The following is a 57,487-nucleotide window of genomic DNA, read 5'->3' as shown; positions in this document are numbered from 1 at the left end:
CTTCGCCGGAGTCGTCCGTGCGGTCCGTCAGGATGCGGTACAGCACCAGCGCGCTGACCACGCAGATGCCTGCCGCGCACCACAGCACGACCTGGAAGCCCTGCGTGTAGCTCTCTCGGAGGAAGTCCGTGAACTCCCCGCGCAGACCGTTGGACACCTGCCGGGCAGGCCCGTCGACGTTGCCGCTGGTGACGTTGTCGGCGACGCCGCGGGTGTCCAGGCCGGTGCCCTGCGAGTAGCGGCCGAGCCCGTCGGAGATGCGGCCCTGCACGAGGGAGACCAGGGAGGCGACCATGCCCGCGACGGCGACTGCCTCGCTGGCCAGCCGGATCGTGTTGAACATGCCGCTAGCCATGCCGACCTTGGTGGGTGGCACCGTACTGACCGCCGCGCCGTCCATGAGGCCGTAGATGAGCCCGATGCCGACGCCGACCACCAGCAGCGGTCCGGCCAGGGCCAGGGTACTGATACCGGGGTGGACGATCGTCAGCCAGGCGCATCCGGCGGCCACCAGCAACAGGCTGACGCTGAGGATCGAGCGCATCGAGGTACCGGATTGCACCAACCGGCCCGCGACCAGCGGGAACACCAGCACCGGAGCGGTGAGGAGCAACAGCGTCAGACCTGCCTGGCTGTCGGTCAGCCCGTTGGCGCCGACCAGGTACGAGGGCAGCAGCACCATCAGCCCGACGAAGCCGAAGGAGACCGCGGTGGCCAGCAGGTTGACCGCCAGGAAGCGCGGCTCGGTGAAGAGGGAGAGGTCGAACATCGGCTTCTGCTGACGCCGTTCGACCGCGACGAAGGCGCCGAGAAAGACGATGCAGCCCAGGAACAGACCCAGAACCGCCGCACTGCCCCAGCCCCACTGCGGCCCCTCGATGACGCCCAGTGTGAAGAGGAAGAGTCCGAGGGTGAACGTGATCGTGCCCGGCCAGTCGACGGCGTTCGCGTCGGGGTCCTTGGACTCCGTCACCAGCTTGAAGCCGGCCAGCGAGACCACCGCGATGACGACCTGGACGTAGAAGACGGACCGCCAGCCGAGGCTGGAGACCAGCAGACCGGACGTCGTCGGCCCGAGGGCGAGGCCCGCGCCGATGGTGACGCCGACGTACGCGAACGCCTTGGTGCGGGCCGCGCCCTGGAACATGTTGGCGATGACCGAGACGCCGGCGGTCATGATGGCCGCTGCCGCGAGACCGGAGATGGCGCGTGCGACATCCAGGACGACGATGTCGCTTGCGAGCGCGCCGATCAGCGACGAGACGCCGTACAGACCGACGCCGAACGAGAAGACCTTCTTGCGGCCGATCCGGTCGGCGATGGAGCCCGCAGCCATCATGAAGCTCGCGGCGGTCACGTTGTAGGCGTTGACGACCCACTGCAGCGGTACGACGCCCGCGTCGAGGTCGCGACCGATCGCGGGCAGCGCCACCGGTGCGCTGCTGAGACCGATGGGGACGATGAAGACGGCCAGGCACAGGGCGAAGATCGTGAGGCCGGCCCGTGGGGGCGCCTCAGGGGTGGTTGCGGCAGTCATCCGACTTTGCTCCTTCCGAGGGGGATGCCGGAGGGCGGCAGGGGGGACGGGGGCTCGCTCCCTGCCGCCCGGTTCGTGGGACCGCCGGTCAGCCGCGGCGGGGAAGGTTCTTCAGGAACTGCGCAAGGGTCTGCAGAAAACGGTTGTCGTCCCACTCGGCGTAGACGACGTCCTGGTGGTTGAGGGCGGCGTCCGAGTGCAGCGACAGCTCGGGAATGCGGCTGGCCGCGGTCACGGACGCGGCTGCCTGACCGGTGGTGCCGTTGGTGAGCCCGGACTGGAAGGCGTACAGCGGCACGTCGATCTCGGCGGTGTGCGCAAGGCGCAGGCCGAGCCGCCGGGTGACGTCGGTCTCCGTGAACGGCATTCCGGCGACATAGTCGAGCAGGACCCGGTTGAGCGTGTACCAGAGCCAGGCGCCGGGCTGCGGACCCGCGAACGCCTCGGCGACCGTGGCCAGGCGCGTCGGTCCGCCGTCGGTCCAGGCGCCGCCGTCCTCCAGGGATCCGGCGTGCACCGAGAACGAGGGGTGGGCGCGCTGCGCGTCGAACAGCCGGCCCAGCAGACCGGCGTTGGTGAGTTTCCGCTCGGTGCGGACCTGCTCGGGCAGCCGGTCGGCGAGTACGGCGGGGGCGTCCGGGTCGGTCAGCGCGTGCAGGGCGGCCAGCTGGAACCAGATGGCCGCGTCCTCGGGACGGGTGCCCAGGCCGACGGTGGTGCTGGTGTAGTCCTCGAAGACGGCGCCCTGTTCGATCTGCCCGAGCCAGCCCTCGGCGGCTTCGAGCGGCAGGTCGAACTCCATGCCGGCGCCCGAGTAGGCGTTGAGGACACCGCCGTCGACGACGGCCAGACCCGCCAGGTCGCGGTAACCCGGGGTGCCGTCGAAGTCCCAGCCCGCGTACAGCAGCGCCGCGGTCGCACCGACGGAGACACCGCCGAGGACCACTTCGCGGCGGCCGCCGTCCGACGCAGCGAGGACCACCCGGCGCAGGTCCTCCACCAGGACCCCGACGCCCCAGGAGGCTGCGAACAGGTGGTCCGCCTGTTCCCGCGCGGTGTAGTGCCCGCCCAGGTAGTACTCGGTGGCCTCCTCGGCACCGCGGCCGAACCCGGAGAGGTCCGCGAGGTTCTGCTCCCGGCGGTCGACGGCCCACACCTGCAGGTCGTCGGACCGCTCGGCCAGGTTGCGCGCGGTGTGCCCGAAGACCGCCGCACCGCCCTCGCGCCCGCCGACCAGCACCAGCACCCGGCTCGCCGCCGGCCGGCCGATCTTGAGGACGCCGACCTTCTGCAGCTCCGCAGGGCCGCTCGCGGTGACGCCGTCCTGGAATTCGTACGTCTCGATCCAGTCCTGCCGGTCCTGCGACATGACGATTCACTCCTTGGTAGCTGCAAGTTTCGCACTTCTGGCGACATCAATGTAGCTAATATTCGAGAAGATGCAACATTGATGACGCAGGTCTTCATCATCTTGCTACGTTGCTGTAAGTTCGGCCAGGTGGCGAGCTCCGAGGAGAGACCTGGGAGAAACAGGAAGGCGGGACCGACCGTGCCGGACCCCACGAGAGAGCGACCGCTGCGTGCGGACACCGAGCGCACCGTCCGCACCATCCTCGAGACCGCCGAGCACGTGCTGAGCGAGGATCCGGGCGCGAGCCTGGCCCAGATCGCGGCTGCCGCGGGCGTGGCGCGCACCACCGTGCACCGGCGGTTCGTCTCGCGCGAGGCACTGCTCGACGCGATGGCGTCGCACGCGTTCCGCCAGGTGGAGGAAGCCATCGACGCCGGCCGGCCGGAGACCGCGCCGCCCATGGTCGCGCTGCATCAGGTCACCGCGAACGTGATCCAGGCCAAGAGCGGCTGGCGGTTCGCCATCAGCCAGCCCCAGTTGCGCGACCCCGAAGCCGTCGCCGCGCACCAGCGGATCTTCGCCAAGGGCCTGCTCCTGCTGGAACGCGCCCAGGAGGCCGAACTGCTGCGCCCCGGCACGGACCTGGACTGGGCGCAGCGCGTCTACCACGCCCTGATCGAACAGGCGATCCTGGAGGCCGCGACCAGTGACCTGGATCCCGACTCACTCGCGGCAGCCGTGGTGGACACGCTGCTCAACGGTGTGGGCCCGCTGACGCGCTGACACGGCAGGACGGCCGGCGCCGAGTGGGCGGCACCCGGATCCGGGTGCCGCCCACTCACGTGTCAACGGGAGACTCAGACCGTGGGCACCGGCTTCGGCGCGCCCATCAGCGGCTTGTCCCAGGCCCCCAGCTGGCGGAACAGCTCCAGGTCGTCACGGACCGCCCAGTGCTCGACGACCTTGCCCTCGGCGACCCGGTAGATGTGGATGTGCTGCACCCGCACCTCCTTGCCGGTCACCGGCACACCCATGAAGTCCTGGACCTGGCGACCGGTGAAGATCACCCGCAGGGTCGCCTTGTCCCCCTTGGCGAAGGAGTCGACGATCTCCCACCGTGCGTTCTCCCAGATGCCGCGCATCCAGCGGGCCGTGTTCGCATACGCCTCGGGACCGCGCGGCGACCCTTCGGGGGCCTCGTAGTCGATGAACTCCGGGGCGACCAGCCGCTGCGAGGCCTCGTCATCCCCGTCGTTAAAGATCAGACCCATGTCCACGGCAATCCGGCGAACTTCCTCGTCCGTCACGACGGACTCCTCTCTAGCGTGAATAACGACCGGCCACAAGCGGGCGCTCGCGCCGGGGATGAGGGCGTACGGCGGCGTCGGCCGCCTGTGGGGAGGCGCCAGTCGTGGCGCCAGTCGGTCCCCGAATCGCGCCGGTTGCCGTACGGCCGTGCGTTGATGCCGTCCGGCTGTGTGTTGTCGGCGTACGGCCGCGCGTCAGTGGCCCATCGCCAGCCCGCCGCCCACCGCGAGCGCCGCGCCGGTGACGTAGGACGCGCCGTCGCCCGCCAGGAAACGGACGGCCTCGGCGACCTCCTCGGGCCTGCCGGTGCGGCGCAGCGGGGTCTGGCTGAGCAACTGTTCCCTGCGCTTGTCCTTGACGCGAGCGGGTCAGGCCGAGCATCCCGGACTTGGACGCGGCGTAGTTGGACTGACCCGGTGAGCCGAGGAAGCCCATCACGGACGAGACGAAGACGATCCGCCCCCACTTGGCGCCGATCATCGACCGCGCGACCAGCCGCGCCTCGTACCCGAACTGCAGGACTCCCACTGAGGCGCCGCGAGCCGGGCCCTTTCACTGTCGGGGACGCTGGCCGACAGGGCCCGGACCATCAAGCTGTTGCCACCCGCCCCGGCCTCCGGCATCGTCGTCTGCGCAGTTCGATCTTGCATTTTTCGTGGAGTACCACTGCTTGAGCTGATCGGACGGCTCGTGATTAAAATCGTCTCTCATGTCGAAGCCTGACGAACTGCTTGTTGACGTCGCCGCTCTGGTGGAGTCCGGGCACAGCAATCAGATGTCTCTGACCGTGGTCGCCGGTGGTGCTGTCATCACGGGTCGACTGGCTCCCGAAGTCGTCTGGAGGCAGCGGGTGTCGGAGGTTTTGGCGGACTCGGCCCGCCTGAGCGATTTCTCCGCCGTGTTCACCGCTGCGACGCACGGGGAGGGGCCGCCCACGCATCTGCACTTCCATGTGGCGCGGATTTTGCAGGGTTCGGTGGGGATCCCGGAGACGGGCGGGATGTACCGCGTGGCGATCGAGGACGTCAGTGCCTGGACGATGGGCGACTTCAGCTACTCCGACCACTGACCCATTGCCGCGCCGAGAAACCTCGGTACGCGGTGAGGGTCCGACCGGCGCACCCCGGTCGGACCCTCACCGCTGCGTTGCCGGCGGCTCGCGCCTGCCCGTCGGTCAGGCGGCCACAGGGGCGCCGAGCATCGCGGACGCGTGTTGCATCGGGTTGAGAACGCGGGTGGGTGCGGGGGCCTGGGGAAGTTCGCGGCAGGTGAAGCCGAGCTGGGTCATGGCTCGGAGGACTTCGCCAGCGCTGAAGTCGCGGCGGTCCTGGCGTGTGATGACTTGGCCGACCTGTTTGACGGGGTAGGTGCGTCGGCCGATGATCACGGACTCGCCGGACGCCTGCTCGGGCTTGATGCCCTTCATCGATTCCAGGACGCCGCTCTTGGTGAGGTCGAACGGGAAGCGGGCGATGACACAGCGCATGATGCCTCACAGGGAGAGGAACGAAGAGGGAGTGGTTCTGCCGCGGTTGGCACGGCTCAGCGGGCAAGGGCGAGGACGCCCAAGGCGCTGCCGTGTTCGTCGACCACTGGCAGGGCATCGACGTGGCTGTAGCGCATCATGTGCCCGGCTTCGGCCATGGTGGTCACGGGCGAGGTGAACGGTCCTCGGTCGCCGAGGATGTCCCGCAGCTGGACCCGGTCCGTGTACGTGGAGCCGTCACGGGCTGCTGTGAGCTGAGCCTGGGTGACCAGTCCGATGCACAGGCCGCTGTCGTCGCAGACAAGCAGATGCCCGGTGCGGGCACTGGCCATGACGGACAGGGCGACCTCGACGGTCATGTCGTCGCAGACTTGCGGTCCGGCGGTGTCCATGGCGTCGGCCGCCGTCCTGTGCACGGGGGTGGCACTCATCGAGCGGGGCTGCATGTGAACCAGCGTCAAAAGGTGCCTCCTGCAGTGGTGGGCCAGTTTCCTGATCACGAAGTTTCTAGGCCGCCGCGTCGAAGGAGGTCTGCCGCGCTGTCATGCGCCGGGCCGCCGAAGCGGGGCTGCGCCGGCCGCGTGAGGCCGCGCTGCGCTGACGCCGCTCGACTACCGGCGCGGTGATCGTCACGGGGATGCCGGAGGGGGCTTGGGCGCCGGTGATCCGGCCGAGTGCCTCTTCGCCGGAGCGGACCTGGGTGGTCTGGGGCACGATGCCGGCCGCTGTCATGAGGCGGGTCATGTCCCGGCGCTGGTTGGGGGTGACCAGGGTGACGACGCTGCCGGACTCCCCGGCCCGCGCGGTTCGGCCGCCGCGGTGCAGGTAGTCCTTGTGGTCGGTCGGCGGGTCGATATTGACGACGAGGTCGAGGTCGTCGACGTGGATGCCGCGGGCGGCGACGTTGGTGGCCACCAGCACGGTGACGTGACCGGTCTTGAACTGGGCGAGGGTGCGGGTGCGCTGGGGCTGGGACTTGCCGCCGTGCAGCGCGGCGGCGCGTACGCCGCTGTTCAGCAGGTGCTTGTGTCAGCCGGTCGACGGCGTGCTTGGTGTCCAGGAACATGATCACCCTGCCTTCGCGGGCCGCGATCTCGGTGGTCGTCCGGTACTTGTCGGCACCCTGGACGTGCAGCACGTGGTGCTCCATCGTGGTGACCGCACCTGCGGACGGGTCGACGGAGTGGACGACCGGGTCGGTGAGGTAGCGGCGGACCAGGAGGTCGACATTGCGGTCCAGGGTGGCGGAGAACAGCATCCGCTGACCCTCGGGGCGTACCTGGTCCAGGAGCGCGGTGACCTGGGGCATCAAGCCCATGTCGGCCATCTGGTCGGCCTCGTCCAGGACGGTGATCGCGACCTGGTTCAGTCGGCAGTCACCGCGGTCGATGAGGTCCTTGAGCCGGCCCGGCGTCGCAACGACAACCTCGGCGCCGCCCCGCAGCACATTGGCCTGCCTGCCGATCGACATTCCTCCGACGACGGTGGCAAGACGCAGCTTCACCGAGCGGGCGTAGGGGGTGAGTGCGTCGGTTACCTGCTGGGCCAGCTCACGCGTCGGCACGAGGATCAGGGCCAGCGGCTGGCGGGGCTCGGCGCGCTGTCCGGCGGTGCGGGCCAGCAGGGCCAGGCCGAAGGCGAGGGTCTTGCCGGAGCCGGTGCGCCCGCGTCCCAGGGCGTCGCGGCCCGCGAGGGTGTTGGGCAGGGTCGCGCCCTGGATCGGGAACGGGACGCTCACGCCTTGCGTGGTCAGTGTGGCCAGCAGTTGGGCGGGCATGTCGAGGTCGGCGAACGCCTCGACGGCGGGCAGCGCGGGAGTGATGGTCTTCGGCAGGGCGAACTCGCCCTGGACCGCGGCGGGCCGCCGGCCGTGGCCACCCGAGCGGCCCGGACCGCCGGAACGGGTCGGGGCGGGCGAGCCGAAGCGGGCGCCCCGCCTCGAACCGGCGCCGGGCCCGAATGCGGGGCCCTCGGTCCGGCGGGGGCGGGAGGAACGGCCGTTCGTACGTGTGGGGTTCATCGAGAACCTTCCTTGATACGGCGCGTATCAAGGAATTCCCGCAGCGGAAGAGCAGCGCGGGGAATCACAAGAACGAACCGAATGGAATGCGAAAAGGAATGTGGCTTGCAGTGAATCCGGTGCGGGATGCAAGCTATGAAATAGGTGACGTCATGTGGACGTGAAATCCCGGACGTCGACCGGTACAGCTCCGAAAAGGCGCGCATCCCTGAGGACGGGGCTGCGGGCAGTGTTGTCCCACAGGTGACACCACTGTGGGAAAGATCCGTAGCTGGGGCCCGCACCCCGAGGGATGCGGGGGGTTGGGCCTGTGGAGGTCTTCGGGCGCCGCCTACCTGCTACCCGCCAACATCAAGGCTGAGGTGCTGCAATCCCTGGCAGGCGAAGGAACCGCCCTGGCCCGACAGATCCTCTCGGCTGTCGATGAGATGACCCCGCCCCAACGCGTCGCGGCCGGGGAGGTGATCGGTCAAGCCCTCGCCGAGTCCGATCATCTTCCCGACCTCAAGACACAGGTCATCGGAGAACTATGGCTCCGAGATCTCGAACTCACCGCCTGGCGCGTGCTGCACGCCGACGGCAGGTCGGACGATCCCGCTGGACGCAAAGCCTTCCTCGAAGCCTGGAAGAGTGTCTGAACGTCTGCTCCGCCGTCCTGCGGGATGAAGCTGAAGCTCTTCTCCGCGTTGAACCCCTTCACGGTTCCCGTAGCCATGTCTCATGCCGTCCAGCCGGTGTACGCCTCCCGCAACGTGCGGGAGGCGGAGGTGATCGCCTTGGTTCCTGTGGCACGGCACAGCAGAACGCCCACGCCGTAGACGTGTGCGAAGGGGACCTTCCGAACCATGACAGCCAGCCCGGACGGGACATGTCCGCACCCTGCCACCATGGGAGACGACCCTGCGTCACACCCTGACACGTGTGTGCGGGGACCCGCCGGTACCCGGCGGGCGCGCTGCCTCAAGCCACGGGCGGTCCCGCCGATTCGGCGGTGCGGCGGTATTCGGCGTTGATGCGTTGGGCTTCTTCGAGTTGGTCTTCGAGGATGACGATGCGGCAGGCGGCCTCGATGGGGGTGCCCTGGTCGACGAGTTCGCGGGCTCGGGCGGCGATGCGCAGTTGGTAGCGGGAGTAGCGGCGGTGGCCGCCCTCGGAGCGCAGGGGGGTGATGAGGCGGGCTTCGCCGATGGTGCGGAGGAAGCCCTGGGTGGTGCCGAGCATTTCGGCGGCCCGGCCCATGGTGTAGGCGGGGTAGTCGTCGTCGTCGAGACGGCTGTACGAATCGTCTGCTGTCATTGCACCTCTCTGTGGAACGCGTGGAGGGGCCTTGGTGCCGTACTGGCACCAAGGCCCCGAAGGAACTGCTACACCATCTGCCGGCCCTAGTGCCGCGCCGGCCTTCTGTGTCCGCACGCCCACCCGGGAGAGGGCAGGGAATGCGGGGATCGCGGTTGCTTGACCGGAGACCACCTCACTATCGATGTCCTGCGGTACCCGGACTCAAGACTTCCGCCCGGGCGATCCTGATGGCGCCTGGCTCCTCCGTTCTTCCCTCGGTGATCAACTACTTACCAAGCGGGGGACTGCGTACTGCTGGTACTGCTCTACTGCGAACTGCTGGTGATGCGAACTACCCAGTGGCCTGCGACAGCGCCACTCTTCGGCAGCCAGCCCCGTCGCCCGTCCTGCGTCTGCTCTGGCTTAGAACCCCACTGCCGAACTTCCCGGTACGCGCGCCCGCAGCCGACGCCTTTACCGAGGTGCTGCTCACTGACTTCGCTGCTGGGTACTGCGAACTGCACTTACGGGTACTGCACTTGCGTTAACTGCGGTACTGCTCACGGCGGCCCCTGATCACTGCGGGCCACCCGGTCCGGCCGTCAGTCCCGTCGCCGTCCTGCAACAACCCTGGCTTCGGAACTCCACCACCGCACCGTCCTGCGAACTGCAACTGCGGGTACTGCTGCCCGGCAGTTCGTCTCTGCCGGGCCCTGCTGTCTCTCTGGGCTACGAGAGAAACCATAACCACACCACAGCCCAATGTCTACTCCGGCCGACATAGATTTCCGCGAGTTCGACGGTGAGGTAATCGACCTCGAACAGCGACGAGGGCAGGCGCGAGGCCGTCACTGCCGACGGGTTAACCGGCCGCAGGCCGGGGCAGAAGCCCGGGCAGACTGGACCGGGCATTGACGACAGAGACCAGGGTGACCTGATGGACACGATGAGCGTCAGCGTCGCAACCGTCCGCTCCGCGACATCCGTCGCCGGCGCACGCGAGAGCGCCCGGGATTTCCTCGAAGGTCTCGTACAACCGATCGCAGCCGAGGCTGCCGACACCGTGGTCCTGGTCGTCTCGGAGCTCGTCACCAACGCCCTGCGCCACGGCGGCGGCACCTGCACCCTGGACCTGACCGCGCACCCGGACAGCATCGAGGTGGCCGTGCACGACCGCAGCCCGCAGGCCCCGCGCATGCGCACCCCCGACCTGAACGGCGGCACCGGAGGCTTCGGCTGGCCCATGGTCAACCGCCTCACCCGCGCCACCGCGGTGACCCGCCACACGGTCGGCGGCAAGACCGTAAGCGCACTTCTCACCCGGTAGCGCCAAGGCGCCGGCGCCGCCCGGCATGACGGGCGGCGCTCCCAAGGTCAATCTCACCGATGACCGCTGTGCCGACAGCCGTGACGGCTGCCTGTAGCGCCGGTTTCCGAGGCTGCTATATCTGTCAAGCTGCCATCGCGAGGTTGTTGGCGGCCGTCAAGCTCTCCTCGGCCGGCCCCCGTTCGAGCAGTTTAAAGACCTGGCGGGCGATGGCCCGCTTCAAGCAGCGCCGGGCCTCCCGAGGCGACTTGCCCTCGGTGGTGCGCCGCTGGATGTAGACCTGATGCGCATGCGGATCAGCACGATGGTGTGCAGCGCCCGGTTGAGTTGCCGGTCGCCCCTCCGGTTCAGCCGGTGGCGGTTGGTCAGGCCGGAGGACGCGGGGATCGGCGGCGTGCCGGCGAACGCCGCAAACGCGGCCTCGGACCGGAAGCGGCCCGGGTGCGACCAGCTCACCAGGATCTGACCCGCGCTGATCGGACGCACGCGCGGTCATCCGGTGCTCGATGGTCTGGATCGGCCGCTCCCGGAGCTTGGCGCAGCGCTATATCACCGCCTTGCGGCCCTTGCCGCGCAGCTCGGCCCGCAGGTCCTCGGGCGCGGACACGATCAGCGCCTTGAGGTGATTGATCGCCGCCGCGCACGAGGTGACGGCGCCCTGACGGGTGGCCAGCAGGACCCGCAGCGCCTCGCGTTCGCCGCGGCGACGCGGGTGAATCAGGTGCTCGGCGGTCAACGCCTCCAGTCGGCATCAGGCTACCCTCGGCCCGTCTTCGACTAGCAAAAATCCAGACATAGACGACTTATCGGAGAATCGCCGTTCCCAGGATGTTCCCATCTGGGCGCAGAAAAAGCTCCCCACGATCTTCGTGGGGAGCTTTCAAGGCCCTGACCTGGGCTTTCTTGAGCCGCCTTCGGGATTCGAACCCGAGACCTACGCATTACGAGTGCGTTGCTCTGGCCAACTGAGCTAAGGCGGCAAGCTGCCGATATGCGTGTCCTCGCGAGGGCACGTTCGCATCAGCAGCGGCGCCAAGTCTACAGGGTTGTTTCGGGTGCCCCGAACCAGGTCGGGGGCACCCGACCCCCGTCGAATCGCGCGGCGGCGGGGATGTGGCCGCTGCGGCTACGTCGCCGTTGTCCTCGTCACACTCGGTCCCGGCGGCGGTCTGGCGTGCACCGCGGCCGCGGCCGTGCCGGCGGTGCGGCTGGTTCCGTGCGGATTCGAGGCGACGGCGGGCCTCCGGTGGCTTACCGGCCCGCGGGCCCGGGCTCAGTGGCAGACCTTGTTGTCCGGTGGCACCGTGCCTTCCAGCAGGTAGGCGTTGATCGCCGTGTCGATGCAGTCGCTCCCACGCCCGTACGCCGTGTGGCCGTCGCCCTCGTACGTCAGCAGGGTCGCGGAGGAGAGCTGCTCGGCCAGCCCCTGCGCCCACTTGTAGGGGGTGGCCGGGTCGCGGGTGGTGCCGACGACCACGATCGGGGCCGCGCCCTTCGCCTCGATCCGGTGCGGCGCACCGGTGGCGGGGGTGGGCCAGTACCCGCAGTTCAGCGAGGCCCAGGCGAAGCCCCTGCCGAAGACCGGGGATGCCTTCTCGAACTCGGGGAGCGCGGACTCCACGGCCGACGGGGCGGTGAAGGCGGGCGGCAGGTCGAGGCAGTTCACGGCGGCGTTGGCGTACATCAGGTTCGCGTACGAGCCGTCGCCCCCGCGCTCGTAGTAGCTGTCGGCCAGCGAGAGGAGAGGCGCACCGTCGCCGGCCATGGCGCTCGCGAGAGCCTGGCGGAGCTGGGGCCAGGCGGCCTCGTCGTACATCGCGGCGATCACTCCGGTGGTGGCCAGCGACTCGCCGAGCTTGCGGCTCTCGCCGGTCGGGACGGGCCGGGCGTCGAGCGCGGAGAAGAAGGCTTTCAGGCGTTTGGAGGCGTCGGCGGCGGACGTGGTGCCGAGCGGGCAGTCCTTGTGCTTGACGCATTCCGCGGCGAAGGACTGGAAAGCGGTCTCGAAGCCGGCGGTCTGGTCGCGGTTCATCCGGCGGGAAGACAGGGAGGGGTCCATCGCGCCGTCGAGCACGAGGCGGCCGACGCGGGCGGGGAAGAGCTCGGCGTACGTCGCGCCGAGGAACGTGCCGTACGAAGCCCCGACGTAATTCAGCTTCTCGTCGCCCAGCGCAGCACGCAGGATGTCCATGTCACGGGCCGCCTCAACCGTGGAGACGTGGGGCAGGACCTCGCCGGAACGCCTCTTGCAGCCCGCCGCGAAATCCTTCAGCGACTTGGTGAGCCGCGTCGTCTCGGCGGCGCTGTCGGGAGTCAGGTCGACCTGGGTGTACGCGTCCATCTCCTTCCCGCTGAGGCATTCGACGGGCTCGCTGCGAGCGACGCCGCGCGGGTCGACGGCGACCATGTCGTACCGGGCGCGGACGGGGGCGGGGTAGCCGACGCCCGCGTACCCCTGGAGATAGCCGACGGCCGAGCCGCCCGGGCCGCCGGGGTTGACGAGCAGCGAGCCGAGGCGCTTGCCGGGGCCGGTGGCCTTTTTGCGGGCTACGGCCAGTTTGATGGACTCTCCGTCGGGCTTGGCGTAGTCCAGCGGGGCCTTCATGGTGGCGCAATCGAATCCGGGAACCCCACAGGACCGCCACTTCAGCTGCTGCGCGTAGTACGGCTTGAGCGCAGCGTCGGGGGTGGACCCGGCGTCGCCCGCGGCGGAGGCGGTCGCCGAGACGCTCGGCGACGAACTCCCTTCCGTACAGCCGGAGATCAGCAGACCGGCCGTGGCCAGCGCGAGGGCGGAGGTGCGGAACAGGCGCCTGGTGTCCATCCCCGGAGCGTAGTGCGCGCTGAGCGGTGATGCCTTGCGACGCCCCTAAGGATGATCCGGTCAACGGGCTGCTACCCGGCCCGCAGTGCCACCGCCATCGCCTCGACCGCCAGCAGCGGCGCCACATTGCTGTCCAGTGCCTCGCGGCAGGAGACCACCGCCTCTATCCGGCGCAGGGTGCCCTCAGGAGTGGATGCGCGAGCGATCCGGTTGAGTGCGTCCCGTACGTCGTCGTTGGCGAGCGCGACCTCGGAGCCCAGCTGCAGGGCGAGCACATCGCGGTAGAAGCCGGTCAGGTCGGTGAGCGCCAGGTCCAGGCTGTCCCGCTGCGTACGCGTCTTGCGGCGCTTCTGCCTGTCCTCCAGCTCCTTCATCGCCCCGGCGGTCCCCCGCGGCATCCGTCCCCCGGGCCCCGCGCCCAGAGCCGCCTTGAGGTTCTCGGTCTCCTTGCCGTCGATCTCATCGGCTACCTGCTTGGCGTCATCGGCTGCGGCGTCGACCAGCTCCTGGGCGGCCCTGAGGCAACCGCCGATGTCCTCGACGCGCAGCGGCAGCTTCAGCACAGTGGCCCGGCGAGCGCGCGCCCGCTCGTCGGTGGCCAGACGGCGGGCCCGGCCGATGTGCCCCTGGGTGGCGCGGGCGACGGTCGCTGCGACGTCGGGCTCGATGCCGTCGCGCCTGATCAGTACATCGGCGACGGCGGCGACAGGCGGGGTACGGAGAGTGAGGTGTCGGCAGCGGGAACGGATCGTGGGCAGCACGTCCTCCAGTGACGGCGCGCAGAGCAGCCACACGGTGCGGGGGGCGGGCTCCTCGACGGCCTTGAGCAGGACATTGCCCGCGCCCTCGGTGAGGCGGTCGGCGTCCTCCAGGATGATCACCTGCCAGCGGCGGCCGGCCGGGGAGAGCTGGGCGCGGCGGACGAGTTCGCGGGTGTCCTTGACGCCGATGGACAGCAGGTCTGTACGGATCACGTCGACGTCGGCGTGCGTACCGATGAGGGCGGTGTGACAGCCGTCGCAGAACCCGCAGCCGGGCTCCCCGCCGAGGGCACGGTCGGGGCTGACGCACTGCAAGGCGGCGGCGAAGGCCCGTGCGGCGGTGGAGCGGCCGGAGCCGGGCGGGCCGGTGAACAGCCAGGCGTGAGTCATCTTCGACACGGCGGGCGGCCGCTCACCGAGGGCCTCGGCTGTGACGCGCAGATCGGCGTCCCGCGCGGCGGCGGAGAGCTGCGCCTGGACGCGCTCTTGGCCGACGACGTCGTCCCATACGGTCACGTGCGGTCACCCGCCTTTCGTGCTGGAGTCTCCCATTGTGGGGGAGGGGTCTGACAGCGGGGCCGGAGCGGGGAGCTTTCCCCCACCCCGCCCCCTTCCCGAAACCGGGGGCGGGCCACGAGGGCCTCCGGGGAGGGGGGCTTGGCGAGGGCTGCGCCTACACCCCTGTGAGCGCCGGCTTCACGGCGCAAGCGGCACCCGCGCTCGGACATGCGCTTCGCGGCGCAAGTGGCGTCCACCAGCCTCAGGACATGCCCTTCGCAGCCCGAGACGACGCTCGCGCCCGGCCGGCATCGACTTCGGCAACCCGAGACGACACCCCGCGCCGGCGTCCGCTTTCGCGGCGCGAGCGGCACCCATACCCAGGGCTTTCGCATCGCCGGGCGAAACGACTGCCCGGACCTTGACAGCATCGCCTTCGCGGCGCGAGCGGCACCCACACCCCGGACACGCGCTTCGCAGACGGCGACGACGTCCCGACCCCGACAGCGCCCCAGCGCCGGCGGCCCCCGCACCCCCTGGGCATGCGTGCCGCAGTCGGCGACGGCGCCCGGGCCCCCGACAACGTCGGCTTCACGGCGCAGGCGGCGCCCGCAACGCCGACGCCCGGACCCGGCCGGCTGCCGAGCCGACCACGCCCGGCGCCCCAGCCACGGGCCCCGGGCGGTCAGCGAATCGTCAGCGCCTGCCCCGGCCGCCGTCGTTGTCGTCCTCGTCGTGCGGGCCCAGCAGTTCGTCCGCCAGGGTCGGGAGGTCGTCCAGTGGCGTCTCTTCCGCCCAGTCCGAGCGGCGGCGGCCGCGGGGCGAGTCGGGGTCGACCTGGGGAAGTTCGCGGGTGCGGTCGTTCTCGCCCGCGCCCGCGTTCGGTGCCTCGTCGCGGAAGATGCCCGGCGGAACCCGGTTGGAGGCGTCCGTGTCCCGTGCGTCGTCCCGTACCGGAGGAAGCACTGCCGTCTCCTCAGCGTCCGCCGGGACCCTCGGAAGCACGGCCGTCTCGTCCGCCGCAGGCGCCGACGGTGTCACCGGCGCGGAGACCTCCTGCGTCACATCGTCCGGCCTGACCACCGGCGTCGCCACTGTGAGGTCATTCGCCGAAGCCGAAGCCGACTTCGAAGCTGACGCCGAAGCCGCAGCAGCCGCCTCCGCCGACCGCCGCGCCTCCTCTGCCCTCGTCAGCGCCTCTTCAGCCTTGCGCTGCTTCTCGAGACGCCGTTCCTCGGCCTCCGCCCGCAGCCGGGCCTCCTCCTCGGCCTGCCTGCGACGCCGTTCCTCTTCCGCCTGGCGTGTCTTTTCCTCCGCCTCGCGCCGACGGCGTTCGTCCTCCGCCCGACGCTGCGCCTCTTCCGCCCGCCGCCGGGCATCCTCCGCCTGCCGCTCGGCCTCGCGCTGCCGCGCCTCCTCCAGCTCGTGGCGCTTGCGCTCCTCCTCCTCGGCGCGGAGCTTCGCGAGCTGTTCCTGCCGTTCGCGCTCGATCCGTTCTTTCTCCGCCTTGCGCGCGGCCTCTTCCTCGGCCCTGCGCCGGGCCTCCTCCTCGGCCGCCCTGCGCGCCTCCGCCTGCGCCTTCACCTCGGCGTCGGAGAGCGGCAGCATCCGGTCGAGCCGGTGCCGTACGACAGTGGCGACCGACCCCGGCTCCTGGCCCGCGTCCACCACCAGGTATCGGCCCGGATCGGCCGCGGCCAGCGTCAGGAACCCGGCCCGCACCCGCTGGTGGAACTCCGCCGGCTCCGACTCCAGCCGGTCCGGCGCCTCCGTGAAACGTTCCCGCGCGGTCTCCGGCAAGACGTCCAGCAGCACCGTCAGATGCGGTACGAGTCCGTCCGTGGCCCACCGGGAAATACGGGCGATCTCCGTCGGAGACAGGTCGCGGCCCGCGCCCTGGTAGGCGACCGACGAGTCGATGTAGCGGTCGGTGATGACGATCGCGCCGCGCTCCAGCGCCGGCCGTACGACCGAGCTGACGTGCTCGGCGCGGTCGGCGGCGTACAGCAGCGCCTCCGCGCGGTTCGACAGTCCTTCGGACGAGATGTCGAGAAGGATCGACCGCAGCCGCTTCCCGATCGGCGTGGCACCCGGCTCGCGCGTGACCACGACCTCGTGGCCCTTCGCCCGGATCCACTCGGCGAGCGCCTCGACCTGTGTGGACTTCCCGGCCCCGTCGCCGCCCTCTATGGCGATGAAGAACCCGGTGGCGGCCGGCGCCTGCGCGGGGTCGGACCCGCGGCGCAGCGCGTCACCCAGATCGCGGCGCAGCGGCACACCCGCCCGGTCGTCGGTCTTCGCGAGCACGAGTGCCGCCACGGGCAGCAGCAGCGCGCCGACCAGCATGAGTGTGAACGCCGCGCCGCCGTGCGCGAAGACGAAGTCGCCGCTCGCCAGCCGGTGCGGCCCGATCGCGGCGGACAGCAGCGGGGCCACCAGCGCGCCGAGTCCGATGGCGACCCGGACGACCGCCTGGAGGTGTTCGGTGATCCGGGCGCGCCGGGAGTCTTCTGCCTCCTGCTCGATGAGCGCATGCCCGGTGCTCGCGGCGACGCCGGCCGCGAGGCCCGCGATCAGCGCGATGAGCAGCACGGTCGCGGTGTCCGGCACCAGGCCCATGGCGAGCAGAGCCACTCCGGTGACCGCGAGCGCGAGGGAGAGCAGCCGGCGGCGGGAGAGCGTGGGCAGTACGGCCGCGGCCCGGCGGATGCCCAGCCCCGTACCGCCGGTCAGCGCGAGCACGAGCAGCGCGAAAGCGGCGGGCCCGCCGCCGAGATCAAAGGCGTGCAGTACGGAGACAGCGACGGCGGACGCGATCGCGCCCGCGACCGCGGCGCAGGCGAGTACGAACAGCGGAATGGCGTCCGTACGCCCCTTGCCCAGGCCGTTGCCGGCGGACGGGCGGCGCAGTCCTTCGAGCGGCGAACGCGGCCGCGGTGTCAGCGAACCCGGCAGCTCGACGAAGTACAGCGTCGACACGGAAGCGGCGAAGAGACCGGCCGCGACATACGAACCGAGGGCCGCCTGGTGCACCGAGAACCACTCGATGCCGGAGCCCAGCAGATTGCCGATCAGCGTGGCCACCAGCAGGACCGCGGCCCCGGCGGGGATCACGGCGAAGCCCGTACGCAGCCAGAGCCGACGCAGCGCGTCGAGGTGATCCGGCAGCGGGCGCACCGCAGCGCCCTCCAGCGGCGGGGCGGGCAGCAGCGCGGGCGCCGCGCCGTCGCGGGCGACCGTCCAGAAACGCTCGGCGACTCCCGTCACGAACACGGTGACCAGCAGGATCGCGGGCGCGTTGTCAGGGGTCCAGTCGATCCAGAGGGGCGCGACCACGAGGAGCGCGACACGCAGCACGTCCGCGCCGATCATGGTCCAGCGCCGGTCGAGCGGACCCTTGGGCGAGGTGAGGCTCGTCAGTGGGCCGAGGAGTACGGCGCCGAACAACAGTGTTGCGAGGATGCGCGCGCCCAGTACGGCGGCGACGGCGAAGGCCGCTCCACGGTAGCCGGACCCGAACGAGCCCGCCGCGACCGCGGCCTGAAGCGTCAGGAGCAAAAGCACAAGGACGGCGACGGTGTCCCCGACACCACCCGCGACCTGGGCGCTCCACAATCGCCTCAGCGGAGGGAAGCGCAACAGGGCGCGCACCGCCCGCTCGCGTGAGTCCGCGGCAAGTGCATCGGATGTGTCGGAGTCTGAGGCAGTCTCTGAGACGGTGCTCACGACCGCCTGCTGCTCGGCTGGCTGCTCGGCTCGCGTCATCCGCCCAGCCTATCCGGAGCGCCCCGCTCCCCGGAGGCCTGTCCGAACATGCGGGCGCTTTGTGCGGAGGGATGAGGAAACTCACTCACACAAAGCGCCCGTAACACGTGCGTACCCACCTGCGCCGAGCGGCGGGGCCACCCGGCATCGGCGACCGGGTGCCGTCGGCCTTACTCGTCGGCCGGGGCCGCCGTCTTCTTCGCGGCAACCGTCTTCTTGGCGACGGTCTTCTTCGCGACCGTCTTCTTCGCAGCGGTCTTCTTGGCGGCGGTCTTCTTCGCGACCGTCTTCTTCGCAGCGGTCTTCTTGGCGGCGGTCTTCTTCGCCGGAGCCTTCTTGGCCGCAGCCTTCTTCGCCGTCTTCTTGGCGGGCGCCTTGGCACGCTTCTCGGCGAGCAGCTCATAGCCGCGCTCCGGCGTGATGTCCTCGACGCTGTCGTCGGTGCGCAGCGTCGCGTTCGTCTCGCCGTCGGTGACGTACGGACCGAATCGGCCGTCCTTGACCACCACCGGGCGCTCGCTCACCGGGTCCGTGCCCAGCTCCTTCAGCGGCGGCTTGGCGGCGGCCCGCCCGCGCTGCTTCGGCTGCGCGTAGATCGCCAGGGCCTCTTCCAGCGTGATGTTGAAGAGCTGGTCCTCGCTCTCCAGCGAACGCGAGTCCGTGCCCTTCTTCAGATACGGGCCGTACCGGCCGTTCTGCGCGGTGATCTCCACGCCGTCCGCATCCACGCCGACGACCCGCGGCAGGGACATCAGCTTCAGCGCGTCCTCGAGCGTGACCATGTCCAGCGACATCGACTTGAAGAGCGAGGCCGTCCGCGGCTTGACCGCGTTCTTGCCGGTCTTCGGGGTGCCCTCGGGCAGCACCTCTGTCACATACGGGCCATACCGGCCGTCCCGCGCGATGATCTGGTGCCCCGTGGCCGGGTCCGCGCCCAGCTCGAAGTCGCCGCTCGGCTTGGCCAGCAGCTCCTCCGCGTGCTCCACGGTGAGCTCGTCAGGAGCGAGCTCCTCAGGAACGTCGGCCCGCTGATGGCCCTCGGAGTCCTTCTCACCGCGCTCGATGTACGGGCCGTAGCGGCCGACGCGCAGCACGATGCCCTCGCCGACCGGGAAGCTGGAGATCTCGCGGGCGTCGATCGCGCCGAGGTCGGTCACCAGTTCCTTCAGACCGCCGAGGTGGTCGCCGTCGCCGTTGCCCGCCGAAGAGGCCGCACCGGCGTCCGCGTCGCCCGCGCCGAAGTAGAAGCGCCTCAGCCACGGCACGGCCTGCGCCTCGCCCCGCGCGATGCGGTCGAGGTCGTCCTCCATGCGTGCGGTGAAGTCGTAGTCGACGAGCCGGCCGAAGTGCTTCTCCAGCAGGTTGACCACGGCGAAGCTCAGGAACGACGGGACCAGGGCCGTCCCCTTCTTGAAGACATAGCCGCGGTCGAGGATGGTGCCGATGATCGAGGCGTACGTCGACGGACGGCCGATCTCGCGCTCTTCCAGCTCCTTGACCAGCGAGGCCTCGGTGTAGCGGGCCGGCGGCTTGGTCGCGTGGCCGTCGACCGAGATCTCCTCGGCGGACAGCGCGTCGCCCTCGGCGACCTGCGGCAGACGGCGCTCACGGTCGTCGAGCTCGGCGTTCGGGTCGTCGGCGCCTTCCACGTAGGCCTTCATGAAGCCGTGGAAAGTGATCGTCTTGCCGGACGCGGTGAACTCGGCGTCCCGGCCGTCGCTCGCCCGGCCGCCGATCCTGACGGTGACGCTGTTGCCGACCGCGTCCTTCATCTGGGAGGCGACGGTCCGCTTCCAGATCAGCTCGTAGAGGCGGAACTGGTCGCCGGTCAGACCCGTCTCGGCCGGAGTGCGGAAACGATCACCCGAAGGACGAATCGCCTCGTGCGCCTCCTGCGCGTTCTTGACCTTGGCGGCGTAGACGCGCGGCTTCTCCGGCAGATAGTTGGCGCCGTACAGCTGCGTGACCTGCGCCCGCGCCGCCGAGACGGCGGTGTCGGAGAGCGTGGTGGAGTCCGTACGCATGTAGGTGATGAAGCCGTTCTCGTACAGCTTCTGCGCGACCTGCATGGTGGCTTTGGCCCCGAAGCCCAGCTTGCGGGAGGCCTCCTGCTGCAGTGTCGTCGTACGGAAAGGCGCGTACGGAGAGCGGCGGTACGGCTTCGACTCGACCGCGCGGACCGCGAACGAGGCGTCCTGGAGCGCGGCGGCCAGCGCGCGGGCGTTCGTCTCGTCCAGGTGGAGAACCTGGCCGGACTTGAGCTGCCCGTCCGAACCGAAGTCGCGGCCCTGGGCGACGCGCTGCCCGTCGACGGTGTTCAGGCGGGCCGTGAGGATGGAGGGGTCCGAGGCGTCCCCGGCGCGGCCGGTGGAGAACGTGCCGGTCAGATCCCAGTACTCGGCGGAGCGGAAGGCGATGCGCTCGCGCTCACGCTCGACGACGAGGCGGGTGGCGACGGATTGCACACGGCCGGCGGAAAGCCGCGGCATGACCTTCTTCCACAGGACCGGCGAGACCTCGTAGCCGTAGAGACGGTCGAGGATACGGCGGGTTTCCTGGGCGTCGACCATGCGCTTGTTCAGCTCGCGCGGGTTGGCGACGGCGTCGCGGATCGCTTCCTTGGTGATCTCGTGGAAGACCATCCGGTGGACCGGGACCTTGGGCTTGAGCACCTCGAGCAGATGCCAGGCGATGGCCTCGCCCTCGCGGTCCTCATCAGTGGCGAGGTAGAGCTCGTCGGACTCGGCGAGCTGCTGCTTCAGCTTCCTGACCTGGGCCTTCTTGTCGGCATTGACGACGTAGATCGGCTGGAAGTCGTTCTCGACATCGACACCGAGACGGCGCACCTCACCGGTGTACTGCTCCGGCACCTCGGCGGCGCCGTTCGGGAGGTCGCGGATGTGCCCGACACTCGCCTCGACGACATAGCCGGGGCCGAGATAGCCCTTGATCGTCTTCGCCTTGGCAGGCGACTCGACGATCACGAGTCGGCGGCCGCCGTGTGCGGTCTCGCTGGTCGGGGACAACTTCGCTCTTCTCTCTCCGGTCGACGTTTGGTGGGCAGATACACCGGTACGACACTGCGTACGCACTGCTGTGTCCCTGCTGTCGCTGCGGAGTGTGACGGTACAACCCGCCCCCGTGTCAAACGGCAAAAGCCCGCAACGGCCACTCGAACGGTAACCCGACTCCGGCTATTCCTGCCGCCCGGACCGGCACAAGACCGGCGCGACAGGGCTTCGGCCCCCAGATCGGACCGGGGACCAGACCCAGATCAGACCGTGGATCGGATGCGGATCAGACGCGAATCGCAGGGGATCAGACGCGGCCGAAGCACCACACGCCGAGGGCCAGAAATGCGGCGCCGAAGAAAATCGCGAGGGCGGTGGCCGTGGCGGGACTCACTCCGTGAGCGACAGGCGCTCGGTGCCGCAGACGCGCTCCCGTCCACAGCAGCAGCCCGGCCCCGAACAGCGTGAACGCCGTCCCGGCGAAGATCGCTGGCCCGCTCTCCATGTCCGTACCGGCCTTTCGCTGATGCCAAGGTGCTGCCCCGGAGGGCCGAGGCTGGCACCTCCGGGCGTCACGGGCGCGAATTTCCGGTGAACGCCGCGTTGGTTCATTCGCCCGGTCTCGGTGCTGTTCGGCGCCGCCCGGTACCGGTCGGGGCGGGGCGGGGCCCCGAGAGCTTTGCGGAGGTGGTCGCTCCCCGTCTTCTTTTGGCTTCTGGCTTCTTCTGGATGCTTCCGCTGGATGCCTCTTCTGGATGTTGGCCGGTTTCACCTCATGAGCGGACCGGTTCCAGGAAGCCCTCTTCCACCAGCAGCCGGAGCGCCTGCGGCGTACGGTCACGCAGCAACACCGGGTCCTCGCCCAGCAACTGTGCGATCGCGTCCAGGATCCGCCCGGCGTTCAACGTCCCGTCGCACACGCCGGCGAAGCCCGCGCCGACCGTGTCGACCTTGGTGGCCCGGCGCATTCCCCGGTTCTGACGGAGCACCACATGCTCGGGGTCCTCCGCGCCCGGGAGCCCGACCTGCTCCTGGACGACTTCCGCCGTCAGCGTGAAGCGGTCGGCGAGAAGCGCCGCGTCGTCGTGCGTACGCAGATAGTCCTGCCGCGCGAAGTGCGCCCGCACGCTCTCCCCCAGCGGCTGCTCGACCGGGTGCGGCCATTCCTCGGCGAGGATGGACGGGCTGTCGGAACCGGACTTCCTGAGCGTGATCCAGCCGAAGCCGACTGCCCTGGTCTTGCGCGCCTCGAACTCGTCCAGCCACGCGTCGTACCGAGCCGCGTACTCGGCGGGGTCGTCGCTTCGGTGGTCACCGCTGTCGCGCAGCCACAACTCGGCGTACTGCGTTACGTCCTGCACCTCGCGCTGCACGATCCAGGCGTCACAGCCGCGCGGCACCCAGGAGCGCAGCCGCTCCTGCCACTCCTCCCCCTCCACGTGCTGCCAGTTGGCGAGGAACTGCGCGTAACCCCCGTCGTTCAGCCTGTCCCCCGCCTGCTGAACAAGCGAGCGGCACAGATCGTCCCCGCCCATCCCGCCGTCCCGATAGGTCAGCCGGGCACCGGGTGAGATGACGAACGGCGGGTTCGACACGATCAGGTCGTACGTGTCCTCCCCGACCGGCTCGAAGAGCGAGCCCTCGCGCAGATCGGCCTCCGGCGCCCCGGAGAGCGCGAGCGTGAGCCGTGTGAAGTGCAGGGCGCGCGGGTTCAGATCGGTGGCCGTGACGCGGGTCGCGTGCTGCGCGGCGTGCAGCGCCTGGATGCCGGAGCCGGTACCCAGGTCGAGCGCGGAGGACACCGGTGTACGGACGGTGATCCCGGCGAGCGTGGTGGACGCCCCGCCGACGCCGAGGACGACTCCCTCGCCCTGGCCGCCCGCACCACCGGCGCCGCCGACAGCGCACCCGAGGTCGGAGACGATGAACCAGTCCTGCCCCTCCGGACCACCGTACGGCCGCACGTCCACCCTGGCCCGTACGCCGTCGCCGTCCCGCACCAGCCAGCCGTCGGCCAGGCACTCCTCGAGCGGCAGCGCGGCCCGTGCCCGCTCGTATGCGACGGGCCGCTGGAGCAGGAACAGCCGTACGAGCGTGTCCAGGACGCCGTCCCCGCGGGTCGCGCGCAGGGCGGGCACGGTCTCGCTCCGGGCGAGGGCGGCGTACGCGGGTGCGCCGAGCAGGTCGAGCAGCCCGTCGGCGGTGAAGGCGGCGGCGAGGAACGCCTCGCGCAGCCGGGGCGAGCGGTCGGGCGAGGGAAGGCCTGGGACAAGGCTGGTGGTACTCACCCGCCCATTGTGGCGGCCGCCACTGACAAACGCCGCCTACGGAGCGGCCGACTCCTTTGTGGCCGCCGATCCGGACGCCTCCGGTGCGGAAGACGCCGATCCTTCCGTGCCGGCAGCGGGGCTCGACGCCTTCGCCGCCCGGCAGCCGGGCTCCTTCGCCATCGCCTTGCCGAGTTCGCCGGACTGCAGCTTCTTCAGCGCGTCCTGGTCCATCTTCTCGATCTTCTGCAGCCCCTTGGCGACATCCTGCAGACCGTCAGCGAACTTCTGCTGGTTCTTGGCGTCGAGAGCGTCGATCTGCTTCTTCAGACCGAGGTAGGCGGCGGCGGTTTCGTTGAGCTCCTTGACCGCGTCCTGCTGCAGCTTCTCGCCGTTGTCGACCGGCGGCGTACCGGCACTCTGCACGGCGGTGGCGAGCGCCTTGTCCGCGTCGGCGATTTCCTGGAAGGCCTTCGAGTCGGCGGCCTGGATGTCGGCGGGCTTGCCGTCCGCCGCGGTCGAAATGATCGTCTGCTGGGCGTTGGCTCTCTTCTGGATCTGCGGCTGTGCTTGGTCGCACACCTTCTTGGCCCAGGCATTCACCTTGCTGGCACCGTCGTCGCTGGTGCAGCCGGACAGCGCCAGTACCAGTACCGCACCGCCGGACAGCGCGGTCGCAATCTTCTTGTTCACCGGATTGGTCCCTTCCAAGGCTCTCGGCCCCGGAACATACACGCCAAGTGGGCGACAATCGCGTGTCGTACATCCAGCTGATGGCTTTTTGTGACCATTTGCACCAAGGGAGACAAGGCTCACGACAGCATGCAAACGGGCGGACGGCACGCCAATGCGCGCCGCCCGCCCGCCTCTTGAGCAGGTGTTACGAAACCACTGCGGGATCAGGCGACTTCGCGTTCCGCTCCGCGAGGTTGTCTTCGTCACCCACAGCGATGCCGCGCCTCTTGGAGATGTACACGGCGCCGATGATGACGAGAATGGCGAGCACCGCCACCAGCGCGCGCACTCCGGCACTGGCGTCGTCCCCGTAGCTGAACTGGACGACCGCGGGCGCGATCAGCAGCGCCACCAGGTTCATCACCTTCAGCAGCGGGTTGATGGCCGGGCCCGCAGTGTCCTTGAACGGGTCGCCGACGGTGTCACCAATGACCGTCGCGGCATGGGCCTCACTGCCCTTGCCGCCATGGTGTCCGTCCTCGACCAGCTTCTTGGCGTTGTCCCAGGCGCCACCGGAGTTGGCCAGGAAGACGGCCATCAGGGTGCCGGTGCCGATCGCGCCCGCGAGGAAGGAGCCGAGGGCTCCGACGCCGAGCGAGAAGCCGACCGCGATCGGGGTCAGTACGGCGAGCAGACCTGGTGTGGCCAGCTCGCGCAGCGCGTCCTTGGTGCAGATGTCGACGACGCGTCCGTACTCCGGCTTCTCGGTGTAGTCCATGATCCCGGGGTGCTCGCGGAACTGCCGCCGCACCTCGTAGACCACGGCCCCCGCCGACCGGGACACCGCGCTGATCGCGAGTCCCGAGAAGAGGAAGACGACCGCCGCGCCAAGGATCAGGCCCACCAGGTTGTTGGGCTGCGAGATGTCCATCACGAGGTTCATCGGAGCGCCGTCGCCGACCTTCTGGCCGACCTCCCGGGCCGCGGTCGCGATGGCGTCGCGGTACGAGCCGAAGAGCGCCGACGCGGCCAGTACGGCCGTGGCGATGGCGATTCCCTTGGTGATGGCCTTGGTGGTGTTGCCGACGGCGTCGAGGTCGGTGAGCACCTGCGCGCCCGCGCCAGTGACGTCGCCGGACATCTCGGCGATGCCCTGGGCGTTGTCGGATACGGGACCGAAGGTGTCCATGGCGACGATGACGCCGACCGTGGTGAGCAGGCCGGTGCCGGCGAGCGCCACCGCGAAGAGGGCGAGCATGATCGACGTACCGCCGAGCAGGAACGCTCCGTACACACCCAGGCCGATCAACAGCGCGGTGTAGACGGCGGATTCGAGCCCGAGAGAAACGCCGGCCAGCACGACCGTCGCGGGTCCGGTCAGCGAGGACTTTCCGATGTCCCGCACGGGACGGCGGGTGGTCTCGGTGAAGTACCCCGTCAACTGCTGGATGAGGGCCGCCAGCGCGATGCCGATGGCGACGGCGACGACCGCGAGAATCCGCGGGTCCCCGTCGTGGGTCTTGATGGCGGCCTCGGTGACGCCGTCCAACTTGGCGTACGAGGACGGCAGATAGATGTAGACCGCCACGGCCACCAGAACGAGCGAGATCGCCGCGGAGATGAAGAACCCGCGGTTGATGGCAGTCATCCCGCTGCGGTCGGCGCGCCGCGGGGCGACCGCGAAGATACCGATCATCGCGGTGACCACGCCGATCGCCGGAACGATCAGCGGAAAAGCGAGTCCGGCGTCGCCGAATGCCGCCTTGCCGAGGATGAGCGCCGCCACGAGCGTGACGGCGTAGGACTCGAAGAGGTCGGCCGCCATGCCCGCGCAGTCGCCGACGTTGTCGCCCACGTTGTCCGCGATCGTCGCGGCGTTGCGCGGGTCGTCCTCGGGGATTCCCTTCTCGACCTTGCCGACGAGGTCGGCGCCGACATCGGCGGCCTTGGTGAAGATGCCACCGCCGACACGCATGAACATGGCGATCAGTGCGGCGCCGAGGCCGAAGCCCTCGAGCACCTTGGGAGCGTCGGCCGCATAGACGAGAACCACGCAGGAGGCACCGAGCAGGCCGAGGCCCACCGTGAACATGCCGACCACGCCTCCCGTCCGGAAAGCGATCTTCATGGCCTTGTGCGAGACGGCCGTCAGATCCTTTTCCGGCTCGCCCTCTGCCGGTGTTGCCTCACGCGCGGCCGCGGCCACGCGCACATTTGCTCTTACGGCAAGACGCATGCCGATGTAGCCGGTGGCTGCCGAGAACAGCGCACCCACCAGGAAGAACACCGATCGTCCGCCTCGCTGCGACCAGTCGTCGGCCGGAAGAAGCATCAGCAGGAAGAACACCACGACGGCGAAGACACCGAGGGTGCGCAGCTGCCGTGCGAGATAGGCATTCGCGCCTTCCTGCACGGCTGCCGCGATCTTCTTCATGGAGTCGGTGCCCTCGCCGGCGGCCAGCACCTGGCGCACCAGCAGCTGGGCGACGATCAGGGCCAGCACCGCGACTGCGGCGATGACGATCACGATCAGCCGGTTGTCGTCTGTCAGTACCGCGGCTGCGAGAGAAGTGGGTTGGTCGGACAGTTCCAGATTGACGAGCCCCGCCATTCGTCCTCCTTGACGCTCAGAGCTCAAGATGTGGACGGATTGTAGGGAGCGGAACCTGATCAAAACAGGGTGCGGAAAACGAAATTGACCTTGGCTTGCTACTCAGCAAATGATCGGGTTCCGAAACAGCCACCGAAAGAGGTAATGGGGCAAAGGCATTGACGCGTATTAAATGATCTAGGGAAAAAGGAAAAGGCCCTGCTCAGCAGGGCCGTATCCAAAAAAGACGATCAAAGGGCCGGTGGCACGCCCCCGCCGACGATCATCCGGAGTCAGGGCAAGAGGGTGACGGGCGTGGTCGGCCAACTCATCCGGATCACGCCCCCCTCCTCGCTCGAACTGACCTCCACGTCGTCGACGAGGCCGCTGATGACCGCTAGGCCCATCTCGTCCTCGCCCTCGGCGTCAGAGTCCTCGTCCGTGCCATTGCGCCCGCCGGGGACCGGGGTGGACCCCTCTGCGCCCGCAACCGGGACTTCGTCCCTGACCTCGATGGAGAAGGCCTTCTCCTCCTCGGACAGCACGACCTCGACGGGGTCCGTGATGCCATGGCTGCGGTGCAGCCCGACGGCACGGCTGCATGCCTCGCCGACCGCGAGCCGGACCTCGTCCAGCACAGCCTCGTCGACCCCTGCCCGGCGAGCCACGGCAGCGGCCACCAGACGGGCGGTCCTGACATGCTCAGGCTGGGCACTGAAGCGGAGTTCAACGGTGGCCATGCAATCCCCCTCAGACGTACGGGCGTGCATCTCAGGGGCCCGGGCTGGATGCCCGGTGCCCCTCACTTCTTCCGGCAGCCTCCGGCCGACCTCAGTCGGTGGCCGCGACAGCTTCCTCGACCGTGGTGTGAATGGGGAACACCTTGGTCAGACCTGTGATCCGGAAGATCTTGAGAATGCGCTCCTGGTTGCAGACCAGGCGCAGCGAGCCCTCGTGCGCGCGGACGCGCTTCAGGCCGCCCACGAGCACGCCGAGGCCGGTGGAGTCGAGAAAGTCGACGCCCTCCATGTCGACAACCAGGTGGTAGTTGCCGTCGTTCACCAACTCGACCAGCTGCTCACGCAACTTGGGCGCGGTATACACATCAATCTCGCCACCGACCTCGACGACCGTTCGGTCGCCACCAGGGCCGGACACATTGCGAGTCGACAGGGACAGGTCCACGGATCCTCCAGCACCTTGCTATCGAGCGGCCGCCCCATGAGGTCTCCCCGGCGGAGCCGGGGGACGGTCGCCAGCCGCGATGGCATTCAATCACTTACCAGTAGCCATGCACGACGCCTTGGGACCATTGTCCGTCACGCCGGTGACAGACTCGGTGCCGATGGCCATGAATCAGCGTCCCAGACGACCTCCCGAGAGCGGGGACACCCGCCCCTCCCCCGGTACGGTCCTTGACCGGCTCACCGCGGGGGCGAGCCGGGCCGCGCGCATCACTCATACGGAGCACTTGCCCCCAAGGCCGGGTCGCCATGCCGTCTGGCCCGACCGTATCCGCCCGGAAGTGATCAAGGCCATTCAGCTGGCCGGCATCGACCATCCCTGGGTCCACCAGGCAGCCGCCGCCGAGCACGCTCTGGACGGCGAATCGGTCGTCATCGCGACCGGAACCGCCTCGGGCAAGTCGCTGGCCTACCTCGCGCCCGTACTCACCACCCTCCTCGACGGTGCCGATGCCCCCAATGGACGGGGTACGACGGCTCTCTACCTCGCCCCGACCAAGGCCCTGGCCGCCGACCAGCACCGCGCGGTCAAAGAGCTCAGCGCGCCGCTCGGCAACCGCGTCCGCCCCGCGGTCTACGACGGCGACACCCCCGTCGAGGAACGCGAATGGGTCCGGCAGTACGCCACGTACGTCCTCACCAACCCGGACATGCTCCACCGCGGCATACTTCCCTCACACCCCCGGTGGTCCTCCTTCCTGCGCTCCTTGCGCTACGTCGTCATCGACGAGTGCCACACCTACCGGGGTGTCTTCGGCTCCCACGTCGCCCAGGTGCTGCGCCGCCTTCGCCGTGTATGCGCCCGCTACGGTGCGAATCCCGTCTTCCTCCTCGCCTCCGCCACCGCCGCGGAACCCGCTCTGGCCGCCGGCAGGCTCACCGGTCTGCCCGTCCAGGAGGTCGCCGACGACGCCTCGCCTCGCGGCGAGCTCGTCTTCGCCCTCTGGGAGCCCCCGCTCACCGAGCTGCACGGCGAGAAGGGCGCGCCCGTACGCCGCACGGCCACCGCCGAGACCGCCGACCTCCTCACCGACCTGACCGTGCAGGGAGTCCGCACGGTCGCCTTCGTACGCTCCCGGCGTGGCGCCGAGCTCATTTCCGTGATCGCCAAGGAACGCCTGGCGGAGGTGGACCGCTCACTGCCGCAGCGGGTTGCCGCCTACCGGGGCGGCTACCTCCCCGAGGAGCGCCGCGCACTGGAGCGGGCCCTGCACTCCGGGGAACTCCTCGGGCTTGCCGCCACCACCGCGCTGGAACTCGGCGTCGACGTCTCCGGCCTCGACGCCGTGCTGATCGCCGGCTACCCGGGTACACGCGCCTCCCTGTGGCAGCAGGCGGGCCGTGCGGGCCGCTCCGGCCAGGGCGCCCTGGCCGTCCTCGTCGCCCGCGACGACCCGCTGGACACCTACCTCGTCCACCACCCGGAGGCGCTGTTCCAGCAGCCCGTGGAGTCCACGGTCCTCGACCCCGACAATCCGTACGTGCTCGCCCCCCATCTGTGCGCCGCTGCGGCCGAGCTCCCGCTCACGGAAGCCGACCTGGATCTCTTCGGCCCGGCGACCGCCGAGCTCATGCCCCAGCTGGAGGCCGCCAAGCTGCTGCGCCGCCGCGCGTCGGGCTGGCACTGGACCCGCCGCGAGCGAGCCGCAGACCTCACCGATATCCGAGGCGAGGGCGGCCCTCCCGTCCAGATCGTCGAGGCCGCCACCGGCCGGCTGCTGGGCACGGTCGACGAGTCGGCCGCCCACACCGCGGTCCACGACGGTGCCGTCCACCTTCACCAGGGCCGTACGTACCTGGTGAAGCGCCTGGACCTGGAGGACTCGGCCGCCCTCGTCGAGGAGGCCAACCCGCCGTATTCCACCACCGCCCGCGACACCACCTCCATCTCCGTACTCGAAACCGACACCGAGATCCCGTGGGGCGACGGACGCCTCTGCTACGGCTCCGTCGAGGTCACCAACCAGGTCGTCTCCTTCCTGCGTCGCAAACTCATCACCGGCGAGGTGCTCGGCGAGACCAAACTCGATCTGCCGCCGCGCACCCTGCGCACCCGGGCCGTGTGGTGGACGGTCACTGAGGACCAGCTGGACGCCGCCCGGGTTGGCCCGGAGCAGCTGGGCGGGGCCCTGCACGCCGCCGAGCACGCGTCGATCGGGATGCTGCCGCTCTTCGCCACCTGCGACCGCTGGGACATCGGCGGCGTGTCCGTGCCGCTCCATCCGGACACGCTGCTGCCGACGGTCTTCGTGTACGACGGCCATCCGGGTGGCGCGGGCTTCGCCGAGCGGGCCTTCCACACCGCCCGCGAGTGGCTCGCGGCCACCCGTGAGGCGATCTCCTCCTGCGAGTGCGACGCGGGCTGCCCGTCCTGCATCCAGTCCCCCAAGTGCGGCAACGGCAACGACCCGCTGCACAAGCGCGGCGCGGTCCGCCTCCTCACGGAACTGCTCCGGGGAGCCCCGGCGGCCCCGCCCGCGACCTGACCGTCGGCGCGTACGGCCCGAAGCGTGCCTGAGCCGTCACCTCGGCCATCTCGCCCCGCACGGCGCATCGCACCACCGCGGCACCCTGCGCCGTGGCCACCTCGGTGGCCTTGGCGCAGGCCGCGGCCGTGCCCCGCAGGGCGTGATCGGCCGCGGCAAGCACCGCCAAGTCGGCGGCGGAGCCGGCCCGGTGCCGGGCGACGACCGCCTGTCCCATGGCCAGGACGACGGCGAAGACGGCACACAGCACGGTGGTGACCATGGCAACCCAAACGGTCGCCGACCCGCGGTCCTGGGTCGTCGGCCCCGGGTCCCCAGCGTCCTGGGCCGCGCCTCGGGAGTCCCGGGTGACGGGCCCCCGGGCCTGGGGGTCCTGGACGGGCCCGCAGTCCCTTGGGTTCTGGGTAACGGGCCCCCTGTGCCAGGGGCCCGGGGTGACGGGCCCTCTGTCCTGGGGGCCCCGGGTGATAGGCCCCCAGGACCGGTTCATGGGGTCACCTCCGGGACAGACGGGCGGGCAGTGGCGGTCCGGTGTGTGGCTGCATCGCCGGCAGCCGGTGGCCCGGCTGGGTCCCGCCCCACCGTGTCCTCGGCCAGGGCCGCCGCCTCCGCGCTCAGCGTCAGGGCCAGCGTGCCCGGGCCTGGTGCGTGTGCCTCGACCCGTACTCGCCACAGGTCACCCGCCCGCCTGAGCGTGACCCGCGCACCAGCCGGGGCCGCCGAACGGGCGGCGGCCAGTGTGGCCGCCGGCGGTTCGGACCTGGCGGCTGCCCGGGCCCCGGCCCGGGCACCGTCCACGCACTGGATCTGCGCAGAAGCCGCCATCAGCGCCCAGACCAGGGCCATGGCGAAAACCACCAGGGCGGGCACCGCGACGGCCGCCTCCGCCGTCACAGAACCCCGGTCGCGCGCCGTGTCGGACACCTCGTCGCGCCCTGTGGCGCGACTCTTGTCGCGCATCTCAGAACTGCGCATCGAGGGCTTTCCCGATCACCGATTGGAGCGCCCCGGATACGGCCCCGCTCGTGACGACCTTGTACAGAACGGCCGCGAAGGCACACGCGGCGATCGTCCCCATCGCGTACTCGGACGTCGTCATCCCCGAGTCCTTACGCATCCTGCGCGAAAGCCCGTGCAGCCATCCCCGCATCGGATTCCACATGTCAACCCCCAAGAGATCCAGTTCAGTCGGTCAGTGCTCAGTTGCTCAGTGCTCGGCGCCAGTTGCTCAGCGCTCAGTCGGTCAGGGCCGGCTTGCTCAGTTGCCGTTCAGCAGTCCGTCCGCCAGGCCGATCACCACCGGAGCCACCCCCATCGCCAGAAAGGCGGGCAGGAAGCACAGCCCCACCGGTGCGGTGATCAGGACTTGCGCCTTGCGGCCCCGGGCCGTGGCCGTCCGCGCCCGATCGGCCCGGAAGCGCTCGGCCAGCCGGGACACCGGATCCGCCGCCGGGGCACCCGTGGAGTCGGCCCGCTCCAGACAGCGGGCCAGCCCTGTCGCACCCGGTATCCGGCCGAACCATCCCCAGGCCTGTGCCGGCTCGCCCCCGAGCCGCAATTCGGCCGCCGCCCGAGCGAGACGCTCGCCGACCGGCCCGCCCAGCGACTCCCCGACCGCCTCCGCGGCCTCCCGCGGTCCCGCGCCGGCCGAGATGCAGGCCGCCAGAAGGTCGGCGGCAAGCGGCAGTTGACGGCCCGCATCCCGGTCCACTGGGCCCGGGCCCGGCTTCCGGTTCCGCTGCCAGCGCCGTACGCCATAGGCCGCGCCGAGTCCGACAGCGCAGCCGATCACACCGCCGACGAGGACATAGCCGGTGATCACCGCGCCCAACGGGGAGGCCCATTGCCGCACCCACGCCCCGAACTCCGGTCGCCACCGCTGCCGTTCGCGCTCCATCGCCAGCAGCGCCTCGATCCGCCTGCGCACCCGGCGCTCGTGCCGTCGCCCCGCGATCGTGAAGCCCAGACAGGCCACCCCGGCCAGCAGGAACACCGCTGCCCCCAGCCTGTGGACGGTGTCCCCGGTCATGGTTCCTCCCCCGTCCGCACGATCCGCGCGGCCCAGCTGAGACCCGCGACCTCCAGGAGCCCGCCCACCACCAGGCACACCAAGCCCGCCGGAGTGTGCAGCAGGACTCTCAGGGGGTCGGCGCCCAGCGCCCAGCCCATCCCCAGGCCCACCAGCGGAAGCGCCGCCAGCAGGGCGATCGTGGAGTACGCACCCGCCAACTGCGTCTGCAAGTCCGCCCGTTGGTCCCGCTCCGCCCGCAGCGCCGCCTCCAGCCGGTCGAGCCCGGCGGCCAGTCCGGCCCCGCTGTCCACCGCGACCCGCCAGCAGGCCGCGATTCCCGCGAACCCGTCCGCCCCCGGCTCCCGTGCCGCTTCCCGCAGCGCCTGGGGCACATCTCCCCCGAACCGCGCCGCGGCCAGCACCGCGGCGTCCGCGCCACCCAGCGCCCCCGCGGATCTGGCGGCGAACAGCAATGCTTGCCCCGGCTGCAGCCCTGCCCGCAGTTCCCCGGCGACGGCACCGCACAAGGTGATCACCCCCTCGGCCCGCCTCTCCTGCTCCCGCCTCCGCTCCCGCGCCCGCAGCCGTCGCCTCACCAGCGGCACCGCCGCCGCCCCCGCGATCAGCGGCAGCACCGACTCCCCCAGCACGGCGAGAACGAGCGCCACCGGCAGGCACAGCCACTCCCGCCGCAACCTGGCCCAGGGCAGGTACCGCGCCCACGACCACATCGGAGGGACGGCGACGGCACCGGCGCCCGCGACCAGCAGCCGCGCGCGCTTGAGCCCCTGGCCCTGCCCGACCGTCAGCCACGCCGCCGCCCCCGCGCACACCGCGGCCACGTACACCGGCCCACTGGCCATCACCTCGCACCTCCGATCAGCGGCCGCAGCCGCTCCCAGCCCCGCTCGTACGCGAAGGCCTCCGCGCTCCACCGCAGCGCGGGCACGGTCACCACCAGTCCCGCCGCGTCCCGCTCCAGCACATGCACCTCGGCGATACGCCGCTGCCCGCCCCGGTCCCGGACGAGATGGATCACCACCGAGAGGGCCGCCGCCAACTGGCTGTGCAGCGCTGCCCGGTCGAGCCCGGCCGCCGTCCCGAGCGCCTCCAGCCGCGCGGGCACATCCGCTGCCGCATTGGCGTGGACTGTCCCGCAGCCGCCCTCGTGCCCGGTATTGAGCGCGGCCAGCAGCTCGGTCACTTCGGCTCCGCGCACCTCGCCGACGACCAGCCGGTCGGGCCGCATCCGCAGCGCCTGGCGCACCAGGTCCCGCAGCGTCACCCGGCCGGCGCCTTCCTGATTCGCCGCTCGTGACTCCAGCCGCACCACATGCGGATGCTCGGGTCTGAGCTCCGCCGAGTCCTCGGCCAGGACGATCCGCTCCCGGTCTCCCACGAGCCCAAGCAGACTGGACAGCAAGGTCGTCTTCCCCGAGCCCGTGCCGCCGCTGATGAGGAACGACAGCCGTGCGTCGATCAGCGCCCGCAGCACCCGGTCCCCGCCAGGGGGCACCGTCCCCGCAGCGACGAGCTCCCCCACAGAGAACGCCCTGGGCCGCACCACCCGCAGCGACAGACACGTCGAGCCGACCGCCACGGGCGGGATCACGGCATGCATCCGCGTCCCGTCCGGCAGCCGGGCGTCCACCCAGGGTCGGGCGTCGTCCAGCCGCCGCTCCGCCACCGCGGCGAGCCGCTGTGCCAGCCTGCGCACCGACGCCGCGTCCGCGAAGGTCACCCCGGTGAGCTCGAGACCCCGACCGCGGTCCACCCACACCCGGTCGGGTGCGGACACCAGGACGTCGGTCACGCACGGATCGGCCAGCAGCGGCTCCAGCGGTCCCGTCCCCACCAGCTCGCACCGCAACTTCTCGGTGCCGCCGAGCACTTCGGCGTCCCCGAGCAGCCGCCCTTGCGCCCGAAGCGCGGCCGCCACCCGGGCCGGTGTGGGCTCGGCCCCGCTCTCCGCGAGCCGCTGCCGTACGGCGTCCAGCAGTCCGGTGGTCATGAGACCCCGCCCCCGGTCAGCGCTCGCTCCCAGAAGGCCGTGCAGAACCTGGCAAGCGGCCCGCGCGCACGGCCTGGCGGAGCGCCTCCTTCCTGCGCGGCCAACAGTCCGGCTTCCACGGGAAGTTCGCCCGCCAGCGGCAGTCCCAGGGCGTCCGCGACCCATTGCTCGTCCAGCCCCGCCGCGTACGGCCCGCGCACCACCACGCGCAGGTCCTGGAGCACCATGCCCACCGTCGACGCCACCCTGTTGGCCGCGGCGACCGCCCGTAGTTCGGCCGGCACCACCAGCAGCCCGAGATCGAGCTGGGCCAGCGCCTCCGCCACGCCCTCGTCGACCCGGCGCGGCAGATCCACGACCACCACCCCGCCCCGCCTGCGCGCCGCGGCCAGCACCGAACGCATCGCCTCCGGCGGAATCACCACAGAGTCCCCGCGGTCCCAGCTGAGTACCCGCAGCGCATGCAGCTCGGGCAGCGACTCCTCCAGCGCCCCGCCGGCGACCCGCCCCTTGGAAGCGGCGAAATCCGGCCAACGTCTGCCTTCCACTTGCTCTCCGCCGAGCAGCACGTCCAGCCCGCCGCCGAGCGGGTCGCCGTCGACCAGCATGGTGCGCCGACCGCCCCGGGCCGCAGAGACAGCCAGCGCGCAGGCCAGCGTCGATGCCCCGGCTCCACCCCTGCCGCCGATCACACCGACGGTCAGCGCCTGTCGTCCGACACCCTCGACCACATCGGCGATCCGGTCGACGAGCCAGCCTTCCGCATCGGGCAGACGCAGCACACAGTCGGCGCCGATTTCCACCGCCCGCCGCCAGACGTCCGGGTCGTCCTGGTCCCGCCCCACGAGCAGCACACCCGGTCTGCGCGTGGCTCCGCGGCAACGCGCGGCCGCGTCGTCGCCGACGAGCACCAGCGGCGCCCCCTCCCAGCTTCCGCTTCGCTCCGGCACCGAGTGATGGACGTCCGGTTCGGCTCCCGCCGCGGCGCACAGCCGCAGCAGATCGTCGAGCAGTTCCATGTCTTCAGTGACGATCAGAGGCCCGTCCCGCCGCCCTTCAACGACCGGCGGCCGCTCTGATGTGATGGATCCAGCCACGATCTCCACCCCCTACTTACTTTGGATCTCGCTTCGTTCTGAGATCTGCGATTCCTGCGGTCCGCGAACTGCGCGGGTGGAATCACCGTGCAGCGCACCGGAAAATCGTGTGGATCTTGCTGAAAAACTGTGGACAACTAGCCACTTGTGAATATCCCGGTCGTCCATACCGGTGACTCCCGGGAGCAGCCCTTCCACTACACACAGTGACGGTGCAGAGTGATGGAAGGCCGACGGCTACACGGCTCACACGAGAGGAGAACGATCACAGTGGATCGCAGCAGATGGACGAAAAAGCGTCCGGACATGCGACGACCCCCGCCGGGGGGGAGAGCGGGGGTCGTCTCTCCGGCCGACTCGGGGGGGGAGGAGCCGGACCGGGTTAGCACGGTCGCGAACGATCCGTGACTTCCATGGTGTACCCGAGAGCCTTCTCAGGCAAACCCACACACCCGAGCGTACGCCGAATGGCGGGCACCTATGCTCAGGCTCGTGGAAAACCACTCCTTGCCGCGCACAGCCGCCTTCTTTGACCTGGACAAGACGGTCATTGCGAAGTCTTCGACGCTGACCTTCAGCAAGTCCTTCTACCAAGGCGGGCTGATCAACCGGCGCGCCGTACTGCGCACCGCCTATGCGCAGTTCGTTTTTCTCGCCGGCGGCGCCGACCACGACCAGATGGAGCGGATGCGCGCGTACCTCTCCGCGCTGTGCAAGGGGTGGAACGTCCAGCAGGTCAAGGAGATCGTCGCCGAGACTCTCCACGACCTGATCGACCCGATCATCTACGACGAGGCCGCGTCCCTCATCGAGGAGCACCACACCGCGGGCCGCGACGTAGTCATCGTCTCCACCTCCGGCGCGGAGGTGGTCGAGCCCATCGGCGAGCTCCTCGGCGCCGACCGTGTGGTGGCCACCCGCATGGTGGTTGGCGACGACGGCTGCTTCACGGGGGAGGTGGAGTACTACGCGTACGGACCCACCAAGGCGGAGGCAGTCAAGGAGCTCGCCGCTTCAGAGGGGTACGACCTGGCGCGTTGCTACGCCTACAGCGACTCCGCTACTGACGTCCCAATGCTCGCGTCCGTCGGCCATCCGTACGCAGTGAATCCGGATCGCGCGCTTCGCCGGGAGGCGACGGCGCGGGATTGGCCGATTCTCGTCTTCGATCGGCCGGTCCGGCTCAAGCAGCGGCTGCCCGCGTTCTCCATGCCGCCGCGCCCGGCCCTCGTCGCCGCGGCCGCTGTGGGTGCGGCGGTCGCCACCGCCGGACTGGTCTGGTATACGAGCCGACGGCGTAACGCGGCCGCTCAAATTGCTGCCGCCACCGCGTGAATCAATTCGCCCGTATTTGAAACTAAAAGTAAAGAACTGCAGCCAGGGCTTCCGCTCGCCCTTCCGCAGGAGTACAAATGAGTCAACGGCCCGCGAGACCAAGGACATCCGAGAGGATCACCTGTAACGCATGAAGGCCCCACGGACCGAGCATGAAAACGGAGCACCCACGCGACGTCGACCCGTCGATTACGGGCCAGCTGCACCAGGTGACGGGCAGAGTTCCCGACCTGATGGGCAATATATCGAGGACGCATGGTAACTCGGTGGACATGCCAGCGGCGGTACCAATTCCGGTACCGCCGCAACCCTGTTCAGGGGCTTTTCCAGGAGTAGTTCAGACGGTGTGATTCACGCAGCCCCGCGCTGCAGCGCCTCGCACACCGCCGTCGACTCCCTGACTCCCAACTCCACCGCGCGCCCGCAGTGCGCGATCCAGGTGGCCATGCCCTCCGGCGTCCCCGACAGATACCCCTCGAAGGCCGCGACGTACGCGGCCCGGCCCTGCTCCGCATGCCCGGCCTCCGCCGGGCAGATCGACTTCGGGTCCAGTCCGCTGCCGATCAGCACGATGCGCTCGGCCGCGCGGGCGACGAGACCGTTGTACGAGCCGAAGGGGCGCAGCGCCAGCAGTTCGCCGTGGACCACGGCCGCGGTCACCAGGGCCGGTGCGGAGCTGCCCGCGATGATCAGTTCGGCCAGGCCGTCCAGCCGTCCTGTCACCTCGCTCGCGTCCGGGAGCGGCGACTCGATCAGCGGCTCGTCGACCGCCTCACCCGCGAGACGCGGGCGGCCCACCGTGTCGTCGTCGCCTGCGCCGCTCGCCGCGACCAGATGCAGCCGGGCCAGCACCCGAATCGGCGACTGCCGCCAGATGGAAAGGAGTTGACCGGCCTCGGCGGTCAATCGAAGCGCCGCCCCGACCGTGCGCGCCTCGGGTTCGACGCCGAAGTCGGTCCGCCTGCGGACCTCTTCCAGCGCCCAGTCCGCCCCGGACAGCGCGGCGGAACCACGCGCTCCGCGCAGCGCCGCCTCCGAGGTGACCTCATTGCTGCGACGCCGCATGACCCGGTGGCCGTAGACGCGGTCGACGGCTTTGCGCACGGAGTCCACGGAGTCGGCGACGCCCCGCAGGGAGCCGAGTGTGGCGAGGGGGTCGGCCGACGAGGCATTCGTACTCATAGGTAGCGAGGCTACGCGCCCCTCTCGCACGTCCCACCTTGGAGTGGTCTTCCTCACTCGGTTTGACTGCGTCGTGCGATCAATCGACTACTCTTGGTGAACATGAAGATCGCTTTCGTAGGGAAGGGCGGCAGCGGGAAGACGACGCTGTCCTCGCTCTTCATCCGCCACCTGGCCGCCAATGAAGCACCCGTCGTCGCGGTGGACGCCGACATCAACCAGCATTTGGGGGCAGCGCTCGGTCTCGACGAGGCGGAGGCCGCCGCACTGCCCGCAATGGGCGCTCATCTGCCGCTGATCAAGGACTATCTCCGGGGAACGAACCCCCGGATCCCCTCCGCGGAAAAGATGATCAAGACCACGCCCCCGGGCACGGGTTCGCGCCTGCTGCGCGTGTGTGAGGACAACCCGGTCTACGAAGCCTGCGCCCGCACAGTCCGGCTGGACGACGGTGACATCCGGCTGATGGCGACCGGTCCGTTCACCGAGTCGGATCTCGGGGTGTCCTGCTACCACTCCAAGGTCGGCGCGGTGGAGCTGTGCCTCAACCACCTGGTCGACGGCCCCGAGGAGTACGTGGTCGTCGATATGACGGCCGGGTCGGACTCCTTCGCGTCCGGGATGTTCACCCGCTTCGACATGACCTTCCTGGTGGCTGAGCCGACCCGTAAGGGCGTGTCCGTCTACCGCCAGTACAAGGAGTACGCCAGGGACTTCGGCATCGCGCTGAAGGTCATCGGCAACAAAGTGCAGGGCCAGGACGACGTGGACTTCCTGCGCGAGGAGGTGGGGGACGACCTGCTCGTCACCGTCGGGCACTCGAACTGGGTGCGGGGGATGGAGAAGGGCCGGCCCACGCGCTTCGAGCTCCTGGAGGCCGAGAACCGGATGTCGCTGCAGACGCTGCAGAACGCCGCGGAGGACTCGTACGCGCACCGCGACTGGGAGCGCTACACACGCCAGATGGTGCACTTCCACCTGAAGAACGCGGAGAGTTGGGGCAACGTGAAGACGGGCGCCGACCTTTCCTCGCAGGTCGACCCCGCCTTCGTGCTGTGCGAGCATTCGGCAGTTCCGCAGCCCAGCTGAGGAAACGGCTCGGTGAGCCGATGTCGGTCGTCAGCCCTGCTCGGCCTGCTTGACCGCGGGTGAGGCCGCCGAGTCCGCCGGCTGGGTGGCGAGGAACGTCGCCCAGCCGCCCTTCGGGGCCTCGCCGACTCCGAGCGTGCGCATCTTGTCCAGGACCTGCGGGTCCTGGGCGTCCAGCCAGTCGGCGAGTTGCCGGAAGGACACGCACCTCACGTCGCGTTTCACACAGACCGTGGCGATCGTCTCCTCGATGGCCCGCATGTATGCGCCGCCGTTCCAGGACTCGAAGTGGTTGCCGATGATCAGCGGGGCCCGGTTTCCCGCGTACGCGCGACCGAAGGCCTGCACCAGGCCGTCGCACATCTGGTCGCCCCAGTACACGTACTGGGCGGGGTCGCCCTTCGTCGCGCCCGACTGGTTGATCATGAAGTTGTAGTCCATGGCCAGCGTCTCGAAGGCGCGGCCGGGCACCGGGACCATCTGCAGTGACAGGTCCCACAGACCCAGTTCCTTCTTGGGCCAGACCTGGTGGTTGATCCCGCTGGTGTCGTAGCGGAAGCCCAGTTCGCTCGCGGCGCGCACAAAGTTCGGGCGGCCCTCCAGGCAGGGGGTGCGGGCGCCGATGAGTTCATTCTCGTAGTCGAAGGGCAGCGGCTGTTCGGCCTGCAGGCCCGCATTCGTCTTCCAGTTCTTCACAAAGGACTTGGCCTGGCTGATCTCGCTCTTCCACTCGGGGACCGACCATGTGCCGACCCCGCCGTCCTCGCCGCAGAAGTGGCCGTTGAAGTGGGTGCCCACTTCGTTGCCCTCCTGCCAGGCTCCGCGCAGCTCACGCACGGTGTCCTTGATGCCCTGGATGTCATTGAAGCCGATGTCGGAGCGCCCGGGAGAGTGCTGGGGCGGGTCGTAGAGGCTCGCCTTCTCCTCCGGGAGCAGATAGACCCCGCTGAGGAAGTAGGTCATTGTCGCGTCGTACTTTCGGCGACCTTGCGGAAGTGGGAGAAAAGCCTATGGCCGCTCTCGCGGGCCCCGTCCCAGGAGAACACCACGAACTGCGGCGGCGGCTGACCGGACTTCAGGCGCTGCGGCTCGAGATGCCCCGGCTGGGCGCCGGTGAACGCGGTGGATCCGTCTCCGATGAGACGTACCGCGCTCTGGGGTCCAGCGGCGCCACTGTTCGGTCCGGGGGCACCCTTTCCTGACGCACCATCGCCCTCCGATCCGGAGCAGCCGGCAAGTCCTGCGAACAGCGCCGTAGCGGCTGCGCCGACGGCGATCCTCCTCGTGGCGGCCATCATTCGCCCACCCTCTTTCTGCGCTTATACGCCTGTACGACGCATTGCCTACAGCGCCGACAAGCTCGCATCGCGCCGGCGAGGGGAGGTGCGACCAGCCGCGTTCAAATCACTAATCACCAGAACGGGTGAAAGGTTGCCCCATTTGCCCCGAAAATACCGCCTCAGTCTTTACTCTGCATTACTATCCATTTACCGAGAGTTGAGAATCCCGCCGCTGCACGCCGTGACCCACGGCCGCGTCCCTCACATTCCGCGACCGCGCTGCCCCGGAGGAGACGGGAACCATGTCTGCCTGCGTCCCCACCCGCACCGAAGACCCATCTCGCAAGTTCCGCAAAATCCGAAAGTCCCGAAAGACCGGCAAGTCCCAAAGGAATGGCCAGCCCGGCACGCCACAGAAGGACGGCACCGCCGGGACGTCCCGCGAGGCCCGTCCGTCCCGCACGTTTCTCGCCTCGTGCTTCCAGCGCCCGCACAGCCCGCCGTCGCCCGGCGGCGGCCGTCGCCGCTTGCGCATCGCAGGGGCCGACCTGTCCGCCTCGATCTCCGTCTTCCTGATCGCGCTGCCGCTGTCCCTCGGCATCGCCCTGGCCACCGGCTCACCACTCCAGGCCGGGCTGGTGGCCGCCGCCGTCGGCGGCATCGTCGTCGGGCGGCTCGGCGGTGCACCGCTTCAGGTCAGCGGACCCGCCGCCGGGCTCACCGTCGTCACCGCCGATCTGATCCAGCGGTACGGCTGGCGTACCACCTGCGCCATCACCGTCCTCGCCGGACTCGCCCAACTCGGGCTGGCCGCCCTCCGGGTGGCCCGCTCGGCTCTCGCCGTCAGCCCGGCGATCGTGCACGGCATGCTGGCCGGCATCGGCGTCACGATCGCCCTCGCACAACTCCATATCGTGCTCGGAGCCACCCCGCAGAGCTCTGCCGTCGACAACGTCCGCGCTCTGCCCGCCCAGTTGGCCGACCTTCACCCGGCCGCACTGTCGGCCAGTGCCCTGACCGTCGCCGTACTCCTTTTGTGGCCGCGGATTCCCGGGCGCGTGGGCCGACTCGTACAGAAGATCCCGGCCGCCCTCGCCGCGGTGGCGATTGCGACCACCTTCGCCGCCGTCGCCGGGCTGAGCCTGACACGCGTCGATCTGCCGTCCTGGAGCAGCCATGCCCTGCCCCAGTTGCCGGAAGGGCCGGTGCTCGGCATCCTTGCCGCCGTCCTCACCATCACCCTCGTCGGCAGCGTGGAGTCACTCCTGTCCGCGGTCGCCGTCGACAAGCTGGTGGGGGCCCGCAAGCAGCCGGACGTTCGGATTCCGCGCGCCCGGCTCGACCGGGAGCTGGCCGGGCAGGGGACGGCGAATGTCATCTCCGGCGCGCTCGGCGGGCTGCCCATTACCGGCGTCGCCGTCCGCAGCGCCGCCAATGTGTCCGCCGGCGCGGTGAGCCGTAACGCCACGATGCTGCACGGGCTGTGGATCGCGGTCGCCGCGTTGCTGCTGGTCCCCGTCCTCGATCTGATCCCGCTGGCCGCCCTGGCCGCTCTGGTGATGGTCGTGGGCGTCCAGATGGTCAGCATCACGCACCTGCGCAGCGTGAAGCAGAACCGGGAGATGCTGGTGTACGCGGTGACGCTGGCCGCCGTCGTCCTCACCGGCGTACTGGAAGGTGTGGTGATCGGGGTCGCGGTGGCGGTCGCGGTCGCGCTGCACCGACTGACCAGGACGCGGATCACGGTGGACGAGCAGGAGGGGATCCACCGGGTCCGGGCGCGCGGCCAGTTGACCTTCCTCGCCGTGCCGCGGCTGAGCCGGACAGTGGGGCAGGTGCCCCAAGGGGCCGACTGTGTAGTGGAGTTGGACGGGTCCTTCATGGACCACGCCGCGTACGAGGCGCTGCACGACTGGCAGACCTCGCATGTCGCGCAGGGCGGCACGGTGGAGTTCACCGGCCGGTCCGGGGGGCGGATAAGTGAGCCCGCCACCCAGACGCACTGCTCCTGCCGGCCCTGGACGCCCTGGCGCAACCACCACTGCGACGCGAGCGCACGGCACGCCAGCACGCATCAACTGGCCAATGGGCTCAGCTCCTTCCAGCGCAATACGGCCCCGCTGGTGCGCGAGGAACTGGCTCGGCTGGCGAGGGAAGGACAGCGGCCCTCTCAGCTCTTCCTCACCTGCGCCGACTCCCGCCTGGTGACCAGCATGATCACGGCCAGCGGTCCGGGCGATCTGTTCACAGTGCGGAACGTGGGGAACCTCGTGCCGCCGCCCGGCGCGGAGAGCAGCGACGACTCGGTGGCGGCCGCGATCGAGTACGCCGTCGATGTGCTGAAGGTGGACTCGATCACCATCTGCGGGCACTCCGGCTGTGGCGCGATGCAGGCCCTGCTGAACGGTCCGTCCGGAGGCGCCCAGACCCCGCTGCGGCGGTGGCTGCGGCACGGGATGCCGAGCCTGGAGCGGATGAGGAGCCGGCATCGTTCCTGGGCGAGGATCTCCGGCCGGATGCCCAGCGACGCGGTGGAGCAGCTGTGCCTGACCAATGTGGTGCAGCAGTTGGAGCATCTGCGCGCTCATGAGGCGGTGGCGAAGCGGCTCACCGAGGGCACGCTGAAGCTGCACGGCATGTACTTCCATGTCGGCGAGGCCCAGGCGTATCTGCTCGCAAGCAGCGACGAGCACGAGATCGACGAGGTCTTCGACCGGGTCGCTCCCGCACCTCCGGCGCTGGAGAAGTCGCGCGCCTGAACCGCGTACCGGTCCCGTCCGTGAGAACGTATGGCCCCTCTTTCCCGCCGCCCGGGGAGGGGGGCCACTCATCGCTTCACCGCTGGATTCACCCACCAGCCTTAAACCACAGGTCTAAACCAATTTCCGGAAGGCTCTTGTCACCCGGCCGTCTGGCTGATGAGCTATGGCCTGGGACACATAGGCACATAGGACGCCCTGGGAAAGGGAGATGTCGTGAGCAACGAAAGCCTGGCCAATCTGCTCAAGGAAGAGAGGCGGTTCGCGCCGCCGGCCGAGCTGGCCGCGAACGCCAACGTGACGGCTGAGGCGTACGAGCGGGCCGATGCGGACAGGCTTGGCTTCTGGGCCGAGCAGGCAAGGCGGCTCACCTGGGCCACCGAGCCGACCGAGACCCTCGACTGGACCAACCCGCCCTTCGCGAAGTGGTTCGCGGACGGCAAGTTGAACGTCGCGTACAACTGCGTGGACCGCCATGTCGAAGCGGGCAACGGCGACCGTGTCGCCATCCACTTCGAGGGCGAGCCGGGCGACAGCCGCACGCTCACCTACGCCGAGCTCAAGGACGAGGTCTCCCGGGCGGCCAACGCCCTGACCGAGCTGGGAGTTGTGAAGGGCGACCGGGTCGCCGTCTACCTTCCGATGATCCCCGAGGCCGTCGTGGCGATGCTGGCGTGCGCCCGTATCGGCGCCGCGCACTCGGTGGTCTTCGGCGGCTTCTCCGCCGACGCGCTCGCCACCCGTATCGAGGACGCCGACGCCAAGGTCGTCATCACCGCCGACGGCGGCTACCGGCGCGGCAAGCCCGCCGCGCTCAAGCCCGCCGTGGACGAGGCCGTCGACCGCGTGGACCGCGTGCGGCATGTGCTGGTCGTACGCCGCACCGGCCAGGACGTGGCGTGGACCGAGGGCCGCGATGTGTGGTGGGCCGACATCGTCACCCGCCAGTCCGCCGAGCACACCCCGGAGCCCTTCGACGCGGAGCACCCGCTCTTCATCCTCTACACCTCCGGCACCACCGGTAAGCCGAAGGGCATCCTGCACACTTCCGGCGGCTTTCTCACCCAGGTGGCCTACACCCACGACGCCGTCTTCGACCTCAAGCCCGAGTCGGACGTCTACTGGTGCACCGCCGACATCGGCTGGGTGACCGGCCACTCGTACATCGTGTACGGGCCGCTTGCCAACGGCGCGACGCAGGTGATGTACGAGGGCACGCCCGACACCCCGCACCAGGGCCGCTTCTGGGAGATCGTGCAGAAGTACGGCGTCACGATCCTCTACACGGCGCCGACCGCGATCCGTACGTTCATGAAGTGGGGAGACGACATCCCCGCCAAGTTCGATCTGAGCAGTCTGCGTGTCCTGGGCTCGGTCGGTGAGCCGATCAACCCGGAGGCCTGGATCTGGTACCGGGAGCACATCGGCGCCGGTAAGACGCCGATCGTGGACACCTGGTGGCAGACCGAGACCGGCGCGATGATGATCTCGCCGCTGCCGGGCGTCACCGACACCAAGCCCGGTTCGGCGCAGCGCGCTCTGCCCGGCATCTCGGCAACCGTCATCGACGACGAGGCGAACGAGGTTGCGAACGGAGGCGGCGGCTATCTCGTCCTCACCGAGCCGTGGCCTGCGATGCTGCGCACCATCTGGGGCGACGACCAGCGGTTCATCGACACCTACTGGTCGCGCTTCGAGGGCAAGTACTTCGCGGGCGACGGCGCCAAGAAGGACGACGACGGCGACATCTGGCTGCTCGGCCGGGTCGACGACGTGATGCTGGTGTCCGGCCACAACATCTCGACGACCGAGGTGGAGTCGGCGCTGGTCTCGCACCCGAAGGTCGCCGAGGCGGCGGTCGTGGGCGCGAAGGACGACACGACCGGCCAGGCGATCGTGGCCTTCGTGATCCTGCGCGGCACGGCGAGCGAGGACGAGAACCTCGTGAACGACCTGCGTAATCACGTGGGCGTGACGCTCGGCCCGATCGCGAAGCCGAAGCGGATCCTGCCGGTGGCGGAGCTGCCCAAGACCCGCTCCGGCAAGATCATGCGCCGACTGCTGCGCGATGTGGCAGAGAACCGCCAGCTCGGCGATGTCACCACGCTCACCGACTCGTCCGTGATGGACCTGATCCAGTCGAGGCTGCCCTCCGCCGCCAGCGAGGACTGACAACGGAGGATCTCCAGGCAACAGCACTGAAGGGCACCCGGCGACAACGCGCCGGGTGCCCTTTATGCACCTAAAGTGACACTCGCCGGATACGCCCTTGCGCGCTTAGGTAAGCTAATGAACGCGTCAACGACGCGACAACAGAACCTAGGGGCGCCGGGAAGTCTGGTCGGCATGTGCTTTGTCCTGCCTACCCGACCGGAGGTCTCCCGACGTGGCCGCGCCGACCCCTACCGACCGCAAGTTCCTCGGACGCCTGTCCCTGCCCGAGCGGACGTTCGTGGCGGACGCGCTGCGTGCCGAGACCGTCGGCGGCGTACTCCTCCTCGTTGCCGCCATCGCCGCTCTGATCTGGGCGAACACCCCGCTGGGCGACAGCTACGAATCCGTACGCGACTTCCACATAGGCCCCGCCGACCTCGGCCTGGACCTCTCGATCCAGCACTGGGCCGCCGACGGACTGCTCGCCGTCTTCTTCTTCGTCGCAGGCATCGAGCTCAAGCGAGAGCTGGTGGCCGGCGAACTGCGCGACCCAAAGGCCGCGGCCCTCCCCGTGATCGCCGCGGTCTGCGGCATGGTGATGCCCGCGCTCGTCTACGTCCTGGTCACCGCCACCGGCGGCGGATCCTTCGACGGCTGGGCTGTCCCGACCGCCACTGACATCGCCTTCGCCCTCGCCGTCCTCGCCGTTATCGGCACCTCACTGCCGTCCGCGCTGCGGGCGTTCCTCCTGACCCTTGCTGTCGTCGACGACCTGTTCGCGATCCTGATCATCGCGGTCTTCTTCACCGACCACCTGAACTTCGCGGCGCTCGGCGGAGCCGTGATCGGTCTCGGCGTGTTCTGGCTGCTGCTGCGCAAGGGCGTCCACGGCTGGTACGTGTACGTGCCGCTCGCCCTGGTCATCTGGGGGCTGATGTACAACAGCGGCGTGCACGCCACCATCGCCGGTGTCGCGATGGGCCTGATGCTGCGCTGCACGACGCGCAAGGGTGAGGAGCACTCCCCCGGAGAGCACATCGAGCATCTCGTACGGCCGCTGTCGGCGGGACTCGCCGTACCGCTGTTCGCGCTCTTCTCCGCGGGTGTCTCGGTCTCCGGCAACTCGCTCACCGACGTCTTCACCAAGCCGGAGACCCTCGGCGTCGTCCTGGGTCTGGTGGTCGGCAAGGTCGTCGGGGTCTTCGGCGGCACCTGGCTCGCGGCACGTTTCACCCGCGCCGAGCTCAATGACGATCTGGCCTGGCCGGACGTCTTCGCCGTAGCCTCACTCGCCGGCATCGGCTTCACCGTCTCGCTGCTCATCGCCGAACTGGCCTTCTCCGGCGACGCGGTGCTGACCGACGAGGTCAAGGCCGCGGTCCTGATGGGCTCACTGATCGCCGCCGTACTGGCCGGCATCCTGCTCAAGCTGCGCGACCGCAAGTACCGCGCGCTGACCGAGGAGGAGGAGCGCGACGAGGACCAGGACGGCATCCCCGACATCTACGAGCAGGACAATCCGGAGTATCACCTGCGGATGGCCGCGATCTACGAGGAGAAGGCGGCGGAGCACCGGCGCAAGGCCGAAGTGGCGGGGGCGTCGCGCAAGGGCGGCGGCAGTCCGGCATGATCTGACTTCGGATCCGTTGATGAGGAGAGGGAGTCAGCGATGACCGACCCCGGCAACAGCGTGGCGAACGCTGTCGGCGCAGAGCGCAGTCTCGGCCAACTGGTCGCCTCGGCGACCGCCGAGATGTCCGCGCTCGTGCACGACGAGATCGCCCTGGCCAAGGCGGAGCTGCGGCAGGACGTCAGGCGCGGCGCGATCGGCGGAGTGGCCATCAGCATCGCGGGAGTGTTCGCGCTCTTCTCACTGCCGGTGCTGAGCTTCGCGGCGGCGTACGGGATTCACAATCTGGGGCTGGGCCTGGCCTGGTCGTTCCTGATCGTGGGCGTGGCGTTCCTGCTGCTCGCGGGGCTGCTGGCGCTGCTCGCCGTCACCAAGTTCAAGAAGGTCAAGCCGCCGGAGAAGTCCATCGCTTCGGCCAAGCAGACGGCGGCCGTACTGCAGGGCGTCAAGCCGCACCCCCGGCCGGCCCAGGACAAGGTCGCGGTCTGAGACCCGCGGTCGCGGTCGCGCAGTCGCGGGGGCCCTGAGCGCCGGTACGGCGGGCGTCAGGGGCGGCCCGTCGGCCTGCCGGGGACGGGCTTGGCGACCGTGGGGTGCTCAGCTGTGGCACGCTCATCTGCATGATGGCCCCTGATACCGGTACTGGAAGCCCCGTACGCATCGATGGTCCCTGGACACATCGCGACGTGGCGGCAAATGGTGCGCGCTTCCATATCGCAGAGATGGGCGATGGGCCACTGGTGTTGCTGCTCCATGGCTTTCCGCAGTTCTGGTGGACGTGGCGGCATCAGCTGACCGCGCTCGCCGACGCCGGGTTCCGGGCCGTGGCGATGGATCTGCGGGGCGTGGGCGGCAGCGACCGTACGCCGCGGGGGTACGACCCCGCGAACCTCGCTCTCGACATCACCGGCGTGGTGCGCTCGCTCGGCGAACCGGACGCGGCGCTGGTCGGGCACGACGTGGGCGGCTATCTGGCGTGGACCGCGGCGGTGATGCGGCCCAAGCTGGTGCGCCGGCTCGCGGTCTCCTCGATGCCGCATCCGCGCCGGTGGCGCTCGGCGATGCTCTCGGACTTCTCGCAGAGCCGTGCGGGGTCGTACATCTGGGGCTTCCAGCGGCCGTGGCTGCCGGAGCGTCACCTGGTGGCGGACGACGCGGCCTTGGTGGGCAGGCTGATCCAGGACTGGTCCGGGCCGCAGCTGCCGGACGAGGACACGATCGGCGTCTACCGGCGGGCGATGTCCATCCCCTCGACGGCGCACTGCTCGATCGAGCCGTACCGGTGGATGGTGCGGTCGATGGCGCGGCCGGACGGGATCCAGTTCAACCGCCGGATGAAGCGGCCGGTTCGGGTGCCGACGCTGCATCTGCACGGCTCGCTGGACCCGGCGATGCGGACGCGCAGCGCGGCGGGGTCGGGCGAGTACGTGGAAGCGCCGTACCGCTGGCGGCTGTTCGACGGCCTCGGTCACTTCCCTCATGAGGAGGACCCCGTGGCGTTCTCCACCGAGCTCATCAGCTGGCTGAAGGACCCCGAGCCCGACCGGTAGTCCCTGCTACGGCCCCGCCTTCCCATGCCTCCGAGAACGCTTGTACGACCAGCAGCCAAATGCCTGGCGCATAGGCCAATTGGCCGCCCCTGACGCGATTACCGACCTTGAGGCACGGGCAAACGTCGGGGTATGGGCTGGACGCACGACTACGGTGACGCAGCACGCAACCGCCGCTCGGCCAGTGGGCCGATCACCCACGAGAGAGGTGGCCCTCAGAGCGAGGGCCATGAGCATTCGGGGCAAGGGATGGGCATTCCCAACATCCTGAGGCGCCGGGCCCGCTGGGTCTCGGCGCGATTGCGGCATACCCGAAGCTGACGCCCGCTCCCTCGCTACAACGCGCATCCCTGGGTGTCGACCTGCTGGTTGGCGGTCAGGCCGACTGCGATGTCGTCGCGGATTTCGTCGACCGTCAGGGCGTAGCCGGTGTTCGGGTCGTCCAGTGACCTGGCGAAGATGACGCCGTACACCCTGCCGTCGGGCGTGAGCAGCGGACCGCCGGAGTTGCCCTGACGGACCGTCGCGAAGAGCGAGTAGACATCGCGCTGCACGGTGCCGCGGCGGTAGATGTCGGGGCCGTTGGCGTTGATCCGGCCGCGGACGCGGGCCGAGCGCACGTCGTACGAGCCGTTCTCCGGGAAGCCCGCGACGATCGCGCTGTTGCCGCTGCGGGCGTCGGAGTCGGCGAACTGGAGCGGCCGCGCCCTGAGGTCGGGTACGTCCAGTACGGCGATGTCGCGCTGCCAGTCGTAGAGCACGACCTTCGCGTCGTACAGCCTGCCCTCGCCGCCTATCTGCACGGTCGGCTCGTCCACGCCGCCGACGACGTGCGCGTTGGTCATGATCCGGCGGTCGGAGAAGACGAAGCCGGTGCCTTCGAGGACCTTGCCGCAGCTCTGCGCGGTGCCCACGACCTTGACGATGGACTGCTGGGCGCGGGCGGCCACCGGGCTGCCCGCGAGTGCCGGGTCCGGGGCCTTGACCTCGGTGATGGGCTCGTTGGCGAACGGGCTGAAGACCTGCGGGAAGCCGTTCTGCGCCAGGACGGAGGAGAAGTCCGCGAACCAGGTGTTCGCCTGACTGGGCATTACCCGGGAGACCCCGAGCAGCACCTTGGAGTTGCGGACCTCCTTGCCGAGCGTGGGCAGCGAGGTCCCGGCGAGCGCGGAGCCGATCAGCCAGGCGACCAGCAGCATCGCGACCACATTCACCAGCGCGCCACCGGTGGCGTCCAGGGCGCGGGCGGGTGACCAGGTGATGTGCCGGCGCAGTCTGTTGCCGAGGTGGGTGGTGAAGGCCTGGCCGACCGAGGCACAGACGATCACGAGTACGACGGCGATGACCGCGGCCGTCGTGGACACTTCCGAATCGTTCGTCAGTTGACCCCAGATGACGGGCAGCAGGTAGATCGCCACGAGTCCGCCGCCGAGGAAACCGATCACCGACAGGATGCCGACGACGAAGCCCTGGCGATAGCCGACGATCGCGAACCACACGGCGGCGACCAGCAACAGGATGTCCAGCACGTTCACCGTCATTAGCCTCGCTGATTCGTCGCCGGTTGCTCCGTCCGGCTGGGCTGGCCGCCCGCTGCCGAGCCGCCTTCAATGCCGCGCCCCGAGGGGCGCGGCACGGGGTCAGCCTGTCATGAGCGCCAGTCCAGCGGCACCTGCTTGGCGCGGTCCCATGGTCGTTCCCAGCCCGCGAAGTGCAGAATGCGGTCGATCACACCGGCGGTGAAGCCCCAGACCAGAGCTCCCTCGACCATAAACGCAGGTCCTGTGTGGCCGCTTGGGTGAACGGCCGTCGCGCGGTTGGCCGGGTCCGTGAGATCCACCACCGGCACGGTGAAGACCCGCGCGGTCTCGGCGAGATCCACCGCACCGACCGGGCTCGGGGTGCGCCACCATCCAAGTACGGGCGTGACGACAAAACTGCTCACCGGAATGTAGAGCCTGGGCAGCACGCCGAAGAGCTGGACGCCCGCAGGGTCGAGGCCGGTCTCCTCCTGGGCCTCGCGCAGCGCGGCACGCAGCGGCCCTGTGGTGGCCGGGTCGCCGTCCTCGGGGTCGAGCGCGCCGCCGGGGAAGGAGGGCTGCCCGGCGTGCGAACGGAGGCTGCCTGCGCGCTCCATGAGCAGCAGCTCGGGGCCCTCGGCGCCCTCGCCGAGCAGGATCAGGACGGCGGACTGCCGGCCGTGGCCGCTCTCGGGCGGCAGGAAGCGGCTGAGCTGCTGGGGCTCGAGGGTGTCCGCGGCGCGCACGACGGGGTCGAGCCAGTCGGGCAGGCCGTCGGTCGTGACGGCCACATCGCGGTCGTACGTCTCTTTTTCAGCGCGCATCATCGGCACCCCCTCATTCACAACGCCGTGGGGCGCCTGGATCGTTCCGTGCGTCGTACGACGCGCGAGGTCACTCGGTCGCCCCCAGAGGCAGAGCCGGTTTGCCCGGGTAGTCCGGGGGCGGGTTCAGGCGCTGGCCCGGCTGTCCGCCCATCTCGTACTTGAGCAGCTTTTGCGCCTTCACAGGGTCCGTCTCGCCCTCTCCGTACGAAGGGCAGAGCTGCGCGATCGGGCACGCGCCACAGGCCGGTTTGCGGGCGTGGCAGATCCGGCGGCCGTGGAAGATCACCCGGTGCGAGAGCATCGTCCACTCGCTCTTGGGGAAGATCGCGGCGATCTCGGCCTCGATCTTCACAGGGTCTTCCTGCTCGGTCAGCTTCCAGCGGCGCACGAGGCGCTGGAAATGGGTGTCGACGGTGAGGCCGGGCACGCCGAACGCATTGCCAAGGACCACGAACGCCGTCTTGCGGCCCACTCCGGGCAGCTTCACCAGGTCCTCGAGGCGGCCGGGTACCTCGCCGCCGAAGTCGTCCCGGATGACGGTCGCGAGTCCCATGATCGACTTGGTCTTGGCGCGAAAGAAGCCGGTCGGGCGGATGAGTTCCTCGACCTCTTCGGGATTCGCGGCGGCGAGGTCCTCCACGGTGGGGTACTTCGCGAAGAGCGCCGGCGTGGTCTGGTTCACCCTCAGGTCCGTCGTCTGCGCGGACAGGACCGTGGCGATCAGCAGCTCGAAGGGATTTCGGAAGTCGAGCTCCGGATGGGCGTACGGATAGACCTCGGCCAGCTCCCTGTTGATGCGGCGTGCGCGGCGGATCATCGCCAGCCGCGATTCCGGTTTGGGGGCTTTTGCCGCTTTCTTAGGGCCGGGCGAGGACTGTTCGCCCACAGCGGAATTCTGCTTTCCGGACACTCTCCCAGCCCCCTTGGCCTGCGCTCTCACCGGCGAATTGGATACCCGGTCAGCCTACGGGCCACCACTGACATCCGCCCCGGTCACTGGTAATCAGGACCCAATCGGGCCCCTGCCGTACGAACACGCGCTCCCGTGCGTCAAACTTGTTGTGACTGATCGCACGAATTTTTACTGCCGGGGGTCCGAGGGTTGTCCTCCGGACCAGCACAGCGTGGTCCGGCATCATGGGGGCCACGGTCCCCTGAGCAGGTCGACAAGGAGAGAACTCGTGGACGACGTTCTGCGGCGCGCCCCGCTCTTCGCGGCGCTCGATGACGAGCAGGCCGCGGAGCTCCGCGCCTCGATGAGTGAAGTGACCCTCGCCCGTGGCGATGCTCTCTTCCACGAGGGCGACCCCGGCGACCGCCTGTACGTGGTCACTGATGGCAAGGTCAAGCTCCACCGCACGTCCCCCGACGGCCGCGAGAACATGCTCGCCGTCCTCGGCCCGGGCGAGCTGATCGGCGAACTGTCGCTCTTCGACCCGGGGCCGCGCACCGCCACCGCCAGTGCGCTGACCGAGGTCAAACTCCTCGGCCTGGGCCACGGCGACCTCCAGCCCTGGCTGAACGCACGCCCCGAGGTGGCCACCGCGCTGCTGCGCGCGGTCGCCCGCCGACTGCGCAAGACCAACGACCAGATGTCCGACCTGGTCTTCTCCGACGTGCCGGGCCGCGTGGCCCGCGCGCTGCTCGACCTGTCGCGCCGCTTCGGCGTGCAGTCGGAGGAAGGCATTCATGTCGTCCACGACCTCACCCAGGAGGAGCTGGCCCAGCTGGTCGGCGCCTCCCGCGAGACGGTGAACAAGGCGCTGGCCGACTTCGCCCAGCGCGGCTGGCTGCGGCTGGAGGCACGTGCCGTGATCCTGCTGGACGTGGAGCGCCTCGCCAAGCGTTCACGCTGACTCGCGCCGATGTGCGCTTCCGAAGCGCACTGAGCAACTGACGTACGCGGCGGAAGCAGAAACCGCAGCGGAAAGGGCCGCCCCGGAGTCGACCGGGGCGGCCCTTTCACATGCGTACGACGTCAGTTCTTCGAGCCGTCGACGATCAGCGGGTTCCCGCTGCCGCCGCCGCACGGCACCGCGTACACCGGATGCTTCGCCGCGGCCTCCTTGAAGGCGTCGATGCACTGGTTGGTGAGCACCTTGTCGGTGAGGGACTCGTTCAGGATCTTGTTGGCCCTGGCGATGCCCTCGGCCTCGATCCTGCGGCGCTCGGCCTCCGCCTTCGCGGTGCGCGCCGCCTCCGTCGCCCGCTCCGTCGCCTGCTGCTGCTGGATCTTGCGGTCGATCTGGTCCTGCAGCCGGTCGGACGGCTTCACATTGCGCAGGTTGACAGTGGTGACGTCGATGCCGCGCGGGGCCAGCCGCTCCTTGATCAGGTCGGCGATCTCGCTGTTGATCTTCTCGCGGGCCGACGTGTAGCCCTCTTCGCTGGTGTGGCGGGCGAAGACGTTACGGATGATCTCGCGGCTGTCGGGGTAGACCAGCCGCTGCTGGATGGCGTCCTCGCTGCCGGCGAGCTTGTAGAGGTCGATGGCCTTGGCCGGGGTCACCGCCCACTTCACGGTGAGCTCCACGTACATCACACCGCCCTGCGAGGAGCGCACCTCGACCACGTCCTTGTCGGAGAGGTTGAGGTCCACCGGGCGGGTGGAGAACGTGGTGACGTTGGTAAACGGCGAAGTGAGGTTCACCCCGGAGTTCATGGGCGCGCCGACCTTGCCGAAGGTGACCGGGACGCCGACCTCGTAGGCGCTGACTATGTGCACACAGCTGGAGATCCCGGCGAACAGGCCGGCTATCAGCGCCCCGAGGGCGCCGAGCTTGAGACCGCGGCGCTCACTGCCGCGGGCCGCGAAATACATCACGGCCGCGGCGATGACGAGCACGATGAACAGGACAAACACGTGGTCCCCCCCAGGAACGGATGCCAGAAATAAGCGGAGCGTAAAGCATGGGTCAAGGCATCCGACGCCTGGGGGCCCGTGGGCGGTTTCAGATCAGGCCGTGCTCGCGCAGATACTCCAGCTGCGCCCGCACCGACAGCTCGGCAGCCGGCCACAGCGACCTGTCCACGTCCGAGTACACATGGGCGACCACGTCCGCCGGCGTGACATGGCCGGCCTCGACCGCCGTCTCCACCTGGGCGAGCCGGCTCGCCCGGTGCGCCAGATAGAACTCGACCGCCCCCTGTGCGTCGTCGAGTACGGGACCATGGCCCGGCAGCACCGTGCGCACCCCGTCGTCGACCGTCAGCGAGCGCAGCCTGCGCAGCGAATGCAGGTAGTCGCCGAGCCGCCCGTCCGGGTGCGCGACGATCGTCGTGCCCCGCCCCAGGATCGTGTCGCCGGTCAGCACGGCCCGGTCGGCGGGGAGATGGAAGCTGAGCGAGTCGGCGGTGTGGCCGGGGGTGGAGACGACGCGGAGCTCGAGCCCGCCGGTGGTGATGAGGTCCCCGGCCGCGAGCCCCTCGTCGCCGAGCCGCAGCGCCGGATCGAGTGCGCGGACCTTCGTCCGCGTCAGCTCGGCGAAGCGCACGGCTCCCGCGGCGTGGTCGGGGTGGCCGTGGGTGAGGAGGGTCAGGGCGACCCGCTTGCCCGCCTTCTCGGCTGTGGCGATGACGGCCTGGAGGTGTATCTCGTCCAGCGGCCCGGGGTCGATGACGACGGCGAGCTCGGAGTCCGGCTCGGAGACGATCCAGGTGTTGGTGCCGTCGAGGGTCATCGGGGAGGCGTTGGGCGCGAGGACATTGACGGCCCGTGCGGTGGCGGGCCCGGAGAGCACGCCCCCACGGGGCTGCCCCGGCAGGGCTGCGGCGTCGGTCATCGCACACCTCCGGTGTGGCGGCGGGACGGGGCGGCTTGAGTCATCGCTCGCCCTCCGCCGTGTTGCCGCCCCTCGCGCCCGTCGGCACGTGCTTGGTGAATTCGTCGTGACCCGGCCAGCTCAGCACCAGCTCCCCGCCCTCCAGCCGCGCCTTCGCCAGTACGGGAGTGAGATCCTGCTCCCCCGCCGCCGCCAGCGCCTGGGCTGCCGTTCCGTACCGCTGCAGCCCCCGCAGCGTCGAGACCGTCGGCGGCATCATCAGCAGATCGCCCTTGTCGTAGCCGGCCGCCGCGTCCGCCGGGCGGATCCAGACCGTGCGGTCCGCCTCCGTCGACGCGTTGCGCGTCCGCTGTCCCTCCGGCAGCGCGGCCACGAAGAACCACGTGTCGTAGCGGCGCGGTTCGAACTCCGGGGTGATCCAGCGCGCCCACGCGCCCAGCAGGTCCGAGCGCAGCACCAGGCCCCGCCGGTCCAGGAAGTCCGCGAAGGAGAGGTCCCGGTCGACCAGCGCCTTGCGGTCGGCCTCCCAGTCGTCGCCCGTCGTGTCGCCGACGACCGTGTCGGGCGTGAGGCCCGCAAGCAGGACGCCCGCCTCCTCGTACGTCTCCCTGACCGCCGCGCACACAATGGCCTGCGCCTCGGCCGGACCGGTGCCCAGCCTGGCCGCCCAGTCGTCCAGCGAGGGGCCCGCCCACCGCACCAAGTGGTCGTCGTCGCGCGGGTCGACGCCGCCGCCCGGATATGCGTACGCGCCTCCGGCAAAGGCCATGGAGGCGCGTCGGCGCAGCATGTGGACGGCGGGGCCGTCCGGCGTGTCGCGCAACAGCATCACGGTCGCGGCCCGCTTCGGCGATACGGCGGTGAGCTCACCGCTCGCGAGCGCACGAATCCGGTCCGGCCACTCCGGTGGGTACCACTGACCATGGGACATGGACGGATGCTATGCGCATCCGTCGGGATGTTCGAGGGGCGGCCAGGCACTCCGCCCCTCGAACCATCCGTCACGTACCGGCGTTGGAGTTGCCGCGCAGTTTCACATTCGCGGTACTCGCGTTCTTGATCGCCGTTTCGATCTGGGCCATGGACGACCCCGAGGTCAGCCCCGGCACGGTCGCCGCGTTCACCGCGTACAGCGTGAAGGTGTACGGGTGTGTGGAACCGCCCGGACAGGGTCCGAAGAACTTCTGCGCGTTGGCCCCGCTGCCCATGGCCTTCTGTTTCGCGCCCTCCTGCCCCGGGACGTCGAAGCCCGACCCGAGGCCCTCGGGCAGGGCGAGGTGCGCCGCCGGAATGTCCCAGATCGCCCAGTGCAGTTTGTTGCCGCCGTTCGCGACGTCGGCGAGGACGACCGCGTAGCTCCGCGCCCCGGAACTTCCCGCGCCCCAGGTCAGCGGCGGCGACGGATCCTGGCCCGCCGTGCCGTCCCCTGCGCAGGTGTACCTGGCCGGGATGGTGGCGTTGTCGTTGAAGGCGCTGCTGGTCAGCTTGAAATCTCCGGGCTGCGGGTTACCGCCCGAGTAGACGATGTCGATCAGCAGGATCCGGTCGTTGCCGTTCGTGCCGTCCTTGTCGGTCGACGTGGTGAGCCAGATGTCGCCGTCGTGGTCGACCTCGACCGTGCGCAGCCGGTCGTACGTTCCCTGGAAGTACGTCTTCTGCTCGACCAGGTTGCTGCTGGAGTCGATGCGCAGCCGGTAGACGCGCTCGCCCCTCGTCGTCGCGACGAAGACATGATCGTTGATGATCGTCAGGCCGCTGGGTGAGGCCGATGCGGTCGACCAGGTCTTCTTCGGCGCTATATAGCCCGAGCAGTCACCGGCAGTGCCCTCGCAGTTGGGCCAGCCGTAGTTGCCGCCCTTCTGGATGAGGTTGACCTCGTCCATGTTGCTGTTGCCGAACTCCGCCTGCCACAGCCGGCCCTTGGAGTCGAAGTCGAGCCCCTGCGGGTTGCGGTGACCGAGCGACCAGACGGCGTTGCCGAACGGGTTGTCCGAAGGGATGGAGCCGTTTTGGTTGATGCGGAGGATCTTGCCGTTCAGGGAGTTCTTGTTCTGCGCCTGGCTGCTGCTCTGGGCGTCACCCATGGATGCGTACAGCTTGCCGTCCGGGCCGAAGCGCAGCCGTCCGCCGTTGTGGAAGCGGCTCTTCTCCATGCCGTCGAGCAGGACCGTGTAGCCGCTCAGGGCGTTGTTCTCCAGCTTCATCCGCGCGAGGCGGTTGCCGTCCGAGGAGGTGTGCAGGAAGTACAGATAGTGGTCGGTGTTGAAGCTGGGGCTGATCTCGATGCCCATCAGGCCGCCCTCGCCGCCTGTGGTCTGGGAGTTGGGCACCTTGCCGAGGAGGGTCTTCTGGCCCGCCTTGGTGAGCTTGTAGACGTTGAAGGTGTTCCGCTCGGTGTAGACGCCGGTGCCGTCGGGCAGGAAGCCCAGTCCCCAGCCGACGTCCACTCCGCCGGCGAGGGTCGAGACATTGCCGGGGTCGGGGACACCGCCGGGCTGGCTGCCGCCGGTGGTGACGGTGATCTCCGGGCTGAAGGCGGACCTGTTGCCCTTCAGGTCCAAGGCCCTGACCTTGAACTTGTACGCCGTGCTGGCCTTCAGACCCGCGATGGTCGTGGAGGTCGAGTCGGCGGTTCCGGCGGCCGCGCCGTCGCGGTGGATCTCGTAACCGGTGACCTTCACATTGTCCGTAGAAGCGTTCCAGGCGAGATCGACGCTGGTCGCGGTCTTGCCTGTGGAGCGCAGGCTGCCCGGGACGCTCGGCGGCTCGTTGTCCGGCGGGGCGGGCAGCGTGGCGATGGTGACGGCGTTGCTCGCGGCCGAGACATTGGCT

At 69.7% G+C, this 57,487-nt stretch carries 48 protein-coding genes, 1 tRNA gene and 4 pseudogenes (2 of these 53 cut by a window edge); 14 read left to right on the top strand and 39 right to left on the bottom strand.

Annotation, left to right across the window (positions count from 1 at the left end):
* Together J7E87_RS27915 and J7E87_RS27910 are read right to left on the bottom strand one after the other, a co-directional pair.
* Window positions 1-1,537, bottom strand: partial view of an MFS transporter gene (locus tag J7E87_RS27915; protein ID WP_215097309.1) — the 5' portion only. The gene continues 56 nt to the left of window position 1, outside the view; 1,537 of the gene's 1,593 nt are visible here — the first part of the coding sequence; it begins with the start codon at window positions 1,535-1,537; the stop codon falls past the left edge of the window.
* 88 nt (window positions 1,538-1,625) lie between these two features.
* A complete protein-coding gene (locus tag J7E87_RS27910; RefSeq protein ID WP_215097308.1) occupies window positions 1,626-2,906 on the bottom strand; it encodes an alpha/beta hydrolase in 1,281 nt (426 codons plus the stop codon).
* 180 nt (window positions 2,907-3,086) lie between these two features.
* Here J7E87_RS27910 and J7E87_RS27905 point away from each other — a divergent pair, with 180 nt between their 5' ends.
* On the top strand, window positions 3,087-3,671 hold the full coding sequence (locus J7E87_RS27905) for a TetR family transcriptional regulator (RefSeq protein ID WP_308313098.1): 585 nt from the start codon (window positions 3,087-3,089) through the stop codon (window positions 3,669-3,671).
* A gap of 74 nt (window positions 3,672-3,745) precedes the next feature.
* Here the strand turns inward: J7E87_RS27905 and J7E87_RS27900 are convergent, their stop codons facing one another.
* The 3 genes and pseudogenes from J7E87_RS27900 to J7E87_RS36595 form a co-directional block, all read right to left on the bottom strand.
* Complete coding sequence (locus tag J7E87_RS27900; RefSeq protein WP_215097306.1) at window positions 3,746-4,195, bottom strand: ester cyclase; 450 nt, start codon at window positions 4,193-4,195, stop codon at window positions 3,746-3,748.
* 195 nt (window positions 4,196-4,390) lie between these two features.
* A pseudogene (locus J7E87_RS27895) lies at window positions 4,391-4,537 on the bottom strand (SDR family oxidoreductase); the annotation flags it as partial.
* Between the two features lie 25 nt (window positions 4,538-4,562).
* A pseudogene (locus tag J7E87_RS36595) lies at window positions 4,563-4,724 on the bottom strand (SDR family NAD(P)-dependent oxidoreductase); the annotation flags it as partial.
* A 181-nt stretch (window positions 4,725-4,905) separates the two neighbouring features.
* Here J7E87_RS36595 and J7E87_RS27885 point away from each other — a divergent pair.
* Window positions 4,906-5,265 (top strand): hypothetical protein, encoded by a 360-nt coding sequence (locus tag J7E87_RS27885; protein ID WP_215097304.1) that lies wholly within the window; start codon window positions 4,906-4,908, stop codon window positions 5,263-5,265.
* A gap of 105 nt (window positions 5,266-5,370) precedes the next feature.
* On the opposite strand, the gene J7E87_RS27880 is transcribed toward J7E87_RS27885, so the two are convergent.
* The 3 genes and pseudogenes from J7E87_RS27880 to J7E87_RS27870 all read right to left on the bottom strand — a co-directional run bounded on the left by J7E87_RS27880 (window position 5,371) and on the right by J7E87_RS27870 (window position 7,702).
* Window positions 5,371-5,682, bottom strand: coding sequence for an SCO5918 family protein (locus J7E87_RS27880; RefSeq protein ID WP_215097303.1), 312 nt, complete (start codon window positions 5,680-5,682; stop codon window positions 5,371-5,373).
* Between the two features lie 56 nt (window positions 5,683-5,738).
* Window positions 5,739-6,143 (bottom strand): CBS domain-containing protein, encoded by a 405-nt coding sequence (locus J7E87_RS27875; protein WP_215097302.1) that lies wholly within the window; start codon window positions 6,141-6,143, stop codon window positions 5,739-5,741.
* 46 nt (window positions 6,144-6,189) lie between these two features.
* A pseudogene (locus J7E87_RS27870) lies at window positions 6,190-7,702 on the bottom strand (DEAD/DEAH box helicase).
* Window positions 7,703-8,004: 302 nt separating this feature from the next.
* Between J7E87_RS27870 and J7E87_RS27865 the strand changes: the two are divergent.
* Window positions 8,005-8,340, top strand: a complete 336-nt coding sequence (locus J7E87_RS27865) for a hypothetical protein (RefSeq protein ID WP_251018098.1) — start codon at window positions 8,005-8,007, stop codon at window positions 8,338-8,340.
* A gap of 80 nt (window positions 8,341-8,420) precedes the next feature.
* Here the strand turns inward: J7E87_RS27865 and J7E87_RS35990 are convergent, their stop codons facing one another.
* Both J7E87_RS35990 and J7E87_RS27860 read right to left on the bottom strand, forming a co-directional pair.
* A complete protein-coding gene (locus tag J7E87_RS35990) occupies window positions 8,421-8,549 on the bottom strand; it encodes a hypothetical protein (protein ID WP_285427414.1) in 129 nt (42 codons plus the stop codon).
* Between the two features lie 113 nt (window positions 8,550-8,662).
* A complete protein-coding gene (locus tag J7E87_RS27860) occupies window positions 8,663-8,998 on the bottom strand; it encodes a MerR family transcriptional regulator (RefSeq protein ID WP_215097301.1) in 336 nt (111 codons plus the stop codon).
* A gap of 919 nt (window positions 8,999-9,917) precedes the next feature.
* Here J7E87_RS27860 and J7E87_RS27855 point away from each other — a divergent pair.
* On the top strand, window positions 9,918-10,307 hold the full coding sequence (locus J7E87_RS27855; RefSeq protein ID WP_215097300.1) for an ATP-binding protein: 390 nt from the start codon (window positions 9,918-9,920) through the stop codon (window positions 10,305-10,307).
* Between the two features lie 219 nt (window positions 10,308-10,526).
* Here the strand turns inward: J7E87_RS27855 and J7E87_RS35490 are convergent, their stop codons facing one another.
* The 13 genes from J7E87_RS35490 to J7E87_RS27795 all read right to left on the bottom strand — a co-directional run bounded on the left by J7E87_RS35490 (window position 10,527) and on the right by J7E87_RS27795 (window position 27,883).
* On the bottom strand, window positions 10,527-10,763 hold the full coding sequence (locus J7E87_RS35490; protein ID WP_374195240.1) for a transposase: 237 nt from the start codon (window positions 10,761-10,763) through the stop codon (window positions 10,527-10,529).
* Between the two features lie 88 nt (window positions 10,764-10,851).
* A complete protein-coding gene (locus J7E87_RS35485; RefSeq protein ID WP_251018097.1) occupies window positions 10,852-11,043 on the bottom strand; it encodes a hypothetical protein in 192 nt (63 codons plus the stop codon).
* Between the two features lie 170 nt (window positions 11,044-11,213).
* Window positions 11,214-11,287: transfer RNA gene (locus J7E87_RS27845), tRNA-Thr, on the bottom strand.
* A gap of 293 nt (window positions 11,288-11,580) precedes the next feature.
* Entirely contained in the window at window positions 11,581-13,131 is a 1,551-nt protein-coding gene (locus J7E87_RS27840; RefSeq protein ID WP_215097299.1) for an alpha/beta hydrolase, read from the bottom strand.
* Window positions 13,132-13,202: 71 nt separating this feature from the next.
* A complete protein-coding gene (locus J7E87_RS27835) occupies window positions 13,203-14,408 on the bottom strand; it encodes a DNA polymerase III subunit delta' (RefSeq protein ID WP_215097298.1) in 1,206 nt (401 codons plus the stop codon).
* A 678-nt stretch (window positions 14,409-15,086) separates the two neighbouring features.
* Window positions 15,087-18,155 (bottom strand): dTMP kinase, encoded by a 3,069-nt coding sequence (tmk, locus tag J7E87_RS27830; RefSeq protein WP_215097297.1) that lies wholly within the window; start codon window positions 18,153-18,155, stop codon window positions 15,087-15,089.
* A 170-nt stretch (window positions 18,156-18,325) separates the two neighbouring features.
* Entirely contained in the window at window positions 18,326-21,181 is a 2,856-nt protein-coding gene (gene topA, locus J7E87_RS27825) for a type I DNA topoisomerase (RefSeq protein WP_215097296.1), read from the bottom strand.
* 292 nt (window positions 21,182-21,473) lie between these two features.
* Window positions 21,474-21,671, bottom strand: coding sequence for a hypothetical protein (locus J7E87_RS27820; RefSeq protein WP_215097295.1), 198 nt, complete (start codon window positions 21,669-21,671; stop codon window positions 21,474-21,476).
* Window positions 21,672-21,939: 268 nt separating this feature from the next.
* Window positions 21,940-23,454 carry a class I SAM-dependent methyltransferase gene (locus J7E87_RS27815; protein ID WP_215097294.1) on the bottom strand — a complete coding sequence of 505 codons (1,515 nt, stop codon included), beginning with the start codon at window positions 23,452-23,454 and terminating at the stop codon, window positions 21,940-21,942.
* Window positions 23,455-23,490: 36 nt separating this feature from the next.
* Entirely contained in the window at window positions 23,491-24,126 is a 636-nt protein-coding gene (locus J7E87_RS27810; RefSeq protein ID WP_215097293.1) for a small secreted protein, read from the bottom strand.
* Window positions 24,127-24,313: 187 nt separating this feature from the next.
* Window positions 24,314-26,719 (bottom strand): sodium-translocating pyrophosphatase, encoded by a 2,406-nt coding sequence (locus J7E87_RS27805; RefSeq protein ID WP_215097292.1) that lies wholly within the window; start codon window positions 26,717-26,719, stop codon window positions 24,314-24,316.
* A 272-nt stretch (window positions 26,720-26,991) separates the two neighbouring features.
* On the bottom strand, window positions 26,992-27,438 hold the full coding sequence (locus tag J7E87_RS27800) for an ATP-binding protein (protein ID WP_215097291.1): 447 nt from the start codon (window positions 27,436-27,438) through the stop codon (window positions 26,992-26,994).
* 91 nt (window positions 27,439-27,529) lie between these two features.
* Window positions 27,530-27,883, bottom strand: coding sequence for an STAS domain-containing protein (locus J7E87_RS27795; RefSeq protein ID WP_215097290.1), 354 nt, complete (start codon window positions 27,881-27,883; stop codon window positions 27,530-27,532).
* Window positions 27,884-27,962: 79 nt separating this feature from the next.
* Between J7E87_RS27795 and J7E87_RS27790 the strand changes: the two genes are divergently transcribed.
* Window positions 27,963-30,428 carry a DEAD/DEAH box helicase gene (locus J7E87_RS27790; RefSeq protein WP_215097289.1) on the top strand — a complete coding sequence of 822 codons (2,466 nt, stop codon included), beginning with the start codon at window positions 27,963-27,965 and terminating at the stop codon, window positions 30,426-30,428.
* On the opposite strand, the gene J7E87_RS36255 is transcribed toward J7E87_RS27790, so the two are convergent.
* The 7 genes from J7E87_RS36255 to ssd form a co-directional block, all read right to left on the bottom strand.
* The gene (locus J7E87_RS36255; RefSeq protein WP_308313097.1) at window positions 30,382-30,918 is read right to left on the bottom strand and encodes an Rv3654c family TadE-like protein; all 537 of its coding nucleotides are present in this window, start codon (window positions 30,916-30,918) and stop codon (window positions 30,382-30,384) included. The genes J7E87_RS27790 and J7E87_RS36255 overlap by 47 nt on opposite strands.
* Window positions 30,915-31,388, bottom strand: coding sequence for a TadE family type IV pilus minor pilin (locus tag J7E87_RS27780; protein WP_251018095.1), 474 nt, complete (start codon window positions 31,386-31,388; stop codon window positions 30,915-30,917). Before J7E87_RS27780 ends, J7E87_RS36255 begins: the two co-directional genes overlap by 4 nt.
* 1 nt (window position 31,389) lies before the next feature.
* On the bottom strand, window positions 31,390-31,590 hold the full coding sequence (locus J7E87_RS27775; protein WP_215097379.1) for a DUF4244 domain-containing protein: 201 nt from the start codon (window positions 31,588-31,590) through the stop codon (window positions 31,390-31,392).
* 96 nt (window positions 31,591-31,686) lie between these two features.
* The gene (locus J7E87_RS27770) at window positions 31,687-32,457 is read right to left on the bottom strand and encodes a type II secretion system F family protein (protein WP_215097287.1); all 771 of its coding nucleotides are present in this window, start codon (window positions 32,455-32,457) and stop codon (window positions 31,687-31,689) included.
* Window positions 32,454-33,302: a type II secretion system F family protein gene (locus J7E87_RS27765; RefSeq protein WP_215097286.1), complete on the bottom strand. Its 849-nt coding sequence runs from the start codon at window positions 33,300-33,302 to the stop codon at window positions 32,454-32,456. The genes J7E87_RS27770 and J7E87_RS27765 overlap by 4 nt, the downstream gene beginning before the upstream one ends.
* On the bottom strand, window positions 33,302-34,450 hold the full coding sequence (locus tag J7E87_RS27760; protein ID WP_215097285.1) for a TadA family conjugal transfer-associated ATPase: 1,149 nt from the start codon (window positions 34,448-34,450) through the stop codon (window positions 33,302-33,304). Before J7E87_RS27760 ends, J7E87_RS27765 begins: the two co-directional genes overlap by 1 nt.
* Window positions 34,447-35,547: a septum site-determining protein Ssd gene (ssd, locus tag J7E87_RS27755; RefSeq protein ID WP_215097284.1), complete on the bottom strand. Its 1,101-nt coding sequence runs from the start codon at window positions 35,545-35,547 to the stop codon at window positions 34,447-34,449. The genes J7E87_RS27760 and ssd overlap by 4 nt, the downstream gene beginning before the upstream one ends.
* Window positions 35,548-36,027: 480 nt before the next feature.
* Here ssd and J7E87_RS27750 point away from each other — a divergent pair, with 480 nt between their 5' ends.
* Entirely contained in the window at window positions 36,028-36,882 is an 855-nt protein-coding gene (locus tag J7E87_RS27750) for an HAD family phosphatase (protein WP_215097283.1), read from the top strand.
* A 351-nt stretch (window positions 36,883-37,233) separates the two neighbouring features.
* Here the strand turns inward: J7E87_RS27750 and J7E87_RS27745 are convergent, their stop codons facing one another.
* Window positions 37,234-38,064 carry an oxidoreductase gene (locus J7E87_RS27745; protein WP_215097282.1) on the bottom strand — a complete coding sequence of 277 codons (831 nt, stop codon included), beginning with the start codon at window positions 38,062-38,064 and terminating at the stop codon, window positions 37,234-37,236.
* 102 nt (window positions 38,065-38,166) lie between these two features.
* Between J7E87_RS27745 and J7E87_RS27740 the strand changes: the two genes are divergently transcribed.
* Window positions 38,167-39,153: an ATP-binding protein gene (locus J7E87_RS27740; RefSeq protein ID WP_215097281.1), complete on the top strand. Its 987-nt coding sequence runs from the start codon at window positions 38,167-38,169 to the stop codon at window positions 39,151-39,153.
* A 30-nt stretch (window positions 39,154-39,183) separates the two neighbouring features.
* Here J7E87_RS27740 and J7E87_RS27735 read toward each other — a convergent pair.
* A pseudogene (locus J7E87_RS27735) lies at window positions 39,184-40,451 on the bottom strand (hypothetical protein).
* A 284-nt stretch (window positions 40,452-40,735) separates the two neighbouring features.
* Here J7E87_RS27735 and J7E87_RS27730 point away from each other — a divergent pair.
* From J7E87_RS27730 to J7E87_RS35480, 6 genes are all read left to right on the top strand, one after another.
* Window positions 40,736-43,192, top strand: a complete 2,457-nt coding sequence (locus J7E87_RS27730; RefSeq protein ID WP_374195238.1) for a bifunctional SulP family inorganic anion transporter/carbonic anhydrase — start codon at window positions 40,736-40,738, stop codon at window positions 43,190-43,192.
* A gap of 216 nt (window positions 43,193-43,408) precedes the next feature.
* Entirely contained in the window at window positions 43,409-45,364 is a 1,956-nt protein-coding gene (gene acs, locus J7E87_RS27725) for an acetate--CoA ligase (protein ID WP_215097279.1), read from the top strand.
* 214 nt (window positions 45,365-45,578) lie between these two features.
* The gene (gene nhaA / locus J7E87_RS27720) at window positions 45,579-46,976 is read left to right on the top strand and encodes a Na+/H+ antiporter NhaA (protein WP_215097278.1); all 1,398 of its coding nucleotides are present in this window, start codon (window positions 45,579-45,581) and stop codon (window positions 46,974-46,976) included.
* A gap of 39 nt (window positions 46,977-47,015) precedes the next feature.
* Window positions 47,016-47,465 carry a phage holin family protein gene (locus J7E87_RS27715; protein WP_215097277.1) on the top strand — a complete coding sequence of 150 codons (450 nt, stop codon included), beginning with the start codon at window positions 47,016-47,018 and terminating at the stop codon, window positions 47,463-47,465.
* Window positions 47,466-47,596: 131 nt separating this feature from the next.
* Window positions 47,597-48,526: an alpha/beta fold hydrolase gene (locus J7E87_RS27710; protein ID WP_251018092.1), complete on the top strand. Its 930-nt coding sequence runs from the start codon at window positions 47,597-47,599 to the stop codon at window positions 48,524-48,526.
* 132 nt (window positions 48,527-48,658) lie between these two features.
* Window positions 48,659-48,847 carry a hypothetical protein gene (locus J7E87_RS35480; RefSeq protein ID WP_251018091.1) on the top strand — a complete coding sequence of 63 codons (189 nt, stop codon included), beginning with the start codon at window positions 48,659-48,661 and terminating at the stop codon, window positions 48,845-48,847.
* Between the two features lie 14 nt (window positions 48,848-48,861).
* Here the strand turns inward: J7E87_RS35480 and J7E87_RS27705 are convergent, their stop codons facing one another.
* The 3 genes from J7E87_RS27705 to nth form a co-directional block, all read right to left on the bottom strand.
* On the bottom strand, window positions 48,862-50,061 hold the full coding sequence (locus J7E87_RS27705; protein ID WP_215097276.1) for a MarP family serine protease: 1,200 nt from the start codon (window positions 50,059-50,061) through the stop codon (window positions 48,862-48,864).
* 113 nt (window positions 50,062-50,174) lie between these two features.
* Window positions 50,175-50,870 (bottom strand): CoA pyrophosphatase, encoded by a 696-nt coding sequence (locus J7E87_RS27700; protein WP_374195239.1) that lies wholly within the window; start codon window positions 50,868-50,870, stop codon window positions 50,175-50,177.
* 70 nt (window positions 50,871-50,940) lie between these two features.
* Complete coding sequence (nth, locus tag J7E87_RS27695; RefSeq protein WP_215097274.1) at window positions 50,941-51,783, bottom strand: endonuclease III; 843 nt, start codon at window positions 51,781-51,783, stop codon at window positions 50,941-50,943.
* Window positions 51,784-52,054: 271 nt separating this feature from the next.
* On the opposite strand from nth, the gene J7E87_RS27690 reads away from it, so the two are divergent.
* The gene (locus J7E87_RS27690) at window positions 52,055-52,729 is read left to right on the top strand and encodes a Crp/Fnr family transcriptional regulator (RefSeq protein WP_215097273.1); all 675 of its coding nucleotides are present in this window, start codon (window positions 52,055-52,057) and stop codon (window positions 52,727-52,729) included.
* 122 nt (window positions 52,730-52,851) lie between these two features.
* On the opposite strand, the gene J7E87_RS27685 is transcribed toward J7E87_RS27690, so the two are convergent.
* The 4 genes from J7E87_RS27685 to J7E87_RS27670 form a co-directional block, all read right to left on the bottom strand.
* Window positions 52,852-53,736 carry a prohibitin family protein gene (locus J7E87_RS27685; RefSeq protein ID WP_215097272.1) on the bottom strand — a complete coding sequence of 295 codons (885 nt, stop codon included), beginning with the start codon at window positions 53,734-53,736 and terminating at the stop codon, window positions 52,852-52,854.
* Between the two features lie 88 nt (window positions 53,737-53,824).
* On the bottom strand, window positions 53,825-54,655 hold the full coding sequence (locus tag J7E87_RS27680) for an MBL fold metallo-hydrolase (RefSeq protein WP_215097271.1): 831 nt from the start codon (window positions 54,653-54,655) through the stop codon (window positions 53,825-53,827).
* 40 nt (window positions 54,656-54,695) lie between these two features.
* Window positions 54,696-55,586 carry an NUDIX hydrolase gene (locus J7E87_RS27675; protein WP_215097270.1) on the bottom strand — a complete coding sequence of 297 codons (891 nt, stop codon included), beginning with the start codon at window positions 55,584-55,586 and terminating at the stop codon, window positions 54,696-54,698.
* 70 nt (window positions 55,587-55,656) lie between these two features.
* On the bottom strand, window positions 55,657-57,487 hold the 3' portion of the coding sequence (locus J7E87_RS27670; protein WP_308313096.1) for a PQQ-dependent sugar dehydrogenase. 1,112 nt of this gene lie beyond the right edge of the window; the window shows 1,831 of its 2,943 coding nt (coding positions 1,113-2,943); its start codon lies off the right edge, out of view; the stop codon is at window positions 55,657-55,659.

Source organism: Streptomyces sp. ISL-1 (assembly GCF_018614585.1).
Lineage (GTDB): Bacteria > Actinomycetota > Actinomycetes > Streptomycetales > Streptomycetaceae > Streptomyces > Streptomyces maoxianensis.
The sequence above is the reverse complement of the archived record's forward strand: the minus strand, read 5'-3'. Positions and strand labels throughout refer to the sequence as shown.

What these genes read in the sequence shown, in the direction of transcription:
- J7E87_RS35480 (WP_251018091.1), top strand. Translation starts at nt 48,659, where the DNA reads ATGGGCTGGACGCACGACTACGGTGACGCAGCACGCAACCGCCGCTCG.
- J7E87_RS27760 (WP_215097285.1), bottom strand. Translation starts at nt 34,450, where the DNA reads ATGACCACCGGACTGCTGGACGCCGTACGGCAGCGGCTCGCGGAGAGC.
- J7E87_RS27700 (WP_374195239.1), bottom strand. Translation starts at nt 50,870, where the DNA reads ATGCGCGCTGAAAAAGAGACGTACGACCGCGATGTGGCCGTCACGACC.
- J7E87_RS36255 (WP_308313097.1), bottom strand. Translation starts at nt 30,918, where the DNA reads ATGAACCGGTCCTGGGGGCCTATCACCCGGGGCCCCCAGGACAGAGGG.
- J7E87_RS27730 (WP_374195238.1), top strand. Translation starts at nt 40,736, where the DNA reads ATGTCTGCCTGCGTCCCCACCCGCACCGAAGACCCATCTCGCAAGTTC.
- J7E87_RS27750 (WP_215097283.1), top strand. Translation starts at nt 36,028, where the DNA reads ATGCTCAGGCTCGTGGAAAACCACTCCTTGCCGCGCACAGCCGCCTTC.
- J7E87_RS27820 (WP_215097295.1), bottom strand. Translation starts at nt 21,671, where the DNA reads ATGGAGAGCGGGCCAGCGATCTTCGCCGGGACGGCGTTCACGCTGTTC.
- J7E87_RS27800 (WP_215097291.1), bottom strand. Translation starts at nt 27,438, where the DNA reads ATGGCCACCGTTGAACTCCGCTTCAGTGCCCAGCCTGAGCATGTCAGG.
- J7E87_RS27710 (WP_251018092.1), top strand. Translation starts at nt 47,597, where the DNA reads ATGATGGCCCCTGATACCGGTACTGGAAGCCCCGTACGCATCGATGGT.
- J7E87_RS27765 (WP_215097286.1), bottom strand. Translation starts at nt 33,302, where the DNA reads ATGGCCAGTGGGCCGGTGTACGTGGCCGCGGTGTGCGCGGGGGCGGCG.
- J7E87_RS27780 (WP_251018095.1), bottom strand. Translation starts at nt 31,388, where the DNA reads ATGCGCGACAAGAGTCGCGCCACAGGGCGCGACGAGGTGTCCGACACG.
- J7E87_RS27885 (WP_215097304.1), top strand. Translation starts at nt 4,906, where the DNA reads ATGTCGAAGCCTGACGAACTGCTTGTTGACGTCGCCGCTCTGGTGGAG.
- J7E87_RS27880 (WP_215097303.1), bottom strand. Translation starts at nt 5,682, where the DNA reads ATGCGCTGTGTCATCGCCCGCTTCCCGTTCGACCTCACCAAGAGCGGC.
- J7E87_RS27775 (WP_215097379.1), bottom strand. Translation starts at nt 31,590, where the DNA reads ATGTGGAATCCGATGCGGGGATGGCTGCACGGGCTTTCGCGCAGGATG.
- J7E87_RS27745 (WP_215097282.1), bottom strand. Translation starts at nt 38,064, where the DNA reads ATGAGTACGAATGCCTCGTCGGCCGACCCCCTCGCCACACTCGGCTCC.
- J7E87_RS35990 (WP_285427414.1), bottom strand. Translation starts at nt 8,549, where the DNA reads ATGGTTCGGAAGGTCCCCTTCGCACACGTCTACGGCGTGGGCGTTCTG.
- J7E87_RS27790 (WP_215097289.1), top strand. Translation starts at nt 27,963, where the DNA reads ATGGCATTCAATCACTTACCAGTAGCCATGCACGACGCCTTGGGACCA.
- J7E87_RS27910 (WP_215097308.1), bottom strand. Translation starts at nt 2,906, where the DNA reads ATGTCGCAGGACCGGCAGGACTGGATCGAGACGTACGAATTCCAGGAC.
- J7E87_RS27840 (WP_215097299.1), bottom strand. Translation starts at nt 13,131, where the DNA reads ATGGACACCAGGCGCCTGTTCCGCACCTCCGCCCTCGCGCTGGCCACG.
- J7E87_RS27715 (WP_215097277.1), top strand. Translation starts at nt 47,016, where the DNA reads ATGACCGACCCCGGCAACAGCGTGGCGAACGCTGTCGGCGCAGAGCGC.
- J7E87_RS27680 (WP_215097271.1), bottom strand. Translation starts at nt 54,655, where the DNA reads ATGACCGACGCCGCAGCCCTGCCGGGGCAGCCCCGTGGGGGCGTGCTC.
- J7E87_RS27855 (WP_215097300.1), top strand. Translation starts at nt 9,918, where the DNA reads ATGGACACGATGAGCGTCAGCGTCGCAACCGTCCGCTCCGCGACATCC.
- J7E87_RS27740 (WP_215097281.1), top strand. Translation starts at nt 38,167, where the DNA reads ATGAAGATCGCTTTCGTAGGGAAGGGCGGCAGCGGGAAGACGACGCTG.
- J7E87_RS27805 (WP_215097292.1), bottom strand. Translation starts at nt 26,719, where the DNA reads ATGGCGGGGCTCGTCAATCTGGAACTGTCCGACCAACCCACTTCTCTC.
- J7E87_RS27860 (WP_215097301.1), bottom strand. Translation starts at nt 8,998, where the DNA reads ATGACAGCAGACGATTCGTACAGCCGTCTCGACGACGACGACTACCCC.
- J7E87_RS27770 (WP_215097287.1), bottom strand. Translation starts at nt 32,457, where the DNA reads ATGACCGGGGACACCGTCCACAGGCTGGGGGCAGCGGTGTTCCTGCTG.
- tmk (WP_215097297.1), bottom strand. Translation starts at nt 18,155, where the DNA reads ATGACGCGAGCCGAGCAGCCAGCCGAGCAGCAGGCGGTCGTGAGCACC.
- J7E87_RS27675 (WP_215097270.1), bottom strand. Translation starts at nt 55,586, where the DNA reads ATGTCCCATGGTCAGTGGTACCCACCGGAGTGGCCGGACCGGATTCGT.